This is a genomic window from Novosphingobium sp. BW1, from assembly GCF_008107685.1.
Classification (GTDB): domain Bacteria; phylum Pseudomonadota; class Alphaproteobacteria; order Sphingomonadales; family Sphingomonadaceae; genus Novosphingobium.
This window is the reverse complement of record NZ_VIRF01000058.1, coordinates 283,912-341,434: the sequence shown is the minus strand read 5'-3', so window position 1 is coordinate 341,434 and position 57,523 is coordinate 283,912. Positions and strand designations below refer to the sequence as shown.

Annotated in this window: 47 protein-coding genes and 1 pseudogene (2 of these 48 running past the window's edge); 27 read left to right on the top strand and 21 right to left on the bottom strand. The window is 63.4% G+C overall.

What is annotated here, in order from left to right:
• The 7 genes from FMM79_RS06620 to FMM79_RS06590 all read left to right on the top strand — a co-directional run.
• A protein-coding gene (locus FMM79_RS06620) for an alpha/beta fold hydrolase (protein ID WP_148626717.1) crosses the window boundary here: on the top strand, positions 1-332 show its 3' end. The gene continues 496 nt to the left of window position 1, outside the view; only the last 332 of its 828 coding nucleotides appear in the window; the start codon falls outside the window, past its left edge; the stop codon is at positions 330-332.
• Between the two features lie 13 nt (positions 333-345).
• A complete protein-coding gene (locus FMM79_RS06615; RefSeq protein ID WP_162528453.1) occupies positions 346-1,494 on the top strand; it encodes a DUF3089 domain-containing protein in 1,149 nt (382 codons plus the stop codon).
• 181 nt (positions 1,495-1,675) lie between these two features.
• On the top strand, positions 1,676-2,062 hold the full coding sequence (locus tag FMM79_RS06610) for a cytochrome c family protein (RefSeq protein ID WP_148626715.1): 387 nt from the start codon (positions 1,676-1,678) through the stop codon (positions 2,060-2,062).
• A 107-nt stretch (positions 2,063-2,169) separates the two neighbouring features.
• On the top strand, positions 2,170-2,976 hold the full coding sequence (locus FMM79_RS06605) for an alpha/beta fold hydrolase (protein ID WP_240339023.1): 807 nt from the start codon (positions 2,170-2,172) through the stop codon (positions 2,974-2,976).
• Between the two features lie 173 nt (positions 2,977-3,149).
• Positions 3,150-3,716: an ureidoglycolate lyase gene (locus FMM79_RS06600; RefSeq protein WP_148626714.1), complete on the top strand. Its 567-nt coding sequence runs from the start codon at positions 3,150-3,152 to the stop codon at positions 3,714-3,716.
• A gap of 8 nt (positions 3,717-3,724) precedes the next feature.
• Positions 3,725-4,081: a hypothetical protein gene (locus FMM79_RS06595; protein ID WP_148626713.1), complete on the top strand. Its 357-nt coding sequence runs from the start codon at positions 3,725-3,727 to the stop codon at positions 4,079-4,081.
• Positions 4,082-4,120: 39 nt separating this feature from the next.
• Positions 4,121-5,305: a class I SAM-dependent methyltransferase gene (locus FMM79_RS06590; protein WP_148626712.1), complete on the top strand. Its 1,185-nt coding sequence runs from the start codon at positions 4,121-4,123 to the stop codon at positions 5,303-5,305.
• Positions 5,306-5,319: 14 nt separating this feature from the next.
• Here FMM79_RS06590 and FMM79_RS06585 read toward each other — a convergent pair whose 3' ends face one another.
• The 9 genes from FMM79_RS06585 to FMM79_RS06545 all read right to left on the bottom strand — a co-directional run bounded on the left by FMM79_RS06585 (position 5,320) and on the right by FMM79_RS06545 (position 17,123).
• Positions 5,320-6,372 carry an amidohydrolase gene (locus FMM79_RS06585; RefSeq protein ID WP_148626711.1) on the bottom strand — a complete coding sequence of 351 codons (1,053 nt, stop codon included), beginning with the start codon at positions 6,370-6,372 and terminating at the stop codon, positions 5,320-5,322.
• Entirely contained in the window at positions 6,369-7,325 is a 957-nt protein-coding gene (locus FMM79_RS06580) for an alpha/beta fold hydrolase (RefSeq protein WP_240339022.1), read from the bottom strand. Before FMM79_RS06580 ends, FMM79_RS06585 begins: the two co-directional genes overlap by 4 nt.
• Positions 7,326-7,330: 5 nt before the next feature.
• The gene (locus FMM79_RS06575; protein ID WP_148626709.1) at positions 7,331-8,338 is read right to left on the bottom strand and encodes an alpha/beta fold hydrolase; all 1,008 of its coding nucleotides are present in this window, start codon (positions 8,336-8,338) and stop codon (positions 7,331-7,333) included.
• Between the two features lie 81 nt (positions 8,339-8,419).
• Positions 8,420-9,823, bottom strand: a complete 1,404-nt coding sequence (locus tag FMM79_RS06570) for an MFS transporter (RefSeq protein ID WP_148626708.1) — start codon at positions 9,821-9,823, stop codon at positions 8,420-8,422.
• Between the two features lie 2 nt (positions 9,824-9,825).
• Positions 9,826-10,842 (bottom strand): phosphotransferase enzyme family protein, encoded by a 1,017-nt coding sequence (locus FMM79_RS06565; protein ID WP_148626707.1) that lies wholly within the window; start codon positions 10,840-10,842, stop codon positions 9,826-9,828.
• Positions 10,796-11,644 (bottom strand): alpha/beta fold hydrolase, encoded by an 849-nt coding sequence (locus FMM79_RS06560; RefSeq protein WP_148626706.1) that lies wholly within the window; start codon positions 11,642-11,644, stop codon positions 10,796-10,798. Before FMM79_RS06560 ends, FMM79_RS06565 begins: the two co-directional genes overlap by 47 nt.
• A 184-nt stretch (positions 11,645-11,828) precedes the next feature.
• Complete coding sequence (locus FMM79_RS06555) at positions 11,829-14,381, bottom strand: TonB-dependent receptor (RefSeq protein WP_148626705.1); 2,553 nt, start codon at positions 14,379-14,381, stop codon at positions 11,829-11,831.
• 454 nt (positions 14,382-14,835) lie between these two features.
• On the bottom strand, positions 14,836-16,242 hold the full coding sequence (locus FMM79_RS06550) for an MFS transporter (protein ID WP_148626704.1): 1,407 nt from the start codon (positions 16,240-16,242) through the stop codon (positions 14,836-14,838).
• Positions 16,239-17,123: an alpha/beta fold hydrolase gene (locus tag FMM79_RS06545; RefSeq protein WP_148626703.1), complete on the bottom strand. Its 885-nt coding sequence runs from the start codon at positions 17,121-17,123 to the stop codon at positions 16,239-16,241. Before FMM79_RS06545 ends, FMM79_RS06550 begins: the two co-directional genes overlap by 4 nt.
• Positions 17,124-17,243: 120 nt before the next feature.
• On the opposite strand from FMM79_RS06545, the gene FMM79_RS06540 reads away from it, so the two are divergent.
• The 7 genes from FMM79_RS06540 to FMM79_RS06510 all read left to right on the top strand — a co-directional run bounded on the left by FMM79_RS06540 (position 17,244) and on the right by FMM79_RS06510 (position 25,700).
• On the top strand, positions 17,244-18,542 hold the full coding sequence (locus FMM79_RS06540; RefSeq protein WP_148626702.1) for a Xaa-Pro peptidase family protein: 1,299 nt from the start codon (positions 17,244-17,246) through the stop codon (positions 18,540-18,542).
• Complete coding sequence (locus FMM79_RS06535; RefSeq protein WP_148626701.1) at positions 18,539-19,387, top strand: LLM class flavin-dependent oxidoreductase; 849 nt, start codon at positions 18,539-18,541, stop codon at positions 19,385-19,387. Before FMM79_RS06540 ends, FMM79_RS06535 begins: the two co-directional genes overlap by 4 nt.
• Positions 19,387-20,613 (top strand): LLM class flavin-dependent oxidoreductase, encoded by a 1,227-nt coding sequence (locus FMM79_RS06530; protein WP_240339021.1) that lies wholly within the window; start codon positions 19,387-19,389, stop codon positions 20,611-20,613. Before FMM79_RS06535 ends, FMM79_RS06530 begins: the two co-directional genes overlap by 1 nt.
• Complete coding sequence (locus FMM79_RS06525) at positions 20,610-21,638, top strand: alpha/beta fold hydrolase (protein WP_148626699.1); 1,029 nt, start codon at positions 20,610-20,612, stop codon at positions 21,636-21,638. Before FMM79_RS06530 ends, FMM79_RS06525 begins: the two co-directional genes overlap by 4 nt.
• A gap of 111 nt (positions 21,639-21,749) precedes the next feature.
• Positions 21,750-22,958: an NAD(P)/FAD-dependent oxidoreductase gene (locus FMM79_RS06520; RefSeq protein WP_148626698.1), complete on the top strand. Its 1,209-nt coding sequence runs from the start codon at positions 21,750-21,752 to the stop codon at positions 22,956-22,958.
• Positions 22,959-23,174: 216 nt separating this feature from the next.
• Entirely contained in the window at positions 23,175-24,629 is a 1,455-nt protein-coding gene (locus tag FMM79_RS06515) for an MFS transporter (RefSeq protein WP_240339020.1), read from the top strand.
• 3 nt (positions 24,630-24,632) lie between these two features.
• On the top strand, positions 24,633-25,700 hold the full coding sequence (locus FMM79_RS06510) for an LLM class flavin-dependent oxidoreductase (protein ID WP_148626697.1): 1,068 nt from the start codon (positions 24,633-24,635) through the stop codon (positions 25,698-25,700).
• Positions 25,701-25,798: 98 nt separating this feature from the next.
• On the opposite strand, the gene FMM79_RS06505 is transcribed toward FMM79_RS06510, so the two are convergent.
• Together FMM79_RS06505 and FMM79_RS06500 are read right to left on the bottom strand one after the other, a co-directional pair.
• A complete protein-coding gene (locus tag FMM79_RS06505) occupies positions 25,799-26,164 on the bottom strand; it encodes a hypothetical protein (RefSeq protein WP_148626696.1) in 366 nt (121 codons plus the stop codon).
• 25 nt (positions 26,165-26,189) lie between these two features.
• Entirely contained in the window at positions 26,190-27,419 is a 1,230-nt protein-coding gene (locus FMM79_RS06500) for a class I SAM-dependent methyltransferase (RefSeq protein ID WP_148626695.1), read from the bottom strand.
• 215 nt (positions 27,420-27,634) lie between these two features.
• On the opposite strand from FMM79_RS06500, the gene FMM79_RS06495 reads away from it, so the two are divergent.
• Entirely contained in the window at positions 27,635-28,690 is a 1,056-nt protein-coding gene (locus FMM79_RS06495; RefSeq protein WP_148626694.1) for a DUF1838 family protein, read from the top strand.
• A gap of 165 nt (positions 28,691-28,855) precedes the next feature.
• On the opposite strand, the gene FMM79_RS06490 is transcribed toward FMM79_RS06495, so the two are convergent.
• On the bottom strand, positions 28,856-30,415 hold the full coding sequence (locus FMM79_RS06490; protein ID WP_148626693.1) for an FAD-binding oxidoreductase: 1,560 nt from the start codon (positions 30,413-30,415) through the stop codon (positions 28,856-28,858).
• 204 nt (positions 30,416-30,619) lie between these two features.
• On the opposite strand from FMM79_RS06490, the gene FMM79_RS06485 reads away from it, so the two are divergent.
• Genes FMM79_RS06485 through FMM79_RS06475 form a run of 3 tightly spaced genes read left to right on the top strand, consistent with a single transcriptional unit; the run spans position 30,620 to position 33,928 of the window.
• Positions 30,620-31,993 (top strand): MFS transporter, encoded by a 1,374-nt coding sequence (locus FMM79_RS06485; RefSeq protein ID WP_162528452.1) that lies wholly within the window; start codon positions 30,620-30,622, stop codon positions 31,991-31,993.
• 1 nt (position 31,994) lies between these two features.
• Complete coding sequence (locus FMM79_RS06480; protein WP_148626691.1) at positions 31,995-33,047, top strand: Gfo/Idh/MocA family protein; 1,053 nt, start codon at positions 31,995-31,997, stop codon at positions 33,045-33,047.
• Positions 33,047-33,928, top strand: a complete 882-nt coding sequence (locus FMM79_RS06475; RefSeq protein ID WP_148626690.1) for a formylglycine-generating enzyme family protein — start codon at positions 33,047-33,049, stop codon at positions 33,926-33,928. Before FMM79_RS06480 ends, FMM79_RS06475 begins: the two co-directional genes overlap by 1 nt.
• Before the next feature lie 180 nt (positions 33,929-34,108).
• Here FMM79_RS06475 and FMM79_RS06470 read toward each other — a convergent pair whose 3' ends face one another.
• The 4 genes and pseudogenes from FMM79_RS06470 to FMM79_RS06455 form a co-directional block, all read right to left on the bottom strand.
• On the bottom strand, positions 34,109-36,541 hold the full coding sequence (locus tag FMM79_RS06470; protein ID WP_148626689.1) for a TonB-dependent receptor: 2,433 nt from the start codon (positions 36,539-36,541) through the stop codon (positions 34,109-34,111).
• Between the two features lie 1,264 nt (positions 36,542-37,805).
• Positions 37,806-38,018 (bottom strand): annotated as a pseudogene (locus tag FMM79_RS06465) (IS5/IS1182 family transposase); the annotation flags it as partial.
• Between the two features lie 270 nt (positions 38,019-38,288).
• Entirely contained in the window at positions 38,289-38,927 is a 639-nt protein-coding gene (locus FMM79_RS06460; RefSeq protein ID WP_148626687.1) for an isochorismatase family protein, read from the bottom strand.
• A gap of 126 nt (positions 38,928-39,053) precedes the next feature.
• Positions 39,054-40,109 carry an alpha/beta fold hydrolase gene (locus FMM79_RS06455; protein WP_148626686.1) on the bottom strand — a complete coding sequence of 352 codons (1,056 nt, stop codon included), beginning with the start codon at positions 40,107-40,109 and terminating at the stop codon, positions 39,054-39,056.
• Between the two features lie 219 nt (positions 40,110-40,328).
• On the opposite strand from FMM79_RS06455, the gene FMM79_RS06450 reads away from it, so the two are divergent.
• The 4 genes from FMM79_RS06450 (at position 40,329) to FMM79_RS06435 (ending at position 45,478) form a co-directional block, all read left to right on the top strand.
• Positions 40,329-41,783, top strand: coding sequence for an NAD(P)/FAD-dependent oxidoreductase (locus FMM79_RS06450; RefSeq protein ID WP_148626810.1), 1,455 nt, complete (start codon positions 40,329-40,331; stop codon positions 41,781-41,783).
• A 112-nt stretch (positions 41,784-41,895) separates the two neighbouring features.
• The gene (locus FMM79_RS06445) at positions 41,896-42,813 is read left to right on the top strand and encodes a polysaccharide deacetylase (RefSeq protein ID WP_148626685.1); all 918 of its coding nucleotides are present in this window, start codon (positions 41,896-41,898) and stop codon (positions 42,811-42,813) included.
• 8 nt (positions 42,814-42,821) lie between these two features.
• On the top strand, positions 42,822-43,973 hold the full coding sequence (locus FMM79_RS06440; RefSeq protein WP_148626684.1) for an FAD-dependent monooxygenase: 1,152 nt from the start codon (positions 42,822-42,824) through the stop codon (positions 43,971-43,973).
• The gene (locus tag FMM79_RS06435) at positions 43,973-45,478 is read left to right on the top strand and encodes an aldehyde dehydrogenase (RefSeq protein ID WP_148626809.1); all 1,506 of its coding nucleotides are present in this window, start codon (positions 43,973-43,975) and stop codon (positions 45,476-45,478) included. The genes FMM79_RS06440 and FMM79_RS06435 overlap by 1 nt, the downstream gene beginning before the upstream one ends.
• 103 nt (positions 45,479-45,581) lie before the next feature.
• Here the strand turns inward: FMM79_RS06435 and FMM79_RS06430 are convergent, their stop codons facing one another.
• From FMM79_RS06430 to FMM79_RS06410, 5 genes are all read right to left on the bottom strand, one after another.
• Positions 45,582-46,376: an IclR family transcriptional regulator gene (locus FMM79_RS06430; protein WP_148626683.1), complete on the bottom strand. Its 795-nt coding sequence runs from the start codon at positions 46,374-46,376 to the stop codon at positions 45,582-45,584.
• A gap of 157 nt (positions 46,377-46,533) precedes the next feature.
• The gene (locus tag FMM79_RS06425; protein WP_162528451.1) at positions 46,534-47,673 is read right to left on the bottom strand and encodes a zinc-binding dehydrogenase; all 1,140 of its coding nucleotides are present in this window, start codon (positions 47,671-47,673) and stop codon (positions 46,534-46,536) included.
• On the bottom strand, positions 47,673-48,530 hold the full coding sequence (locus tag FMM79_RS06420) for an oxaloacetate decarboxylase (protein WP_148626682.1): 858 nt from the start codon (positions 48,528-48,530) through the stop codon (positions 47,673-47,675). The genes FMM79_RS06425 and FMM79_RS06420 overlap by 1 nt, the downstream gene beginning before the upstream one ends.
• 102 nt (positions 48,531-48,632) lie before the next feature.
• Positions 48,633-50,504, bottom strand: coding sequence for a hydantoinase B/oxoprolinase family protein (locus FMM79_RS06415; protein ID WP_148626681.1), 1,872 nt, complete (start codon positions 50,502-50,504; stop codon positions 48,633-48,635).
• Between the two features lie 16 nt (positions 50,505-50,520).
• Positions 50,521-52,569 (bottom strand): hydantoinase/oxoprolinase family protein, encoded by a 2,049-nt coding sequence (locus tag FMM79_RS06410; protein ID WP_148626680.1) that lies wholly within the window; start codon positions 52,567-52,569, stop codon positions 50,521-50,523.
• Positions 52,570-52,852: 283 nt separating this feature from the next.
• Here FMM79_RS06410 and FMM79_RS06405 point away from each other — a divergent pair, with 283 nt between their 5' ends.
• The 5 genes from FMM79_RS06405 to FMM79_RS06390 form a co-directional block, all read left to right on the top strand.
• A complete protein-coding gene (locus FMM79_RS06405) occupies positions 52,853-54,358 on the top strand; it encodes an aldehyde dehydrogenase (RefSeq protein ID WP_148626679.1) in 1,506 nt (501 codons plus the stop codon).
• A gap of 260 nt (positions 54,359-54,618) precedes the next feature.
• Entirely contained in the window at positions 54,619-55,833 is a 1,215-nt protein-coding gene (locus FMM79_RS06400) for an NAD(P)/FAD-dependent oxidoreductase (protein WP_148626678.1), read from the top strand.
• 184 nt (positions 55,834-56,017) lie between these two features.
• On the top strand, positions 56,018-56,764 hold the full coding sequence (locus tag FMM79_RS06395) for an aspartate/glutamate racemase family protein (RefSeq protein ID WP_148626677.1): 747 nt from the start codon (positions 56,018-56,020) through the stop codon (positions 56,762-56,764).
• 389 nt (positions 56,765-57,153) lie between these two features.
• Positions 57,154-57,306 (top strand): hypothetical protein, encoded by a 153-nt coding sequence (locus tag FMM79_RS21185; protein WP_153269315.1) that lies wholly within the window; start codon positions 57,154-57,156, stop codon positions 57,304-57,306.
• On the top strand, positions 57,303-57,523 hold the 5' portion of the coding sequence (locus tag FMM79_RS06390; RefSeq protein ID WP_148626676.1) for a hypothetical protein. Its footprint extends 154 nt past the window's final position; only the first 221 of its 375 coding nucleotides appear in the window; its start codon is at positions 57,303-57,305; its stop codon lies off the right edge, out of view. Before FMM79_RS21185 ends, FMM79_RS06390 begins: the two co-directional genes overlap by 4 nt.

The window sequence follows — 57,523 nt, the reverse complement described above, 5'->3', positions numbered from 1 at the left end:
AGCTCCATGCCTTCCAGTCGAGCTTTGCCGACCGCCGTCTCGATGGTGCGCAGCGACAGGTCGCCATGGCCGAATGCCTGCGCCTGGGCGAGCGCATGGACTGGGGCTACCGTGCGGTCTTCGAATATGATCTGATCGCGGTCCTCTCTGCGCTGCCGCACCGGGCACTGATCCTCAACAGCGAGGATGACCTGAACGCGGTGACGGGTGAAGCCGCGCAGCTGCTGGAACGCGGGATTTATCGCGAACTGGAAGGGTGCGGGCACGGGTTCCTGGCCTTTGCCGATGAAGCCTTCGCGCGCGACGTGCGCGCTTTTCTCGACGGAAACTGACACAAGGAAGACGATGATGGGCAGGAGCGGCACAATCCATACAGGCTGGCTGACGCGTGCGGCGCTGGGAGCAGCGCTGCTGTGTGCTAGCCCTGTGGCACTTGCGCAAGGCGCCGGGCCGGCCCCCACCCCTGCGCAATTGGAAGAGGGCTCGCGCGAGGTTCGTGAAGGCGCGGTCGCGCCACCTGATTACGCAGATCCGGCCATGTGGTCGGCGGGCCCTGAAGGGCCGGGCCCAGCCAGAGCCCTGCCGCAAGGCGCAACCCCAGCGGCCAGCGATCCGGGCGTTGCCGTGTTCTACGTTCACCCCACGACCTTCCTGTCCGATAAGGACGACTGGACCCAGGATCCGGCCGATGCTGATGCGAGCCGCTGGGCCGATGAGAGCGTGGTTCAGCGTCAGGCCAGCGCGTTCTCGGCGTGCTGCGAAATCTGGTCTCCACGCTACCGCGCGGCGAGCACCAACGCACTGCGCTCGCGCGCCCATACCGACGCGGCCTATGCCTTGGCCTACACCGATATCGAGCGGGCCTTCGACTGGTTCCTGAAGCATATCGGGGATGAGCGCCCGTTCATTCTGGCCGGACACAGCCAAGGCGGGAAGCACGTGGGGGATCTTCTTGAAAAGAAGGTTGCCGGCACGCCCCTGCAGGAGCGTCTCGTCGCGGCCTACATCGTGGGCATCAACATTGCCGAGGCCGAAGTGCCGCTACGCTTCGGGTCGGTGCCGGTATGCGACCATGCCGACCAGACCGGATGCCTTGTCCAGTGGAACGCCATTCTCGCGGGAACCGACCTTGATCCGATTGTCTCGGCCTACGAGAAGAGCTTTGCCGATATATACGGCGCGCAGGCCGGGCAGCAGATGGTATGTGTGAACCCGGTCACCTTCGAACGCAGCCAGCCGTCCAACCTTTCGGCACAGGCCAAGGGCGCAGTGCCCGGTTCGCCGGGCTTCGGCGCGATGGCGCCCTTGCGCAAAGGTGCGGTTGCCGCCCGTTGCGAGCGTGGAATGCTGGTGGTCTATCCGGCACCGGGCCTTGGGCTTGAGCCGCTGCCCGGGACAGGTGTGATGCACTATCACGACATCGGTTTGTTCTGGGCGGATATTCGGGCGAATGCGCGCTTGCGTGCGCAGCGCTGGCTTGCAACACATCGCTAACCGCTGCGCGAATAAAGGATGCAAACCTTGCACGGCGCTGTGGCATAAATGTCTACATCTTATAACAATTAATTGAAGAATGCGCAGGCACAGCACTTTGGTGCAGCTTTCAGACAGGTAGAACCTGCTAGAGATAAGCGGTTTATAAAGGCTCAGCCAGCAAGGAAGGACATAGGATTTCATGCGGAAGATCGTCTCGCTATCCACTCTCTCCATGGTCGCCGCGGCGACGGCCATGCTCGCACCGTCGGTCGCCTCGGCCGATGCGGCGCGCGGCAAGCAGCTGTTCATGCGCTGCATGGCCTGCCACACGGTGAACAAGGGCGGCGCCAACAGGGTTGGTCCGAACCTCGCCGGTGTCGTCGGCCGCAAGGCGGGCGCGGTGAAAAACTTCAAGTACTCGGCCGCCATGCAGAAGGCGGACCTGACCTGGGATGAAAAGACTCTCGACAAGTGGCTGGCCCGCCCCGCGACGGTCGTTCCTGGCACGTCGATGGTTTTTGCTGGCCTTCCCAAGCCGGAAGATCGCAAGTCGCTGATCGAATACATGAAGGCAGCGGGCAAGTAAGCATGACGATGGGTTCTGAGCATTCGCGCCGTAGGGTTCTGGGTGGTTCGCTGGCTTTGGCAGCGGCATTGGCGGCAAGGCCGGTGCTGGCTGTGGATAGCCCTGCAATGACCACGCGTACGCTCATGGCTCCGGGAGCCCGCGAGGTCTCGGTGAGCGAGTGGCGGCCCGAGAGCACGGCGCGCGGAACCATCCTCTTCTCGCATGGCGCGGGTTCCGCGCCATGGCATTACGACCTCATTCTCGCGCCATGGATCGCAGCCGGGTACCACGTGCTCGCGCCGCTTCACGTGGATTCGCGCGAGCATCCGCGGACCAAGGACTTCCCGGGCCTTGCCAGCTGGAAGACCCGGATCGAGGACATGCGCTTGCTTCTCACCGAGATCGGCGACACGCCGTTCATTGCGGCGGGCCACTCCTACGGTGGCCTTGTCGCAACGACACTGGGTGGTTCGCAGGGCGTGATGCCTGAGGGAATGTCCACGCCGTTCTATCCGCGCCTTGCCAAGGCCGTGGTCGCCTTCTCGCCGCCTGCACCGGTGCCGGTGCTGATGACGGCGGAAGGCTATGGCAAGATTGCCGTTCCCGCGCTTATCCAAACCGGCACGATCGACAATCCTCCGGGCGTCGACGATCCCGAGAGCGAGGCGTGGAAGGGCCACCTTGCACCATTCGACACGGCGGCCGAAGGGGGGAACCGCTACGGTCTCGTGCTTCAGGGGGCAAACCACTATTTCGGCGGCATCATCTGTGATGACAGCCAGCCCGGCCCGCCGCAGCTGGCGCAGATCGACCTTGCCAACAGGTACGTGGAGCTGTTCCTCGAAGCCTACGGCCAAGGCGATGCAGCCGCGAAATCCGCACTCGATGCGCGGATTACCGATGCGCTGCCCGCGCGTCTGATGGCCAAGTAACCAGGTTGCATCCGTCACACGGCCCCCTGCGGTGGGCCGCTGATGATGAATCTGATCGCCCTCCTGTCCGCTAGCCGGACAGGAAGGCGATCCAGTCCGCACCGAGATGCCCGAAGGGTCAAGGTATAATCCTGCAAAGCCTGGGCCTGACATCGGGCGAGAGGACATTACGAATGGACGAACACACCATCATTTCCCTGACGGTCGAGGACGCCACGGCGGAGAATACGGCCGCGTTTGGCGATATCGTGGGACGGCAGGCGCCGGTCGAGCCGGTCTCGGTGGACTTCTACAAGGGAGCCGTGCGGATGAGTTATCCCACGCGTTTCACGTCCGAGCACCCGGTCGAAATGACGCTAGCGCAGATGACGCGCCGCGAACCTGAAGTGCGCTACATGGAGCGCCACTTCCAGCACACGCAGGCGTTCCTGCCGCTGGGCGGCAAGCCCTTCATTGCCGTCATGGCTCCGCCGAGTGAAAGTGAACTGCCCGATCTCTCCAAGGTGCGCGCGTTCCGCTTCGACGGTACAGCGGGCTTCTCGCTGCACCTTGGTACCTGGCACGAATTCCCCTTTGCCATTGAGGACGAGACCGATATCGTGGTCTTGCTGTCGAGCCAGACGGGATACGATCTCAAGGCAAAAGACGCCGAGACCGAGGAGGCCCACGGCCCCGATCTCGACAAGAAGGACATCGTTGCCCGTACTGGCAACGTGTTCCGTTTCGAATTTACGGAGTGACCCTGACAATGGTGGAACGCAAGAACCGCGAGCGTATCGCCCGGTCCAAGGGCAGCCAGCCGGTCGTCTTCGAGAACGAGACGGTCGATGCGCTGGCGAGCATGGTCCTGTCGCTCATGGGCGAGGTGGTCGTCCTCAAAGACCGGCTCGATGCCAACGAGCGCCTGCTCGCCGCGGCAGGGCTGCACGGTCCGGCCAATGTCGACAGCTTTGCGCCCGACGCGGCAGCCAAGGCCTACCGGGCGGGTTACCGCGAAGGCATTTACGACCGCGTGCTGGGGGCTGGGCGCGACAAGCTGGTGCCCCAGGCGCTGGCCGAACAGCAGGAATACGAGGGCGTGCTCGACGCGGTCACCCGCGACTAAGCGCAAACCGGACATACATCCTCACGGCGGGAGACGGCCATGGAACAGTATAAGCAGGAACATTTCGGCCACGCGGTGATGCCGCAGGCCAACCACGACGAACAGGCGCTTGAGGATCATTTCCTTGCCATGCGTGCGTGGACCAACCGCAACATCGATCCGCTCGACCGGCGCCTCCTCGACGAGGTCATCGTGCCTGAGGTCGAGAAGGAAACGGGTGCGGCTCCGACGAGCAGCCGCCAGGTCCGCCAGAAGCTGGAAGCGCATCCGCTCCACCAGTACTGGCTGACGCTTTCGCTGCACTACCAGGACCGTATCTGGTACGGGCTCGATGCCGCGATCAACCGCCAGTACGACGAGCTTTCGGAGAAGGTCGGCGCGCAGGTTGCAAGCCCCAAGGGGTCGCTCACTCTCAACCCCGAGCTTGAGATTCCGCGCTACATCGCGGCCTTCGACCATCACCGTATGCCGGGCAGCTACGTGGTTGATACGTCGGACTTCGATTTCCGTGCAGGCGCACTCTACGATCGCTTTGCCTCTACGTACCTGCGCAATCTCAATGGCGGGTGGAAGAACGACGGGCGCGGGCACACGCTCGCCAGTCACGTGCAGGATTTCCATCCCGACTTGAAGCCCAAGCGCATTCTGGACCTGGGCTGCTCGGTCGGCCACTCGACGCTGGCAATTGCCGAGGCGTTCCCGGATGCCGAAGTCTTCGCTCTCGATGTCGGTGCGCCGATGCTGCGCTACGGCCACGCTCGTGCGGAATCGATGGGCGTTCCCATACATTTCAGCCAGCAGGACGCCGAGCACACGAATTTCGAGGACGAGAGCTTCGATCTTGTTTGCTCCTCCGCCGTGTTGCATGAGACTTCGGCCAAGGGCATGCGCGGTGTCTTCAAGGAGTGTTTCCGCCTGCTGCGCAAGGGCGGCGTGATGTGCCACGTCGACGTGCCGCCGCGCCATGAGCACATGGCCCTGTGGGACCAGATGCGCTGCGACTTTGAAAGCCATTACAACAACGAGCCGTTCATGACCTCGCTTGCCCGGACCGACTGGGTCAAGGTGGCGACCGATGCCGGCTTTGACAAAGAAAACGTCCACGTCGGGTATCGTAAGGGCACAACCGGCCTGAAGCCCGACCGCGCGGACTTCTTCACCGAGGGGCACCCCGAGGGGCGCGCGCTGCTCGGCAGCTGGTATGCGTGTTCGGCGACCAAGTAAGGTCGCCGAATCCCTCAGATACCATAGATGGAACGGGCCGTGCTGGAGAACAGCGCGGCCCGTTCGTTTCGGGACAAGTCGCGCGTGACGAGCTTGAAGGCATTCCAGATCTGGCCGTAAGTCGAGGCAGGCCGGTTGGCTGGCCAGTTGCTCTCGAACATGCAGCGCTGGGGGCCAAACAGCTCGATGGCCGTCTCGATCCAGGGCTTCCAGTCGTGCGCAAGCGAAATGGACGTTGTTTCGGGTCCCGCCATCTGCCCCATGAAGGGGCCGAGGCCACCGATCTTGGTAACGATGTTTGGGCACTGCGCAAGGCGCGCCATCGCGGGGCGCCACTCGGCAAAGGTCGTATCGAGCTTGCCCGCATAAGGTCCGAGCCCGAGGGGGCAGCCAAGGTGTTCCAGCACGATGGTCGTGTCCGCACAGGCTGTTGCAAGGTCCGCCAGCTCGTCCATTTGCGGGTGAAACAGCCAGGATTCGAAAATCAGTCCCTTGCGTCCGAGCAGGGTAACGCCTTCGCGAAGGGCCTTGTCCTGCAACAGCTTCGGATTGTTATGGATGCCTGCAAGTGGTGCGAAAGAGGCGGTCGCGATCGAGTTGCGCACGCCGCGAAGATGGCCTCCTGCAGCCTCGTCATGGCGGGCGAGCAAGGCTTCGAGCCCGTCTGTACGGGTCAAGTCCACTTTGGCAACGATGCCGGATGCAAGGCCGCTTCCGCGATGCGCCTCGGCAAGTTCACCAACGTACCGGGTCTCTCCGAGCGAGCGTGCGGCGTGCGCGCCTGCGGCATCGTACATGATCCCGCATTCGATGAAGACGCTGCCCGCAATGCGGTGTCCCGAACGCGCGATGTCGTCCGCGAAGTCCTGCGCCAGATAGCGTTCGCCCGCTGCTTCAGGATCGGGAAAATCGCGCAGATGGAAGTGGGGGTCGACTATCTCGAGCTCGGGTTCCAGCGCGGGTTCCTCGGCCATGGCTCCCGCCGCGCGCCCCGGGAGCGGGAGCGCACCGGCGGCGAGGCCGAGGCCCAGTGTGCCAAGCGCGGCGCGGCGGTCAATGCCGCTCATTTCGATGCCACGCGCGCGAAAAAGGGCAGGGCCCTTTCCAGCGACCGTGTCGGGCAGTCGAGCGGCATCATGTGCCCACATTCGGGCACCACCGCCAAGGTCCTATCGTGGGTCTTGAGCGCGCTGAATGCCTTGAGCCCATGCGTCTCCAGCTTGGTTTCGTGATCCTGGTCCGACCACAGCAGAAGGGTCGGGACCGTGATCCGCGCCAGATCGGCGGGCGTGCGGTCATGGTCCATTGCGGCAGATACCTGGCCTGCAACCGCAGGGTCACGCAGCATGCGGTGATTTAGGCCCGTCCAGCGGGTGACCAGTTCGGGCGTCACCTTACGGTCATCGACTACGTTGGCGAGAAGGATCTGGCGCCAGTATTCCGGGCGGTGCCAGCCTGGGTGCGTGGCGTCTTCGGCCAGCACTTTGCGGAACTCCTCCGGCAATGTCGCAACGTCGAGATGAATGGGGCCCGCGGCAATGTTCGAGAGGACGAGACCATCGAGCCGCTCGGGATGTGCGGCGGCATACGCTGCCGTCGGCGTGCCTGCGCTCGAGGTACCAACGAGCGTGAAGCGCGCGATGCCGAGCTTGGTCATCAGGGCATCAATGAGCTGGATCTGGTGCTTGGTCGAATAGTCCCCTTGCGGGTTCGGGCCGGAGAGACCGGCCGGCGCCTTGTCGTAGCGGATGACGCGGTAGCTCTTGGTCAATTCCGCAGCCCAGTTGTCCCACTGGCGCAGGCTGGCAAAGGAGCCGTGGACGAGCAGGATTGCGGGGCCCTTGCCTTCATCTACGAAATGGACGGGCTCACCTTCGATCGTGGCAAACTGGGAGTTGGGCAGCGCATAGCCGGCGCGTAGCGTGTCGTCGCCCGGATAGTCGGGCGCGGCCGAAGCCGAAAGGGCTCCCGTCGCACTGAGAGCCAGAGCCGAGCCAAGCGCCAGAAGAGGGCGGGCCATTCGCATCATTGGATGTCCTTCGTGTCGGTAGCCGAGGGCTCGTCGCCCAGCGTTGCGTCGAGCCAGGTGCGCAGGTCCGCCCCGGTCTTGTCGGGCAGTTCCAACATTGGGTAGTGGCTGACATCGGGGTAATGGATCACATCGACAGGCGCGTTAGCGAACTGTTTGACCGCGTCATCGGAGAGGTACTTGGGGAGCACCGGGTCGGCATCGCCCCATTGCAGCAGGATCGGCACGCGGATCTGTGCGGCCTCATCGCCCGCGCCCTTAGCCCAGACGGCCTTCTGGTTCGCGGCGTAGTACTGGCGCACGTTGTCGAAGCCGCCGGGAATGTTGTTGGTCTGGTAATACCACTCGACCGTCTCGTCGGTCAGCCGCTCGGGCTTGCCGTAAAGTTCGGAGAGCGAGACGCGGTAGTAGTAGGGCGGGTAGTAGTTTGGCACGAGGTTCTCATGCACCCACACCATCGACCACAGCAGACGACTGAACTCGGGCGGCGGAGGGGCCTTCAGGGGCAGGGTAGAAAGCGCGAGAGCACGTACCTTCTCGGGGTGCTTGGCGGTGTAGAGCGTGGAGATTGTCGACCCGCTCGAGGTGCCTACGAGAACAAAGCTCTCGAGGCCCTTGCGTTCCACGATCTTCTCGAGGAGCTCGACGATGCCGGGCATACCGCGCGAAGGCGTTGTGTCGGTGGAGAGGCCATAGGGTGGCCAGTCGAAGCGGATGATGCGATAGCTGTCCTTGAGCTGGTCGGTCCAGCCGTCCCATTCGCGCAGGTTCGTCATCGAGCTGTGCAGCATGATGACGACCGGGCCGTCGCGAGGGCCTTCGTCGCGCATGTGGATGTTGGCGGTGCCGTATTGCTCGAAGGTGGAAGGGGGCGTCGCCTGCGCGGCCTTGACCTCCTCGTAGGACGGGTTCCACCAGCCCAGGCGCATCGTTAGCAGGACAGCGCCTGCCAGTACGATCACGGCGACCAGCGCAATCGCCAGTCCCTTCAAAAGACCCCTCATCAAATCGTTCCCCCCGGAATTTGTGGTGCGTGAAAATGAAACGGGGCGGGTGCCTGTCCGGCACCCGCCCCGTAAATGTTGTCAGGCCAGTTCCCCGTCGATGAGGGCCGCACATTCGCTGCCCCCGTTCGCGCGGGCTTTTCGCATCGCTCGCCAGGAAAGCGCATAGAGCCCTGCCGAAATCAGCAGGAAGGGCAGGCAGACCCAGGCGATCGACCAGCCCACTTGACTCTCGTCCTGAAGGACGCGCTGGGTGAAAGTCGCCACCAGAAGCGGCCCGAGGCTGGCGCCCAGGATCGTGTTCAGGACCAGCGTTAGCGAGATCGAACTGCCGCGCATCCGCGGAGGCACGACCGACTGGAGCGTTGCGAACATGACCGTGCCGATCACCGAGAACACCGCGTTCGAGGAGGCGACCATGACCGAGGCCACGTGCAGGTCGGTGGAGATAACCGCGAAGATCGAGGGCAGAGCGAAGAACGGCGCCAGCGAGAGGATCGCGAAGCGCGCCATGGTGTTGCCCGAACGCATCGAGCGGTCGAGAAGGGTACCGCCCAGAAGCGGACCGAAGGCCGAGAAGACGATCGAAACCGGGCCAAGGAAGCTCGCCATGAAGCCGGCATCCGCGCCGTAGCTGCGGATCAGCATCGTGGGGGCCCAGGACATCGAGCCGTAGGCCACGGTGAATACCAGTGCAAAGGCCAGGTAAAGCGGCATCAGTATTGCGCGGTTGCGCCAAAGGTACGCCGCTTCCGCAGCGCCAGGAGCACGAGGCACACCCTGCGCAGCCACGTCCTGGCGGGGCGGCTCGCGCGTCAGGAACAGCATCGTCGCGGACACAAGCAGCCCGATGGCGCCGAAGATCACGAAGACCATGCGCCAAGGCACGAGGTGGCCCACAAAGGGCAGCCCATCGAACGAACCGGCGGCGGCCGCAGCGACGAGGAGGCCCGTCACCGAGATGGCGATGCCGTTCGCAAGCCCTTGGCCCATCATGTAGACCGAAATCGGACGCCCGCGCCGTTCGGGCGCAAAGAGATCAGCGATGAGCGAAATCGCGGCCGGGCCGAGGGCAGCTTCGCCGAGGCCGACCATAAGGCGTGCGCCGAACAGCCAACCAAAGCTCTGTGCAAGGCCGCTGCCGATGGTTGCCACGCTCCACAGCGCAATGCCGCCCGCAATCAGGTTGCGACGCGAAATACGGTCGGCGAGGAGGCCCATGGGCAGGCCCATGAAGGCATAGAAGAGGCCGAAGGCAAGACCTTGGAGAAGGCCAATCTGCTCATCGCTGATGCCCAGGTCCCCACGGACCGGGTCCACCAGGATGTTGAGAGCGGCGCGGTCAATGACCGAGAGGATCCCGGCCAGGAACAGCATGCCCACCATGACCCAGCCCTGAGCCGGTGAGGGGCGGGGCGCGGACGCGGTGAAAACCGGAGCCGCAGAAGCGGCTCCGGTCGAAGTCGAGGAAACGGGATCCGTCATGATCAGAGGAGGCCAGCTGCGCGTGCGCGGGTCTTTACGTAATCACCCAGCCAGTCGAGGTTGCGGAAGCGCAGCGTGCCGCGGCCGACTGCAGTCGAGCTATGCGCCATCCCCGCGATCAGGCGGAAACACTTGGCCATGAGGAAGAGTTCCTTGTTGTCCTTTTCTTCCTGGGTGAAGGGACGCACGCTCTCGTAGCCGTTTTCGAAGGCCTCACCGATCTTGGGGTCGAAGCCGTAGAACAGGTTGCCCCAGACGAAGTTCTGGACGTCCTGCATCATGAAGTCTTCGCCCGCCGCGTCGAAGTCGAGCAGCGTGATCTTGCCGTTCTCGTCGACGTGGACGTTGCTGGGGTGGAAATCGCGGTGGCACACGCCCAGTGGAACCTTGCCTGAAGCGGCCAGCTCGTCGAGGCGCTTGTCCAGGTTGGCAGCGATGATCGGATAGTCGCGCAGGTCGTCGGGACGATCGTACACGAAGTCGATCAGCGCAGGCATGCAGATGTTGTAGTCCTTGGCCGTGTCGGTCGAGAACACGTGGTCCTGACCCGCCCAGTCGTTGCCGTGCAGGTGCATCTGCGCCATCGCCGCACCGATGCGGAAAGCGGTTTCCTCGGAGAGACGCTCACCGAACTTCACGCCGTCGGCCCAGTCGTACATCGCGATTGCGCGCTCACCCTCGGGCGAGTTGACCTTGAAGTACAGCGCACCGTCGTGCTGGGGCACCGCGACCGAAGCCGGGAAGCCGATCTGGCGCAGATAGTCGAGGAAGTTCAGCTCGTAGGCGACATCGTCGACGTCGCGGTAGGTCTTGCGCCACACGCGAAGCGCGTACTTTGTCTTCGCGTCCTGAACGAGGTAGACGTCGTTCATGCCGCGATAGAGCAGGAAACAGGTCAGCTCGCCCTCGATCGGGAAGCGGCGGGCCACTTCGCGCGCGATGAAGTCGGGGTGCAGGACCGAGTGCGAGACCTCAGCGGTCGGAAGGTCCGTGTTGATCGAAGAAGTTGCAGAGTTCATTTGCTATACGTTCCGGTGCAATATCGAAAATGTCCCGGTCGAGATCGGGCATTTCCGTGACAGTGCAGCGCTGCATCCGTGCGGCAGCCTTCAGGCTCGGTTCGCGGATCTGTTCGGCAGGCTGCAGAAGTAAGGCGGGCTGTTCGACCATTTCGAGGCGGGCGTAGTCGTACGACCAGACGCCTTTGTATGCCCATGTGAAACGATCCAGAACGTGCGCCTTGTCGGCAAAGTTGAAGACGGCCTTTTCCAGCGGAACCTTGGGGTCACGAGCTCCCACCACGTATTTCCAGAGATTGGAGAGCAGGTCTATGATGACCGTGCCGTCCTCGTCCGGAGTGGGGAAGGTCTCGGCGTAGGCAAGCTTTTCTCGAAGCGTTGCCTCGTCGAACATCGGGATGCCTGTCAGCGCCACCGAACGGACCCGGTCAGGTCGGGCCAGAGCGAGTTCGCAGGCAAGAAGCGTCCCGGTGTGAAACCCGTAGAGATCGACCTTGCCAGTCAGTTCGCCGCTTTCGGCAAGGGCATCGAGCCCATCCGAAAACGCCTGCGCGTAACCTGCCATTCCCGGCGGGGCCGGAGGTGCATCCGACATCCCGTAGCCAGGGGTATCGAATGCGTAGACAAGGCGGTTACGTCCCAGAGCCTCAATCAGTGCCTCGTATTCGTAGGAGGACGATGGGTTCTGGTGCAGGAGAACGACCGGATTGCGATCCGGGGCCGCAGAGCCGCAGCTGCGGTAATGCAGATGGCCGAAGCGGCAGGATGTATATCCACGACGTATCCGGGAGCTCTTATGCATGCAAATCACTGTGCGCGATATCGTTCCCGCTTTGCAAGCGCGCGCAAATTTGTTCGCACAGCGGTGATTTGCGCGTCGGTGCCCTGGCCGGAAGTCCGGATGCAAGAAGGGCCGCTGCGCGGTGCAGCGGCCCTTCGGGGATGCCCCGCCGGCGCAAGGCCGGCAGGGGCGCATGATGCCAGGATCAGAAGTTGTAGCTGGCCTGCAGACCCCAGGTGCGCAGCTCGGGCAGCGCGAGGTTGAGGTAGGCGTAGGACTGGCTCGCCAGCAGGTACGAGGGTTCGAGCAGGTTGTTCTGCGCGATCGAGGTGTACTGCTTGTTGTTGAAGAGGTTTGTGACGAACCCTTCGAGCGTGAAGTCCCCCTTGGTGAAACCGATGCGGGCGTTCACCTGGGCGCGGCCGTTGATCCAGGTCTGGTTGGCCGGATCGACATACTGCTTCGACTTGTAGCTGAGATCGCCGCGGGCGAAGTAGCTGAAGTCGTCCCAGTTGGCCACTTCGCCGGTGTACATGAGTGCGAGGTTGCCCGAGTACTCCGAGGTAAGCGGCAGCGTATTGCCCTTGAAGTCGTCGCCCTCAAAGCCGGTCCGCAGGGTGACGGCGGGGTTGTCGAACGAGCGCACCGAGCTGCCGTTCCAGGCGCCCGAGGCGGTGATCGAGAAGCCGTCGATCGGCTCGGCCATGACGTCGAGCTCAAGGCCGTAGACGTTGCTCTTACCCGAGTTGGCGACACCGCGCACGATCAGTGGCGCGCCATCCGAAGCGAAGATCACGCTGCGGTCGTTGTGCTGGTCCTTCCAGGTCGCGAAGTAGGCCGCCGAAGTGACCACGAGGCGCCCGTTGAGGAAGCTGCCCTTGAAGCCGAGTTCATAGTTGTCGAGCTTTTCAGGCTGCACGATGACGCCCAGGCCGATTGACTCTCCCGCTTCCACTTCGGCCTGCGTGCCGGCGATGAAGCTGGTGTTGAACGAGCTCAGGCTGACGTTAGCCGCCTTCGACCACGAGGCGTAAACCATCATGTCGGGCGTCAGGTCGTAGTTGATAATGACGCGCGGCAGGAAGTTATTGAAGGTCTGGTTGTAGAAGGATTCCAGCGGGGCGAAATTGCCTGCGGGAAGGCCGTAGATCTCGGCCGCATCGGGCGAGATGTTGGTGCCTGCACCGCCCGCGAACGCGTAGATCTTGTCGCGCTGGTAGCGGCCTTCGAGGTTGATCGAGAGCGCGTCCGTGATCTCGTAGCTCAGGCTGCCGAAGATACCGTAGGTGCGCGCCTTCTGCGGAGGCTGGCGGGCGCCGGCGGACGCCGGGATGCCGTACTGCTCAAAGTTCGAGACGCTAACCAGGCCAGGCGTCGCCGACGTGTAGAGGTAGCTGGCACCCAGCATCGCCTGGAGCGGGCCACCATCGTCGAAGGACAGGCGCAGTTCCTGCGAGAAGTCCTTGTTGCGACGTTCCACAAGATAGGGAAACGACCAGTAGGTGCGCAGGCCGTTCGCGGGCGTTGCCGCGAAGTTGGTGAAGGCGCTGCTGTCGTAGTTGTCGAGGTCGGCGAGCTCGGAATAGAACTCGTTGTTGTAGCCGGTGAGCGAGGACACGGTGAGCCCGGTGTCACCCAGTTCGTAGTCCACGTTCATGTGCAGGTGGTAGTATTCGCGGCTGAGGCCGTACCCGTCCACGCCCTTGCCGTGCGAGGTGATGCGGTTGGTGTCATCGCCCAGGATCCCGGCGAGCAGGGCGTCCTCGGGGGTGTTCTGGGCCGGGCTGTAGCGGCTGTCGAGCTTGGGCACCGCGCCGCAGATCCAGGGCAGGCCGGCAAGCATGCAGTTCGACATGTCGGGGATCACGATCTCGCCTGCGTTCGATCCCGAGAAATAGGGAACATTGGGCGAACCGTTGTTGGAACGCACCTCGTAGGCCGAGGCCATGCCCTGCGCCGAGGGGCCGTCCTTGTCGCGGCTGTACATGCCGAAGGCCTTGACGGTGAGTTGCGAGGAGGGCGTGAACTCAAGCTGCAGCGTGCCGATGTCGCTCGACTGGTCGCCGAGCGTCTGGTTCGGGTTTGCACCGTTGGTGTAGGAGCCCGACTTGCTCATCGAGCGGCCGGTCAGGCGAAAGCCCAGGATGCCCGGCACGAGCTGCCCTTCGAGCGAACCCTGCACGTCGAAGTTGTCCCGCGTGCCGACCATCGCGCGCACGTTGCCACCGAAACTGTTGGCGGGCGTCTTGGTGACGACGTTGATGGCACCTGCAAAGGCGTTGCGGCCGAAGTAGGCGTTTTGTGGGCCCTTCAGGATTTCGATGCGTTCCGGGTCGGTGATGCCCATGAGCGCGGTGGCCGAGGCGACCGGCACGCCGTCAATGAAGCTGGCGGTGAGCGTCGAGCTGGTGGTCGAGGGCGTCATGCCGCGCAGCGTGATCTGCTGGAACGAGCGGTCGTTGCGGCCCGAATTGACGTTCGAGACGTTGATGCCGGGCGTGTTGAGCACGACGTCGTTGATCGAGCGGATCCCCTGCTTCTCGATTTGATCGGAGGAAAGGGCGGTAATCGCGATCGGCGTTTCGAGCAGCGATTCCTCGCGCTTGCGCGCGGTCACGACGATCGAGGAGCCGGCCAGGCCCTCCGACCGGGCGGTTTCGGACTGCGCCTGGGCCGGGGCGGCAACGCCCATTCCCAGCAGCGCGCTCACAACCATTATGGATGCGCCCGAAAGCTTGGTCTGAAGTCGAGTGTTCATTAGACTTTCTTCCCCGCTTGTATGTTCTCTCACGCCTCTTCGCGCCGGTCGTTCGAGCCGTGCGCGCCCTCGGACGCGGAGAACTGTTATGTGGGCAAGGCGCCGGTCTGTGCGGCGGATGGTCCAAACCCCCAAGCAGGACCAATCCGCAGCGCCTTGCGGTACCTGCCTCGTCGCTCCCCTTGAGACGACTCATCACTGCAGGTCCACGGACGTCAGGATTGGTTGCAATGGAAAAATAGAAATTACGACTGCGGTGCAGTATTCGCCTGTCGGATGAATTTTGGCGATTGCCCGTGGAGTTTGGACATATGGCTACTTCACTTTGCCAAATGATCCTCACTGGTTCGAAGTTACTTTTGTATTGAAAATAAAACAAAAAAAGAGGCTCCCATCCGGTGATGGGAGCCTCCGAACATGCGAAAATGCGTGGCGTAGCAAAAATGTCACGCCATCAGGTCAATGTCGCACCAGTGCCCTCCGTAGTGGCCATGCGGGCCGCCGCGAGCTTGTCCTCATCCAGATCGTAGGCCCACAGGAAGAGGCCGTTGATACCGAACATGATCGCGGGGATCACTGCGAAGCCCAAGGTCAAGGCCAGAATGGCGCTCTCGGGCTGCTCGACAATCTTGCCGCCAGTGGTCGGAACGTAGTGCAGCGCCTCCAGAAAGATGCCCAGGACCGCGACGCCAAGCGCGTAGCTGACTTTCTCGATGACGGCGATGGCGCTGGCGAGAAGACCCTCGCGGGCCTCGCCGGTGACGAGGCGGTCATAGGACTGCGTGTCGCCCAGCATCGAGATCGCCATGAGGATGATCGCGCCCGAACCCACGCCGCCAAAGGCACCGCGAATGATGATACCGGTGTTGGTGATGGTATTGTCTGCAAAGAGCCAGCTCAGCGTCACCAGGCAGAAGATGATGACGCCCATGAGGTAGGTCTGGCGCTTGCCCATGGTGCGCCCCGTACGCACCCAGAGCGGCATTGCGCAGGCCGTCGCGATGTTCTGCGTGATTGCAAAGACTATGAGGCCCGAGTAGCCCACGCCCAAAACGTTGAGCATGTAGAGTGCCATGGTCGAGGCGACCGAGGCAAAGGAGAGGAACTGGAAGACCTTGGCGCCCAGCAGCATCATGAAGGGGCGGTTGCGCGCGATTGCGCGGATTTCCTTCAGGCCCGGCAGGTGGGTGCCGGTGCTCGATTCCTTGTGCTTCTGCGTCGGCATCGAGAGCGCGGTTGCGGTCATCGCGCCGCCGATAATGAGTGCCATGACAAGGCCCATCGTCGCAAAGCCGGATCGGTCGCCGCCACCAGCTTCGATCAGCCAGCCGGTGCCCGCCAGCGCCAGCAATTGACCGATGGAGACGAACACGGTGCGGAAGCTGATGAGGCGGGTGCGTTCATGGAAGCCCTCGGTCAGTTCGGCCGGAAGCGCCATGTAGGGCACGTTGAAGAGCGAATACGCCAGCGAGTAGATGAGCAGGCCTGCGCTCATCCAGATGATAAGCCAGGTGTCCGTCAGGACCGGCGGGGCAAAGAGCATCAGGAACGCGATGACGGAAAAGAGGGCGCCCGCGGCCAGGAACGGCTTGCGGCGGCCCCAGCGTGTGCGGGCCCTGTCCGAGAGCGAGCCCACGGCAAGGTCGATGACCGCGTCGGCGAGTTTCGATATCATCAGGAGATAGCCCGCGATCTGGGGCGACTGCCCCAGTACCGTTGACATCATGAGCGGGAAATAGGTCGAGACGGCGTTGAGCATGATCGACACGCCGATGGTGCCGACGCTGAAGCCCAGGCACAGCTTCGTGCTGAGCCTGGGGTGGTCGGTCTCGCCCTGCTGTGCAGGTGCAGAAGTTGTCATGTGTGCGCTTCTCCAAGGAACGCGCCGATCGCGTCGGCCTTTGCGGCGGGCGACCCCGCCGTCGACACGGCTTTGCCGTTGTCGAGCAATTCAAGTGCTCTGGTCACCGACTCGTTGAGCAGCGCCAGTTCGGTTTCGGGTTTGAGCAGGAGCGTAGGCGCCGCGACCAAGCCCATGCGTTCGAACGCCTTGTAACGGAACGCGGCAATGTAGGGCTTTGGGTAGGTGTCGAGCGTCTTGAGAACATCAAGTGTGATGCGGTGCAGAACCTGCGGCGGCGGCATGCCGACTGCGAGGCGCCGTTCCGGCTCCTTCATGAAATGCGGGAAGAACAGTGCCTGGTCCCGGCAGAAGTTGAAGGCCCAGATAAGGTGGCGGCCGTATTCGTCGGGTTCGACAACGGGGGCGTAGTTGGCGATCACTGCCTCGCGCAGGTCGTCGGGGTACTCGGTGATGCCGTCAAGAACGAGCTTGCGCACCCGGGCTGGGTAGGCCGCGGCCAGTTCGCAGGCGATGCGCGCGCCGGTGTGGGTGCCGTAGGCATCAACCTTTTCGTAGCCAAGAGCCGCGCACAGGCGCTCCATGGAGCCTGCGAAATAGGCGATATCGGGCTCTTCGGGGGTGGGCGCGACGCTGTCGCCGTTACCCAGGGTGTCGGGCGCGATGATCTCGCCAAGACAACCGGCTTTGCGCAGCGCATGCATCAGATCCTGCATGAACCAGGACGATGCGGGCGAGGCGTGGAGCAGCAGGACCGGCACTTCGCCCGCGCGTGCGGCGGGCAGGCGGCGCAAGTGGAGCTGGCCTTCCTCGAGGCGCACGAATGCGCGTTCGATTTCGGTGGCAGGCGTGCTTTCCGAAGCAGGGGGCGTATGTGTCATGATCAAAGCCTATCCTCGGTGCGATCAAAGCCGAGCCCATCTGGGGCGCAATAACCGGCAGGCGGACAAGATCATCCGAACAGGGGTACGGCAAGGGGGGTCAATAGGCATGCTTGGGTCATGGCGATACCAACATATACAGACGCCGAACTTCTTGCCTGGCTCGAGAAGTCCGGCCCGATGAACATGGCGCGCGCCGTGGAGATCATGGAGCGTCACGACCTGGAAGGCTTGGTCTTGGGCGAGCCGGTCAACGTCTTCCACGCCCTTGGCCACTGGCCCCAGATCGGTCGTACCCGCATGGCGCAGCCGCCGGGCACGTTCGCGGTGATTACCCGTGCGAAGCCCGAGGAATTCGGTCTGGTCACCAGTCGCTTCCTCCACCATTACACCTGGGCTGACGGGCGCGACCGCAGCGACGTGCACTGCTGGCTTTATACCACGCTGGGCGACGAGGGCGATGAAACTCTTTCGGTCGTCCCGCCTGGTCCCGTCCTTCCGCAGCGCGAAAGCGCCCCGCTCACTCAGGTCGAAGACCATCGTGCACGTACGTCCGAGCGTGAGGCCGGCGCCAACACCGCCGCCGGCGACGCGGGCGCGGCGATCGTTGCCGCGATGCGGGGAATGGGCCTGTGGCAGGGCCGTGTCGGCTTCGACCACAGCGTTATTGCCGAAGTTGCCGCGCGCCACGACCACCCGGGCGCCCTGGTCCAAGCCGACAACATCCTGCGCGAGATCCGCCTCATCAAGTCGCCGCTCGAACAGGCTTTGATGGCGCGCGCTGCGAAGGCCAACGTCGATGCGCTGAACGCTGTCGGGCAGGCCGTCCGTGCGGGCGCGGTTCATCACGAACTCATGGCGCTGTTCCGTCTCGAGGCCGCCAAGCGGGGCAACGGGGCGGTATTCCTCAACGTCGACCGTGTTTCGTCCGACCTCTCGCGCGCGACCATTGCCGACGGCCAGACCCTCATGATCGACGGCGTCAGCCAGTTCATGGGCTACCACGGTGACTTCGCGCGGACCGTCTTCGTGGGGGACCCGACCCGCGAGGCGGAAGCGGCCGCCAGGGCTTCGGCCTTTGGGTGGCAGGCCGTGCGCGAAAAGCTGCGCCCAGGCATGCGCTTCTCCGAGATCGTCCAAACCGGCGAAGAGGCACTCAAGGCGGCAGGCCATACCGCGCTCGTCGGCTTCGGTCCGCACAGCTGCGGTCTGGCCCATACCGACGAGCCCGGCGAAGTCCATGGCGGCTTCTGGCGAAAGCCCGACATCATTCTGCAGCCCGGCATGATCCTGTCGGTTGACTGCCCCACTCTCGACACCGGCATCGGTGGCTCGGCCCATTGCGAGGACCTTGTCCTGATCACCGAAGACGGTTGCGAACCCATCCATCCCTTACACGAACCGGTGATTGTCGTATGACCAGACCTTTCATCTTGTCCGCCGCGATTGCGGATCCGGAACTGGCCGTTCCTGAAACGGCCGCCACGTATCTTGCTGCGGCTGACGAGGCAGGGCTCGACCTGTTGCTCTTCGGCGAGGCCGGTGGCCGCCCGTTCGACGCGCAGGTCCTCGTCGCCTGGGCCGCGCCGCGTTCGCAGCGCGTCGGCCTCGTCGCGACCGTGCCTGCTTCGAACGCGCACCCCTTCCACGTGGCCCGCGCGCTCTCGGCGGTCGACTTCCTGAGCGGCGGCCGCACGGGCTGGTCGGTCATTCCCGAAGGTGCCGCAGAAGGCACCGCCGAGGACATGGTGGGCGCGGCGCGCTCGCTGTGGGACGGTTGGGGCAGTGACACGCTGATCCTCGATAAGGCTTCGGGTCGTTACCTCGATGCCAGCAAGGTCAAGGCCTCTAACTATGAAGGTCCCTTCTTCAAGGTGACCGGTCCCGTCAACGCGATGCGTCCGCTGCTCGGCCAGCCCGTGCTGGTGCTGGACGATGCTGCGCCGATCGCGATCAAGGACGCCGACATCGCGCTTGTCTCCGAGGCGACGGCCGACGCCGGTGCGACCAAGAGCCTGCTCAAGGTCACGCTCGACACCAAGGTCGAGGACGTCGCTGCACTCTTCGCTGACGGCAAGATCGAGGGCGTGCACATGAGCCTGTCGGATCCGCTTGCCGAGCTGCCCAAGCTGGCCGCGCTCTTCGCTGAGCAGGTCGCCGCCAATCCGGGCGGTGAGGGCGACCTGCGCGCGCGCCTCGGCCTGCCGCTTGCGTCCACTGCCTCGAACCAGCCTGACGGCGCCAAGATCCCGGAGATCGCATAATGAGCAAGCAAATCCACCTCTGGGCGTTCCTTCAGGGCATCGGCTTCTACCCAACCGGTTGGATGCACGAGCGTGCGCGCCCCGAAGGCGTGTTCTCGATGGACTACTACAGCTACGTCGCAAGGCTGGCCGAAAAGGGCCGCTTCGACGCCATCGTCTTCGGTGACCAGCTGCAGTCGCGCGGTGCAGGCGGGCGCACGCCCGAGCGCATGGCGATGCCCACGCTCGACCCGATGACGCTGCTGACCGCGATGGCTGCGGTGACCGACCACGTTGGTCTGGTCGCGACCATCTCGACCACCTTCAACACGCCCGAGATGCTGGCGGAACGCTTCGGCACTATGGAGCGTATCACCGGCGGTCGTGCAGGTTGGAACATCGTGACCTCGGTCCACCCCGATACGGCCGGCAACTTTGGTCTCGACGAGATGCCGCCCAAGGAAACGCGTTACAGCAACGCCGCTGACGTTGTCGACAAGGCCTGCGAACTGTGGGCCGCCATGGACCGTGCCGGACCGCACCTCAACCAGGGCCGTCCGGTCCTCGTCCAGGCCGGTCAGTCGCCCGCGGGCCGCGAGTTCGCCGCACGTACGGCCGAGGCCATTTTCTGCCCCGCGCCCTCGATCGAGGCGGGTATCGACTTCCGCAACGACATGCGCAGCCGCATTTCGGGCGTGGGCCGCAACCCCGATGGGACGCGCGTCATGCCGGGTCTGTCCTGCGTCCTTGGTGGCACCGAGGCAGAGGCCAGGGCGAACCACAAGGCGATCATGGACATGGCAAGCGTTGAGCTGGCCATCGAATACCTCTCGGAATCGCTGTGCTGCGACCTCACTTCGTTCGATCCCAACGCCAAGCTGCCGGTCGAAGCGATCCTGGAAAAGACCCTGCTTCCCACCGCCGACGTGGGCCGCATGGTCACGCCCGCCGGTGAGAAAGGCACGAGCCTTCGCGACTTCGCGATGAACTTCATGCTGAACCCGCGGGGCCACAACGTCTTCATCGGCACGCCCGAGCAGATGGCCGACATGATGATCGAATGGCGCGATGCCGGTGCGTGCGATGGCTTCACACTGCAGCCTAGCTACATGCCGGGCGGCCTTGAGGACTTCGTCGAGGGCGTCATTCCGATCCTTCAGCAGAAAGGCCGCTACCGCACCGAGTACCCGGGCACCACGCTGCGCTCGACGCTGGGCCTTCCGGCCTACGAACGGACCGAAGCGTGAAGACGGGACGCCTGATCTTCGGCGCGCTCGGCGCGGCCGCACTCCTTGCGGGGGGCAGCGTCGCTGCCCTTCGCATGGGGGCGGGTGAACCCGATCCGGCCGAGCTCGAGGCAAAGTGGGTCGATGGCCCCTCGCGCTTTGTAGAGGTTGACGGCGTGCGCATGCACGTACGCGAGGAAGGCCCCGCGGATGCCCCGGTCGTCGTCCTCCTGCACGGTTCGATCGTGAATCTGCACGAGTGGGACGATGTTGCGCCGATATTGGCACAGAGCTTCCGCGTCGTGCGCTTCGACTGGTCGCCTTACGGGATGACCGGGGTCGACCCGAGCGGTGTATATTCGACACCCCGTTCGGCCGAACTCATGGACAAGCTGATGAAGCAGCTGGGGCATGACAAGTTCGCGGTCGTGGCGACGTCGAACGGCGCCAACGTCGGGCTCGAATTCAACCGCGCCTATCCTGGCCACACCACGGCCATGGCCTTTTCGATCCTTCCGCTCGAGCGTCCCAGCCAGACCCGCAAGGTCGACTGGCGTCTCAAGTGGATGCTCCAGTTCCACAATGCGGTGCTTCCCAACTGGCGCTCCCACGCATTCTGGCGCCTTATGCTCGAAGACACGACGCCGCCCGGTTTCGAGCCGACCGAGCGCATGGTCGACCAGATCTATGACATGAATAACCGGCCCGGCGCGCTCGCGCGGCAGGCCCAGTATATCCAGGCCAACGTCAAGCTGTTCCAGACGCAGGATGTGGGCGCTGTTGCCGAAGCAGTGACCGTGCCCGTGCTCATCCAGTGGTGCACCTACGACGACGTGATTTCGCAAGGGGCCAACGCCTCTGTCGACCGCTTCACCAACACCAAGGTGAAGATGATCGAATACCCGGACCTCGGTCACTTCCCCATGTGGGAAAACCCGGAGAAGTTCGGCGGCGATCTCAAAGCCTGGCTCGAGACGGCATCGGCCCAGCGCAAAGCGGAGCCCGAGCCTGAGGATACGGCACAGGAGGCCGGCCCCACCGCCTGATCGGCACCCGCGCGCTCAGTTCCGAGCGTCGGATACAATCCGCACTGGTCCAGCATGGTGCGTAGTCACGCCATAGGCCGGGTGCCACGTACTTTGGAGTTTTCTCTTATAATGTCAGCTGTTGAGCGTTGCGAAGTCGCAATCGCCGGCGCCGGTCCTGTCGGCACCGTCATGGCGACCCTTTTGGCCAAGGCCGGCGTGTCCGTCGTCCTGATCGAGGCCGGTCCGGACTGCGCGCAGGATCTGCGCGCCTCCACCTTCCATCCCCCGACGCTCGAGATGCTCGACGAGATAGGCATCACCTCGATGCTGCTCGAGCGCGGTCTCAAGGCGCCGCTGTTCCATTGGCGCGACCGCGCTTCGGGTGAGGCGATCGAGTTCGATCTCTCCGAGATCTCGGACGTGACGCGCTATCCGTTCCGCATCCAGTGCGAGCAGTATCACCTCAGCCGCGCGCTGGCTGATGGTCTGGACGGCTATACGAACGCGGACGTGCGCTTCAACAGCCGCCTGCTTCATGTCGCCCAGGACGAGACCGGCGTCGACCTCTCGGTCGAGACCATGACCGGCATCGACCGCATCCGCGCAGACTATCTGATCGGTGCCGACGGCGCGAATTCGGTCGTGCGCAAGTGGCTGGGCATCGAATTCGATGGCTTCACCTATCCTGAGCGCTTCCTGACGCTCTCGACCAAGGTGGAACTGGCTGACTACCTGCCCAACCTTGCCTACGTGAACTACGTCAGCGATCCCAAGGAATGGCTGGTCCTGCTGCGCGTTCCTTCGGTGTGGCGTGTCCTGGTCCCGGTCAACGGGCTGGTCGATGAGAACCAGCTGCGTTCCGAAGAAAACAAGAACGCTATCTTCGAGCGCCTGATCGGGCGCGGCGCAGATGTCGAGACCGAGCACCGTACGCTCTACCGTGTGCACCAGCGCGTTGCGAAGTCGTTCCGCGAGGGCCGCATCATGCTGATCGGCGATGCCGCGCACCTCAACAACCCGCTTGGCGGCTTCGGCATGAACTCGGGCATCCATGACGCCTTCAACCTGTTCGAAAAGCTCGAGCCGGTGCTCAAGGGCAAGGCGGCGGCCGATGCGAACCTATCGCTGTTCGACCGTCAGCGCCGCGAGGTGACCCACACCTTCACGCAGACGCAGACCAAGGCTAACATGTCGATGATCAACGGGGCCAAGGAAGACGGCCACGAGGAGCGTCGCCGCAACCTTCAGGCCATCCGCAACGACGACGACAGGCGCCGGGCCTACATGCTGCGCCAGTCGATGTACCAGAGCCTCAAGCAGGCTTCCGAAATCGTCTGAGCCGGACGCTGCGAGGCGTTCGAACAGATCACAAGCGGGGCGCAGGACCAGATCGGTTCTGCGCCCTGTTTTGATTGGAACCCCTGTTTTTTTCAGGAAATTTCGGACGCTAATGTTCGCGTATCGGACATAGCCGCGATGCCGCTCCGAGAGGGGCAGCTTGGTTGCACACTCCTCCTCGAACCCGCGATGCAACAGACGGGCGAGGAGAAGCGTGTGACGAGTGAAACGCAGATGGCCGCCGATGCGGCCTTGCCCGTGAGCGAGCCGCCGATGTCCGTGGCGGTGCGCCTGCCCGGGTCCACCTGGAAGATCCGGTTCGGCTCGGCGATGATCCCCATGGGCCATGCTGCGGGTCAGAACCTCGTTACCGTCCTTGGGCTTCGTTTCATGACGGACAGCCTAGCGATCTCTGCGGGTGCGGCGGGCCTCATGTTCGCGCTTATGAAGATCTACGACGGGATCACCGATCCGGCGGTCGGGGCCTGGAGCGACCGCGCCCAGACACGCTGGGGGCGTCGTCTCCCGTTCCTGTTCGCCGGTGGCCTTACGATGCCGGTAGGGCTCGCGCTTCTGTTCGGGGCGCCTGACTTCGGTTCGATCCTGCTGGCCCAGGCCTTCGTTCTCCTGGCCCTGATGATCCACGCGACGGGCTACACGCTGCTCACCATTCCCGGCTTCGCGATGCTGGTGGAGAGCTCCACCGATCCCAAAGAGCGCACCCGGCTCATGGCCTGGCGTACCTATGGTAACGCGGTGGGTACGCTGCTCGGCTCCACGCTTCCCGCCTGGATCCTCGGCGCGCTCGGCCCGTCGCGCGAGAGCCATCTGCTGGTGGCTCTTGCCGTAGGCGCGGTGGTCTTTACTGCGACCCTGATCGCGGTCTGGCTGCTGCGCGAGGCGCCGCGTACCACGCCGCGCCCGGCCGATCTCGCCAAGGCGCCGCACCCACTGAACAGCCTCATCCATCAGGTGCGTCTTGCCTGGCAGAACGTGCCGTTTCGCATCCTCGCCATTGCCCATGTCTTCCTGCTCTTTGGAACGGCCATCGGTTCGGCGGGGCTGGCCTATTTTACCCGCACTTTCCTCGACCTCCCGGACTCCGCGCTCGGCACCTACTTCGCCATGGCGACCGGCGCGATGCTGGTGGGCATGACGCCCTGGGTCTGGCTCTCCAACCGCATTGGCAAGAAAGAGAGCTATATTGCCGCTCTCGCCATGTTTGCCGCCGTACAGCTGAGCTGGCTGCTTGCAGGACCGGGGGAGAGCATGATCCTGGTGAGCGCGCGCGGTATTCTGAGCGGCCTTGCCGGGGGGGGCATGATCCTGTGCGCTTATTCGCTTCTGTCCGATGCGGTTCGCTATGACTTCATCACCAGTGGCGAGCGGCGGGAAGGGACTTTTGCCGGGTTCACCACGCTCTTCGACAAGCTTTCGTCCGCCGCGGCCCTTGCCGCGATGGGTGGGTTCCTTAGTGCCATGGGCTACATCTCGTCTTCGAGCGGGGAGGCTGCGGCTCAGAGCGACAGCGCACGGCTTGCCATTCTCCTATGCGAATCCGCCATTCCCGCCGCCGCGATGCTCGCGGCTATCATTGCCATGCTGTTCTACCGTCTCGATCCAGCCATGCTGGAGGCGCTGGAGACGGGCCGTATCAAGAAGGAATCCTGAGCCATGTCCGGTCACGAAATCGAACTTGTCGGGCTTGTCGCCCCGTACCGCGTGTCCGAGGCCAGCGAGGCGCCCTCCGCTTACGACGCGAGCTTTGTGGCCGAAGCGGCGAAGGGCTACGAAGCGGCCGGATATGACCGAGTGCTGGTCGGCCAGAACGCGCGCTCGGCCGACAGTCTGGTCACCGCGACCTGGGTGGCGGCCGCGACCACGCGGCTTAAGCTGATGGTGGCGCACCGTCCCGGCTTCATCGCCCCAACCATGGCCGCGCGCGCCTTTGCGACGCTCGACCAGTTTTCCGGTGGGCGCGCGGGCGTGCATATCATCACCGCCTTCTCGGATATCGAGACGCGCTGCGACGGCGACTACCATACCAAGGAGGAACGTTACCGCCGCTCGAACGAATACGTGCGCATCCTGCGCCGGATCTGGGCGGGAGAAACGCCGTGCAACCATGAGGGTGATTGGTACCGTTTCGATGAGGCGGGCAGCGAGGTGCATCCGGTGAATGGCACAGTCCCGGTGTTCTGGGCGGGCAATTCGGAACTGGCGTTGAAATTCGGGTCCGAACTTGCCGATGTCTATGCCTTCGGGCCCGGTAGCGTAGCGCAAGTGGGCGCGCAGGTCGCGCGGGTGCGTACCGAAGCGGCGAAGCACGGGCGCAATCCGCGCTGCTCGATGTCGATGCGCCTCGTCGTCGCGGATACTGACCAAGCCGCGTGGGAGCGCGCGACGCAGATCCTGCGCGCGGTCGAGGCGCGCCAGGCCGCGCATGGCCTGCTTGGCCGTGATCTGGGCAAGGCGGCGCAGGACACGGCAAAGGGCGCAGCGGAGGCCGATGCGGCCTCGGAGGATCCATGCCTGTGGACAGGGCTTACCAAGGCGACACAGGGGCGCCTTCAGGTCATGTGCCTGGTCGGCTCGCCCGCAACGCTGGTCCAGGCGCTGTTGCGCTATCGCGAGGTCGGGATCGATAATTTCCTCGTCACCGGGTTCGATTGGCTGTCCGATGCGCACCGCATCGGGACCGAGATCGGCCCGGAACTGCGACGCCTTGCCGACGCGATCTAGGCCGGTCGCCTAGAGCCCAGACAAAAAAGCCCGGCGGTCGTCCCGCCGGGCCTTTTTCGTAGCCTGATGGGGAAGGGGAAGCCTGCCCCTTCGCCCGGTCAAGGCTGGGCGATCTCGTGGATCGTTGCCTCGAAGCCTTCCGAGGTTTGCGCCTGGGCCGCTTCGTCGGCGTCCTTCAATTGCAGGTAGAACAGGCGCTGCATGAAGTCCTGACGGCGTGCTTCGCGCTCATCCAGGGCCTCCTGGTCGAGCTCGAGAGCCTCGATGCCCGCGGCAAGGTCAAGTCCATTGGCCTTGGCCACACGTTCGGCGCTGTCGAGACGGTCGCGCACGACCGAAAGCTCGCTGGCGAGGACCATGATCATCGACATCGCGGCATCGACGCCCGGAGTCTCGTAGAACTCGGGGCGCTTGCCCTTGGCGTGGCGAATGACATGCGGGCGCTCTTGGGTGGTGTTGTCCATCGTAGTATCTGTCCTTGCTTGCGCCTCAGGCCGCGATGGCCTGCTTTTCGCCCTTCTTGGCGATGAGCACTTCCCAGCCACCGCCGGGTGCGAATTCGCCTGCGGTGAAATCACGCTCGGCGACGTGCTCGGAAGATTCCTGGCTGTAGCCCGACGCAGCTGCGGCGAACTCCATGACCGCCATCGGGGCGGTGTCGAAGCGCACGGAGTCGCGGTCGAAGCCGGCCTTTTCGGCAAGACCGATCTGGTCCATGTCGCGCATCGCGCCCCAGAACGGCTCGTTGTTGTACCAGGTCTCATTGTCGAGGATGAACTGGGTGAAGGGGTCCATCAGGTCGAAAGGCGGCAGGTCGGCGTGGATCATCAGGCCGCCGGGCTTGAGCACGCGGAAGGCTTCGTTGAACACGCGCGGCATCGCTTTGCCGCTGGTCTCGTGGAGCAGGATGTGGCTGACGACGAGATCGAATTCTTCGTCGCCAAAGGTGGTTTCCTCGGCGTTCATCTGCGCGAAGTTGACGTCAAGGCCCATGCCCGCTGCACGTGCATGCGCATAGCGGATGCACGGTCCGCCGACGTCGATGCCCCAGACTTCGGCTTCGGGGAACAGTTCCTTGTAGGGCAGCGTGGAGTGACCGACCGTGCAGCCCATGTCGAGAATGCGCTTGGGCTTGAAGTCGGGCATGTTGCGCTTGAGGTAGTTCACTACCGAGCGGCCCATGTCGTCGTTGTTGGGACCTGTGTAGCCCATCGAGTAGAGGTACACGCCGCGGTCGTAGAGCGCGCCCACCGAAACGTCATCCTCGGTGACTTCCGAGCAGTAGCCGCCGGGCATGCAGTGGATGTCGAGCGCGGTGACGTAGCGGGGGGGCTCGAAGCCTTCGGGAATGACCAGCTCGCCCTTGTTGGTCGCGGACAGCTCCTTGGCCTTCTCGATAAGGTCGGGCAGTTGGCGGTCGATCGAAACGTTGACCGATTCCCACAGCAGTTCCTGCGCCGTGCGGTTTGCCATGGCGTAGTGCTGGAAGTAGAGGTCGTGGATCATGACCGACCGGATGTCGCGGCGGTTCTCCGGCGGACGGCCGTTGGCCTTCTCGAACGCCTTGGACACTCGGGTCTCGTAGATCGGGCTCAGCCCGGGCAGGAGAGTGGACTGGATGAAGCCCTTGAAGCTCTTGGCGAACTCTTCGCGGGAAGCCTCATCCGCCGTCGCCTTGGGCAGAATCGGATGGTCGGCTTGCTGAAAGGTATTGAGCATGATGCGACTCCTCTGTTCATCGGGCTCTTGCGGTTTTCTTGCGGACGGTGCGTGGAACGGCATAGTCGCCCCAATCCGCTATCCGCTTGGCGATCATGCAATCCTATCGCGATGCGCTGGATCAAGGAAAGCACAAAAAGTATAAGTCTAGATCAATTGAAGGGGCCGATTCCGGTCTCGCCCGATTTCTCGAGCCCCCTGAAGGGAACCATACCATGGACGATATGAAATTCAGCCGTCGCCAGAGCCTGGGAATGGCCGGACTTGGCGCGGGTCTCGCCTCGGGTCTCATTGCCGCGCCCTCGCTTGCACAGGCCGAGACCGGCGCCAAGGGTCCGAGCCCCAAGACCCCGGCCTTCAAGACGAAGATTGATTTCAAGGATCCGGAGTGGAACCGCGACACCTACGTGCGCATCGACGCCGACATCGATCCCACCAGGGAGAAGGTGGGTTGGCTCAAGGGCAAGGTCTATGGCGTGCGTCCGAATGAGCCGGTGCGCCAGCTCTTCATCAACGAGGGCTTCAGCGTCGTGCGCTCGGTCCGCCAGGAGGATGGCTCCTACCGCCGCCTGCTGCGCGAGATCGTGTTCTACCGCGACATCGAGACCGGCAAGCTGATCGACACCTGGTACAATCCCTATACCGACGAGACCGTCGATGTCGTGCCGATCGCCAACGACCCGTTCAACTTCACGATCAGCCAGTGGGCACCCGAGCCGCCGTCCTATGGTGGACTCAACAAGGACAAGCCTCCCCGCAAGCCTTTCCTGATGGAATGGGAAGAGGGCCCCAACGACACACTGATCCTGCGTACGGACATCGACATGATGTACCCCAACGGTCTGACGCCCGACAAGTGGGTGCGCGAATCTTCGGGGCCGTTCAACCGCGTGTCGGAGCACTTCATCTACACGGTGAATCGCAAGGACGTGGTGAACCCCAATGTCACACACATCCAGCACGTGGGCGCTTGGAGCCGGGTGACCCCGTGGCTGCCCTGGATGCTCATGGGGCAGGCCGACGGTCACATCAACTACTTCAATAATTTCACCACCGCAGAAGACGGCATTGCGGGTCTGCCCGACGATCTCGTTGCGGCAGCCCGCAACATGGGTGAGAAGTGGCTGCATGCGCCCGAGAGCGATTATGGTCCCTCGCTTTCGAGCATCGAGAACTACATCACCGATCACGAGCCCGCGCCGGTACCCGAAGGTTGGGAGCCCCCCAAAGCGCCCGCCGCGCCGCAGCCGCTGCAGCGGGGTGGCCAATAACGCCTACAGCCTGATGGCATCGTAAACCGGAAAGGGTCGGGACTTCTGCTCCCGGCCTTTTTTGTACGCTCACAGTGTTTTGCGGGCGATAGTTACCAAAGAAAAGCGGCCCCGCCCACATTCGGAGAGGCCGCTTTCCTTTTGTTAGTTACGTAAGCCTCTGGATCAGAAGCCGAGCGCCCCCGGGTTCATCAGGCCCTTGGGGTCAAGCTCGGTCTTGATCGCGCCGAGCAGCGACTTGGCCTCGGCCGAGAGGCGCTGCTGGTAGGGGTAGGCGCGGCCCAGCTGGAAGTGCCCGGCAGCATGCTTTTGGAAGGTCGCAACGATGGCTTCCTTGAGTTCGTCGGCCAGTGCGCTCGCCTCCGGGTTCGCGCCGAATTGGGTCTGCTGCGAGAGGTATTCCTCGCCCAGCGTGGTCGTGTGGTAAGCGGTCCGGTCCTCGGGCCAGTAGAGCGCGACTTCATAGAGGAAGCCGGTCGAGCCGACGGGCGAGAACATCGTACCGATCCAGATGCCCAGCTTGTCCATCTTCGCCTGATAGCTCTTGATGAGGGCCTTGAAGCTTGTGTCGAAGGCGACCGCTTCGTCGTGGGCGAGGACGCCATGGATCGGGACCCAACGTTCGCCGCCGGGGCCAAGCACGTTGAAGAGCGGTGCGAAGGGCACCGAGTGAACAAAGGTCGGGATCGAGTTCGCGATCTCGCGGCCCAGGCCGTCGAGCAGGCGACGCAGCTGCTTGGCCTTGAGCGCGGCCTCGTCGTCGTCCGCGCCTTCGACAATGAAGTGGCACATGTAGGCGCCGGCGCGCATCGGGTTCTCACCGGCGAATGCCATCTTCACGAGCTGGGCGACGCCCTTGAGCTTGTTGGGAGCCTTGCGCAGGATGTCCGCAGCAATCTTGATGCGCGCGCCCATGCCTTCCTGGCGGCCGATCTGGCCTTGCGAGAGGGCAAGGTCGAGCCCAAAGTGGCTGTCATCCAGGCGTGCGGCTGCGGCCTTGCGCGAGGCGGCGTGGTAGTCGGCAAAGCTGTCGAAGGCGAAGCTCAGGCATTCGAACTTGGGAAGTACGGGCAGGAGCGGCAGGCGAACGCGCGCCTTGATGCCGAACACGCCGCAGTCGCCGGTGAACAGGCCGGTGAGGTCGGGGCCGTAGAAGCGGGTCGCCTTCGACGAACTGGTCGAAAGGAGAGCACCGCTGGCCAGAACCACGTCCATCGAGACCACCGACTGGGCCGAAATGCCGTGGATCGTTGTACCGTGGCTCAGTGTGTTCTGGCTGACGCTGCCGCCGACTGTCGCTGCGATGCCGGAGAAGGGACCCCAGAACGGGGTGCGCAAGCCCTTGGCGTCGAGCGCGGTCTTGAGGTTCGCCCAGGTGACGCCTGCGCCGCAGGTCACGATGGCGTTGCGCTCATCAATCTCGATGGCGTCGATCGCGCCGGTATCGAACAGCACGTGGCCACCTTCCTGGCGCACGTAGCCGTCGGTGTAGGACGCGCCGCCGCCGCGTGGGACCATCGCGATGCCCGCGTCGCCGCACAGCTTGACGGCATCCTGCAGGAGCTCGACCGTCGCGGGGCGCACCACCGCCAGCGGCTTTTCTCCGGTGCGGTAGACGTCGTTGGCGAAGTATTCGAGCTTCTCGCCGGTGCTGATGACGGCATCCGGGCCGAGCGCCTTTTCCAGAGCGCCGATGATCGTCGTGTCGTTTGCCGTGCTTGCCATGCGGTCTCTCTTTAAAGGAACGAAAATTTCGACCAACATGCTTGGCCCGACGGCCGCATGTGGGCGAGGGCGCTATCTTCGTTATCCGTTGTACGATTATCCGATGCGCGGGTAAAATCGGACGAGTTCGAGCCTGTGGAGGATGCTCTGGGCACCTTCCCGGTAAAGGCGGTCCGAAGCTTCCGGGCCCGCGGGGAGTCGTACATGAATACTGTTGCAGCGAAGTTGCCGGCCCGCCTGGCGACCTCGACAAAGGCCGGTTTCGGCGTGGGGCAGGTGGCGGGGCAGCTTTTCCGCGATGCGCCCTCACTCCTCCTCATGTTCTACCTGACGAATGTGATGGGCGTGGCGCCCGCGATTGCGGGGACCGCGATCTTCGTACCCAAGGTCTTCTTCAGTCTCGTCTTTGACCTGTGGATCGGCGTGGCTTCGGACCGGCTCGCGCCGCGCTTTCCGCGCCGGCGCTGGCTGCTGGTCGGCGGACTGGCTGCGCCGTTCGCGATGCTGGGCGTGTTCGCGGTGCCCGAGGCCTCGATGACTTTCCAGGTGGCCTGGGTCTTCGTAACTTTCAGCGCCTACATGGCGGTCTATTCTACGTTTTCGGTGCCCTATCTTGCCCAATTCTCGGAGATGTCGTCCGACCCGGCCGAGCGCACCGAACTGATGGGCTGGAAGCATGCCTTTACCGGTCTTGGCGTACTCATGTCCTCCTCGGTTGCGCCCATGGCCGTCAACGCGCTGGGCACCGACCGTCCGGCCTATCTCATCACAATGAGTTTGATCGGGATCATCTGCCTTGTCTGCCTGCTGGTCGCCTGGCGCTTTGCAGCGCGCATCCCCGAACCGGCCGAAGTGGCAACGCCGCTTGCCGCACGCGACCTGCCCCGTGCCTTTTCGGACCGCCGTTTCATGATCTTGTGTCTCTCGGCCATCGTCATGACGGTGGCGGCGGGCATCAGCTACGCCAGCTTCCCCTTTTTCGTGAAGTACGCGATGGCCCGCCAGGAGCCCCTGCACGACATTGGTGTGATGTCCGCGATCATGGCCTTTGCGGTAATGGGCGGTTCGCCGCTCTGGGTGATGGTTTCCAAGCGTCTCGGCAAGAAGCTTACCTATGTTCTCGCGGCGGCAGGGCACGGCTTGGTTACGCTGGTCTGGGGATACCTTCCCGATGCCCCGATCGAGGTCGCCTATGGCCTGGCCGGGCTCATGGCGGCCTGCAACGCCGGGTGGGGCACGATTGTCCTTTCGCTGCTCTCCGACAGCATTGCCGCCGCGCGGGACGACTACGGTGAGAACCGCGCCGGGTCCTACTCAGCGATCTGGTCGATCATCGAGAAGGCGGGCATTGCGCTGGGCGGCACGTTGATCGTCGGCCTGATACTTTCGGCTTTCGGTTTCGATGCGGCGGCGGCAAGTGCGGGTATGCCGCAATCGCCGCGCGCTCTGGCCGGCATCATCGTCAGTTATTCAACGGTGCCTGGCATCGCCAAGCTCGTCGCCGCTGTGATGATCTGGCGCTACGTGCACGAACATCCGTCCAACTCACAGGGAGGGGCCACGCCCGCGCATGCCTAAAATGAACGAACAGACCGGGCCGCAGGCGCCGCTCAACCTTGCCGTCATCGGCTGCGGACGTATTTCCGGCGCCCACTTCAACGCCGCGAAAGCGCGGCCTGATGGTGTGCGCATTGTTGCCACCCATGACATCGATGCCGCCCAGGCGCAGGCCGCCGCGGAGCCCTTTGGTGCGGTGGCGTGCGCCAGCTTCGAGGACGTGCTCACCATGCCCGAGGTGGAAGCGGTCCTCATCGCAACGCCAAACGGCTTCCACGCCGCGCAGTCGATGGCCGCGCTCCAGGCGGGCAAGCACGTGCTGGTCGAGAAGCCTGCTGCAGAAACCGGTGAAGAGGCGCTGGCGCTTGCGAACCTGGCATCGGAGAAGGGACTTGTCTTCGCCGTCGGTCACACCTTCCGCCACAACGACGCGGTGCGCTACATCGTCGATCGCTGGGAGGACTTCGGTAAGTTCCGCTCGCTTGAGGTATCGTCCTGCGTGTTCTGGGACGGGCCGCAGGCGCCCTGGTGGGCGACCCGCACTCCGGAGGAAGGACTGATCCTTTCGCTCTTCGCGCCCCACTCGCTCGATTTCGTCCAGCTTATCATGGGCGAGGACGATCCGGTGCGCGTCCATGCCGAAGCTGCCCGGCACCAGTCGGGCTGGCAGGGCGAGGATGAGGCCATGGTGCTGCTGGCCTATCCTGGCCGCCGCCTTGCGAGCGTCCACATCTCTTATAACCAGCCTGCCGTCCTCGACCGCAAGGTGCTGCACTTCGACAAGGGCGTGCTCGAGATCGAGCATGGCGAGATCCTGCGCTGGAACGGCGAGGAACTTGTCCATCCGCCCGAAGGCGTGCTCATCGATCCGCGCCGCATGGGCGGGCGCACGCTGGGGCACTACTTTGCTGATCAGCTGTCCGAGATGCATGCCGCTGTGCGCGGCAAGCCGCATCGGCTGCCTACGGGGCGCGATGCCGCGCGGCTTATTGCGTTGATTGATCGGGTGAAGGACTCGGCGCGCGCGAACTCGGCAGCGGACGCGATCGATCCCCCGCTGGCAGATATGCCGTAATGAGGTCGGTGCTTGCGCTTGCCCTTGGGGCACGTGCGCTCACATCGCCTGTCGGCGCAGCGCCGCCTGAACCCGACGGACACGTGCCGGCCAAGGTCGTAGCTCCGGCCCCGGAGTTTCCGCCGCGCGCGGAGGGCAGCGCCTTTGCCGAATGCCACGATTGTCCCGAGATGGTCGTGGTGCCACCGGGCAGCTTCATCATGGGTTCGAGTGAGGAGGAGCGCCACACCCTGGGCGTTCTTGCCATGTTCGACACGATGGAGGAGCCACGCCACCGCGTCACCATCGGCTATCGTTACGCCATCAGTCGCTACGAGGTGACATTCGCGCAGTGGGATGCCTGCCTCGCCGATGGCGGCTGCAACGGCTACCGGCCGGATGACGCAGGCTGGGGCCGCGGCCGCCGTCCGGTCATCAATGTGAACTTTGCCGACGTGCAGAGCTATCTGAAATGGCTGAGCGCAAAGACCGGCGCGAGCTACCGACTGCTTAGCGAAGCCGAATGGGCCTACGCCGCGCGCGGTGGCACGCAGACCTGGTATCCTTTCGGCAATGCCTTGTCGGCGGATAAGGCCAACGCCGCGCAGGTGCTGGACCGCACAACGCCGGTGGGGAACTATGCGCCCAACGGTTTCGGTCTGCATGACGTCATCGGCAATGTCGCGGAATGGACGCAGGATTGCCATCATGACAGCTATGAGGGCGCCCCCGCCGATGGCTCAGCTTGGCTGACAGGGCCGTGCGAACTTCGCAATGTGCGCGGCGGAGGGTGGAGCCTTCAGGGCTGGAGCGTTCGCGCCGCCCAGCGCATTGGCGATCCACCGGGCGCGCGCAACGATCACCTGGGTTTTCGCGTCGCGCGCGAGATGCCCCAGGACTGAGGCACCCCCTACATTCCGATACCGGAAAGCCCGGTGCGACCATGCGGGTTGCAGCGGGCTTTTTTGATGTGCGCTTGTTTTAACAGGCAGGGCCTGCACGTGACTGGTCGGCTCGCACGAAAAGGCCCGGGAGCATTGCTGCTCCCGGGCCCTTGTCGTTCGCCCTGCGGACGCCTTCGATCAGAACTTGATCGAGGCCTGCAGGCCCGCGGTGCGCAGGTCGTTGAGACCCAGCATGAGCGCGGAGTAGGTGCCGGTGTAGGCGAAGTTCGGAGTGAACGTGTAGTTGTCCGAGACCGAAACCGGAGTGTGGTTGTTGAAGATGTTGTTCACGAACACATCGACCGAGATGTTGCCGTGGGTCACACCCGCACGTGCGTTGAACAGGTGCAGGTCAGGCAGCTTCGCAAGGTTCGCTTCGTTGCTGTAGACGCCCGACTTGAAGTTCCAGTCGCCGCGCACGAACCAACGGCCATCGTCCCAGCTCGAGATGTCGCCGTCGAAGGTGATCCCAACGTTGGCCGAGTACTTCGAGGTGTTCTTCAGGTCGTTGCCCTTGAAGCTCATCGGGCCGGTGAGGGCCGTGACGGTCGGGCTGGTGAACGACTTGATGTCGCTCTCGTTGTAGGCACCGGCTGCGTCGATGGTCAGGAAGTCGACCGGACGCCAGCTCACGTCGGCTTCCAAGCCATAAAGGTCCGACGAACCCGAATTCGCGGCGGTGTTTACGAACGAACGGTTCGTCGCCTGGGTGGGGTCGGGAACGACGATCTGGACCTGGTTGATCTGGTTGCGCCACTGGGCATAATAGGCGGCGACCTGGTAACGGAACGAACCGTCGAGGCTGCGCCCCTTGAGGCCCAGTTCGTAGTTGGTGACCTTTTCCGGTTCGATCGCGAGCTCGCCGCCAGCCTCTGCCGCGGCGACCTGCACTGCGTAGGTGTTGTTGAGGATCGCGGTGTTGAACTGCGCCGGGTTCACACCCTTGGCCCACGATGCATAGACCATCATGTCGGGCGTCACGTCCCAGTCGACGATGATGCGCGGCGTGAAGTTCTTGTACTTCGAGCTCGCGAGGAGCGAGTTGGGGCCGTAGAAGCCGGGGGTCAGGAACGGGTTGTAGCCGTTGCCATCGCCCAGGATGGTCACGCCGTCTGAGTCCGAATAGGCCTCGAGCTTGTCGATCTGGTAACGGCCTTCGGCACTGATCGACACAGTGTCGGTCAGCTCGTAAGTGGCACCGAAGAACATGCCCAGCGTCTTCGAACGGCTCTTGCCGCTCGGGTTCAGGCCGCTCTCGGTAAGGTTGAAGCCGCCGCCAAGGCCCTGGTACAGGTCTGACTGCAGGTAGCTGACGCCGACGAGGCCCTGGAAGCGATCGCTTTCGTAGGCCAGGCGACCTTCGATCGACCAGTCTTCGACCTTGCGTTCGATCAGGTACGGGAAGTCGAAACCAAGCGAGCTGGTGTCGTAGCCGTCGAGGTCGATCAGGGTCGACCAGGTTTCCTTGTTGTAGCCACCAAGGACGCTTGCGGTCACGCCGTCGACCAGTTCCCAATCGGCGGTGCCGTGGAAGTGGGTGGTCTTGCGGCGCAGGCCGTAGCCCTGCACGCCATCGTTGGCATCGACAACACGGTTGGTGTCGATTGCCAGGAACTGGCGGATCTGGGTCGTGTTTTCGACGTTCGCGGTCACCGGGTTGGCAATGCTGGGCACGGTGCCGAAGAACCAGGGAACACCGGCCTGCGTGGTGCCATTGGCCTGGCCCTGAATGACCTGGTTGCCATCGGCATCGAAGACATCACGGGCGTAAAGACGGGTCTGGGCGGCCGGACCGTCCTTGTCTTCGCTCATCATGCCGAAGAGCTTGATGTTGACGTTGTGGGCCGGCGTGATGGCGAGGGTCGCACTGCCGATGACGCTCGACTGGTCGCCGAGGGTAACGCCGTTCTGGTTCTCGTAGGAACCGCCCTTCGAGTACTTCTCGCCAGTAACGCGGAAGGCAATGAGATCTTCGATGATCGGACCTTCGACCGCGCCGCGCACACGCCAGTTGTCGCGCGTGCCGATCATCCCCATGACTTCGCCGCCCCAGTAGTTGTCCGGGGTCTTGGTGACCACATTCACGGCGCCAGCGAACGTGTTACGGCCGAAGTAGGCGCTCTGCGGACCCTTCAGGATCTCGACGCGCTCGGGGCTCGAGACGTTGTTGATCTGCGAGGGCGAGGAGACGGGAACGCCGTCGATGAACGAGGAGACGGTGGTCGCCAGCGTCGTCGAGGGGGTGAATCCGCGCAGCACGACCTGCTGGAACGAGCGGTCGGCGTGGCCCGAGGACGAGTTGTTGATGTTGATGCCCGGCGAGGCCGCTGCCACGTCGTTCATCGAGACAATGCCGCGAACGTCGAGTTCCTCGGAGGTGACGGCATCAACGGTAACCGGGGTCTTCAGGATGTCTTCACCGGTCTTGCGCGCGGTGACGACGATCTCGCCGGGCACGGAAGCCGGAGAGGCGTCCTGAGCGAAGGCAGGTGCTGCGTAGAGCAGGCTGCCGGCCACGGCGAGCGTCGACAGCGTCGAGGCGAGCCGCATGGTGTTTGCAGTACGATTCATAGAAGACCCCTCAATATTAGATCTTTGGTGCGCCCCATGGGGAGGCGTTTGAAGTAATGGTCCCGGTATCCAGCGACCGGGGTTCAGTTTTTCGCTAACCGAAGGGAGTCGAATGCACGCGCATACGCGTCGATAGTCCCTGAACTCTCAGCATCCGGTCTTCGGGTGATTTTGTGTTCTCTTGTGCATCCCGGCCACTCTTTGGGAGACCTCTACGCAACGGGCGTTTTGCCTATGCGTCAGATGCAGTGGAGAGATTGGCTGCGACGTTGGTCATATGGTTGTCAAATCTGTTTGCTATTCGCCTGTCGGATGTCCGAGCACCTGACAGGAAAGATAAATTCGTAAATTTATCAAGATTCTGCTGCGGGAGCGAGTTGGCGCAACGTCCTCTTTTTGGACGGTGGCCGCGCCAGACCTGCGTTCCCGAACGCGGAGACGCTTGCATCGCCGCCGGCCGAATTGCCGGTAGTGACCAGCGCGCCGAGGCGCCCGATCTGACGAGTTGGAGCCATCCTGAAAACGTCACGCGCCCCACGGCGGCCGGGGCCGCCGCGAAGTGCGGGGGCAGGCTCATCCAATCACTCCAGCGTACGGTCGCGTCAGGTATCGCGCCGGTGCTGTGGTGATTGCGAGAGCAGGCGGGGGGCGTGCTGTGCATGGCCAGACAGGTATTCGACCTTGGCTTCGTGCAATCGCGTATCGGCATATTTATCCGATAGGTGGTCACGTGGGCGTGGGTCAGGAGGTCGATCCGGAAACTGCGTCAGGCTTTGGCGCATGATTTCTTGCAACAATGGATTTCAGGGAGCCGTTGGGCTTGTGAGCGATGCCATGGCAAGTGCGGCACGGTTCTGTGCAGCCACGGAATAGATCCACAGTATTTCAGGCCATTGCCTCGCCGTATGTTCTGAAATTCGTGGGAGTGGAGCCCGTAAATTCGGGCTGTGAGGTGTTTGTTCGACACCCGGCTCGGAGCGTGGCGAGGCGTGCGCTTCCTGCCTCTGAACGGGCCGTCGCCACCCCGTGATCGAGATGGAGCGCAGGCATGGGATTAAGGCCGAATTGCCGACGTCAAGATCCGTGCGTTTGATGATCTCGATGCTATGCACTCGACCTTTTTTTGGGGGGCAGCCGGATCCGGCTCCGAAGTTTCCGATGAAGATTGGTGTCTATCATCCCCATGGGCGCATGGAGGACTCGGTCGAGGTGATCGCGTTCGACTACGATGGGCGGGACTTCCACGGACTAGAGGGCAGACTCATTAATTGGCACACCAGAAGCGCACGCAGACGAGTTTGATGGCGGCGAGGTCGTTTTCGGGGCATTTGTCGTATCGCGTTGCGATGCCCCGGAATTGCTTGATCTGGTTGAAGAAGCGTTCGACCGAATTGCGCTGCTTGTAGAGCCAAGGCGAGAAGCCGAAGCGCTTTTTGCGGTTGGAGCGGTTGGGAATGTTGGCCCAGATGCCCCGATCCGTCAATTCGTAGCGCCGCCGGGCCATCACACCCCTCCCATCTTGGAGCGCTGTGAATCAGCATATCCGTCAAACCTCAAGCCGCTTTATGAGTTTACGGACTAACCCGGCCCGGCGCGGGCACGCAGTACGCTTTCGCAGCCCGTAACGCTTGAGCGGCGGCCCCACGGGTGGATGCTCGTCCTTGCGTGCCTAGCCCGATGGGCCGCCCGGTTCGAATTCTTCCAGGCGGCCTGATTGCGTTTCGCCGAGGCCGCCTGAAGAGTTTGATCAGCCCGCCTTCAGGCTTTCGAGATAAGCGATGGTTTCTGCTTCGCTGACAACATCAGCGTACTTCGCGTTCATGTCGAAGAGGTTTGCATCGTGGGGGCCGGCGTGGCGGTCGCCGCAGGCTTCGGCGACGACGGCCGTGCGGAAACCATGGCTCATCGAATCGACACAGCTCGCACGCACGCAGCCCGAGGTCGTAAGGCCGGTCAGAATCACGCTGTCGCATCCGGCTGCCGTCAGGGTCGAGGCGAGCGAGGTGCCGAAGAACGCGCTCGGGTACTGCTTGGAGACAATCAGTTCGTCCTCGAACGGTTCAAGGCCCGGGCCCCAGGCGCCCATCGGGTTGCCTTGCGTGAAGTTCTGAAGCGGCATGGCCTTCTCGAAGAAGCGCCCGCCGTTGAAGCCCGAGGGGTGGTAAACGACGTTCGTGAGGATGACCGGGATACCGGCTTCGCGCGCGGCGGCACGCACCCGCAGCGCCGACGCGATCGCATCTTCAACCTCCGAGTAGAGCATGTTGCCCGGCTCGAAGTAGGCCTGACAGAAGTCGATCAGGAGAAGCGCGGGGCGCTCTCCGAAGCCTACCTTGTTGTCATAGGCCTTCTTGTAATTGGCGAGGAGGTCTTCGTCGCTGCTCATCGAGGGCAATCCTTGTTCTGTTCGGGCGCTGGCGCCGGCCTGTCGTGAGGTCCGGGCTGCGCGCCTGTGGCGTATCTTGGGAGGCGCGGAAGGCAAGCGGCAAGGCTGAAGGCTTCCGCATGACGGTCAGGGCTGGGCTGCGCCGTCCGGCTCGGCTTCGGTCTCACTGGCCTCGGGAGGCAAGTTCGGCGTTCCCGCTTCGACGTAGGCGGCGATGATCTGGGCGAAGCGGACGGGAACTTCCAGCGGAGGATAGTGGCCGACATCGGGCATAAGCACACGAGAGATCTGGGCATTCGTGAGGTAGCGCGTGATCGCATCGGCGGCCGATTCCGGCAGCAGCGGGTCAGCCGTGCCCCAGATCAGGAGCGTGGGAGCCTTGACCTTGGCCATCTCGATGGCCGCCTGCTTGCCGTCCCCAATACGGGCAATGAGGCCGACGAGGTGCTTTTCCGGGAAGCGGCGGTAGAAGTCGAAGTATTCCTTCTTAGTCTGCTCGGAAATGCGCGAGCCATCACCGGCAAAGTAGGTCAGGAAAAGGTCCCAGAATTCGGGTCCTCGCCATCCGGTTTCCTGCGCCTTGGCGACGGCGTCTAGAAATTCCTGCGACATCTTCAGCCCGCTGGTGTCGACCGGATCGGACGGCGTGTTGGAAAGGATCAGCCGCTCGACCATGTCCGGGCGGCGCGCGGCAAGGTACATGCCCATGGTGCCGCCGCTGGAGACGCCCACGTAGGTCACCTTGGAGATGCCAAGCTCATCGAGCACGCCGATCGGAATGTCGGTCGGTTGCAGTGTTTCCAGGGATTTGTCCGTGGGGCCATCGGACAAGCCGTAGCTTGGCAGGTCGATGCGCACGATGCGATAGCGATCCTTGAGGAGCTCGGTCTCGCGGTCGTAGGTGCGCATCGAGCTTTCCGAGCCGTGCACCATCAGAAGGACCGGCGCATCGCGCGGGCCCTGATCCTTGTAGTGAATGGTGAGGTCGCCGATCTTTACATAGCGGCTTTGCGCGTCGCCATACATCTTGCGCAGTTCCTTGACCTTCAGGAAGGGGTACTTCGAGAGGTCCTTGGGCACCGAGAGAATTTGCGCTGTGGCAGGCGTTGCCGCGAGGCCGGCGCTGGCCACCGAGCAGGCGAGCGCAACGAGAAGGGAGAGCTTGCGGGAAATGCGCGGCATCGTGTGTGCTTCCTCGGCTTGTCGACGGGATTTCGTATTTGGGCATGCCTATCGTGGGGGGCTTACGCAACGCATGATCTCGAAAACTTATCCGACAGGTGGTGAGCCAATGGACGTCCTTTCGAGCCGTGTCCGAGAGCATTAGAAAGGAGCCCATAAATGATGGCTGCCTGTACCTGCGCCCGGCGCGTCCAGACAAACAAGGAGTATGGGGTTCTCATGGGATTTGATCGCCGCAAGTTCGCGCTGGGGGCCTCGGCCGTGGGCCTTGGCGCCATGACGGGAGCACGCTTCGCGCAGGCGGCTCCGACCAAGAAAGCCTCTGCTTCGGCCGGTCAGCCCGACGTGCTGATCCTGGGGGCGGGCATCTCGGGTCTCCATTCGGCGCACCTCCTTGAGGAAATGGGCGTGAGGGTGACGATCCTCGAGGCGCGCGAGCGCGTGGGCGGACGCATTCTAACCCTGATGGACCAGCCCGGTTACCCGGAAATGGGATTCAACTCGATGGCGGCCGGATATGGCCGCGGCATCGATGCAGCCCAGCGCGCAGGTGTCGAATTACAGGAAGTCGGGGCCCGCTACCGCATCGGTCCGCCTTCGCAGGTCTACATCGGGAATACCGCGATGACGCGCGAGGAATGGGCCCGTTTCCCGGCCAATCCCTTCCCCGAGCAATACAAGAGCGTGATGCCGGGAGAACTCGTAGGCATGCTCGTAGCGCAGAATGGCAGGCTGGACGATTGGACGCGCTGGAGCGATCCGGCCAACGCCGCGCTCGACGTCTCGCTTCACGAATTCCTCAAGGGGCAGGGCCTCTCGGACGCCGCGATCCACCTCGCCAACGATCTGGCGCCGTACTATGGCATCAATGCCTACGGCACGTCGTCGCTGATGATGGAATTCAACGACGGTTTCATCAAGACGATGATGGCCGCAGGCATGGAATCGCTGGCAGTAAAGGGCGGCAACCAGAAGCTGCCGATCGCGCTCGCCGAGCAGATCAAGGGCGATATCCTACTGGGGCGCGAAGTCCTTGGTATTGTTCAGGAGGACGCGGGCACTACTGTGTTCTGCGCGGATGGCTCGCGCTTCACCGCACCAAAGGTCATCTGCTCGCTGCCTCTCTCTGCGCTGCGCAACGTCAAGATTGAGCCCGCGCTCAACGGCGTGCAGGCCGAAGCGGTCGCTCAGCTTAGCTACCAACCCATCTCGATGGCCTTCATCACCGCCGAGAGCCCGTTCTGGGAAGAAGACGGGCTGGCGCCGGGCATGTGGACCGATGGTCTCCTCGGGAACGTCATGCCCCAGCGCTACGGCGAGGATCCCAACGAGATTACCGGATTCATTGTCCAGGCGCGGGGCAACCTGGCCCTATATTGGGACCGGATGGACCCCGAGTCGGTCAAGCAGATGATCGTACGGCGCATCGAGCAGCTACGGCCCGCCGCGAAGGGTAAGGTAAAGGCACACACCTATTTCTCGTGGGCCAAGGAGCGCTTCAACGGCGGCGATGTCTCGTACCTCGCGCCGGGCCAGTCGACCTGGGTCAACGACATGGCACAGCCCGCGGGCAACATGTACTTCTGTGGCGAACACCTCGCCACGAGCGCGCGCGGCCTTGAAGGCGCGATGGAAAGTGCCGAAAGGGCGGTGCTCGAAGTTCTCGGAGTCTGACCGGCAGGCGATCACGCCTATCCGTAAGTCGGATATTCGTTTGGAAAGAGTGGGGGAGGGGCACCGAAATATGGTCCCTGTCTCTCAATACGTTGCAAGTGAGATTAGCCCCATGGAATATGATTACGTCCCCCTTCCGCAGCGCAAGCCACTCAAGTGGCCCAACGGCGCGCGCGTGGCCCTGATCCTGACGTTCAATCTGGAAACCTGGGATCTCACCAAGGATACCGACAAGCCCTACTACGCAGGCGGTCCGGCGATCCTTCCCGACATCCTGCCGGGCAACACGCCCGACTTTCCCAACTTCTCCTGGCGCGAGTACGGCCAGCGCGTCGGTATCTGGCGCCTGTTCGACCTGTTCGACGAGCTGGGCGTGAAGGCGAGCTGCACCACCAACGCAGTCACCTTCGAGCGCCGCAAGGCAATGACCGACGCTGTCCTTGAGCGTGGCTGGGAGCTCCTCACCCACAACTGGGAGCAGGGTGAGCTTCTCACCAACTTCGCCCACGACCCCGAAACCGAGCGCGACATCATCATGCGCAGCCTCGCCCAGTTCGAGAAGTACACCGGTCGCAAGTCCAAGGGCTGGCTGTCGTCCTCGCTGCGCGGCACGCTGCAGACCGCCGACATTCTCGCCGAGCAGGGCTGCACCTTCTACTGCGACATCATGAACGATGATCAGCCCTACTTGCTGCGCACCCCCAATGGTCCGATCGTCTCGGTCCCTTATTCGAACGAAATCAACGACTTTACCTTCATTACGCGTAAGAATTTCACCACCGATCAGTACCGCGATGCCCTCATCGAGGAACTCGACGTGCTCTACGCCGAGGGTGAGAAGACCGGCCGCATCATGAACCTGGGCCTGCACCCGCACGTCTCGGGCCGCGCCCACCGCGTGCGCGCGCTGCGTGAATTCATCGAGCACGCCAAGTCGCTTCCGGGCGTCTGGTGGGCCACCCGTGAGGAAATCGCCGCCTGGTATCTCGAAAACCACGAGAGCCACATCCCCGGCCAGCTGGAAGGGTAAGAAGACCCATGAGCCGTCCTGAGAAGATCCTGATTGTCGGCGGTGGTATCGCCGGCATGACCGCGGCCGCCGCGATTGCCCAGCAGGGCTTCGCGGTGACCCTGCTCGAAAGCGCGCCCGAGTTCGGTGAAATCGGCGCAGGCGTTACGCTTTCGCCCAACGCCATGAAGGGCCTCGATTTCATCGGCGCCTGCGAGGCGGCGACCAAGGCTGGTGTCGAGCCAGCCCGCCAACGCATCCAGCATTGGGAAGACGGGCGCACGCTCGTCGAGAAGGACCGCACCGGCCAGATGGACAAGTACGGTGCGCCATACATCACCATCCACCGTGCCGACCTTCATGAGGTCCTGACCGATGCGGCCCGCAAATCCGGTGTGGACCTGCGCTGCGGCGCGCCTGTCGTCTCGAGCGAGGGCACTACGGTCACGCTCGCCGATGGCACCACCGCCAGCGGTGACCTGCTGATCGGTGCCGACGGTGTGAAGTCGGTCATCCGCGAGCGCTTCGACCCCAAGGAGCCGCACTTCACCGGGCACGTCGCCTGGCGCACGCTGGTTCCGGTGACCGACGACATCAAGGATCTCTCGGACTTCCCGGGCATCATCATCGGTCCGGGCGCGATGATCACACGCTACAACATCCGCAACTACGAGGCGATGAACCTGGTGTTCTTCGCGCGTCAGGAAGGCTGGACCGACGATGGCTGGACGACGCCTGTCGATCCCGAGGAAATCCGCAAGGTCTACCAAGGATGGTGCGGCGATGCGCAGCGCCTGATCGATGCGGCCTGTCAGCAGCCGATGTACAAGTGGGCGCTCAACGCGCGCACCGCGCTCGACAGCTGGATCATCGACGACAACGTCACCCTGATCGGTGATGCGGCCCACGCCATGACGCCGTTTCTAGGCCACGGCGCGGCCTGCGGCGTCGAGGACGCGGTTGTCCTCGCCCGCGCCCTCAAGTCATCGGACACCATTGCCGAAGGCCTCAAGCGCTACCAGGATGCCCGCCATGAACGCGCAACCTTCATCCAGGGCGAATCGAACAACAACGCTGATCGCATGCAGGGCCAGGACACCTCGCTGTTCGGCCTTGGCGAGATGAAGGACGAGGAATCGCTCGGCCTGTTCGAGTACGATCCGCGCACGGTGGAGGTATGATGACCCAGGTAACCCGTTTTGACGGTCACGCCATTGCGCCCGAGACCGAGGCATTCCTCGGTCAGACCCACAAGCTGCTGATCGGCGGCGAGTGGGTCGAGGGCAGTGGTGAGATGGAGACGCTGGACCCGGCGACGGGCCTGGCGCTGACCTCCTTCCAGACCGGCGGCAAGGCTGAGGTCGACAAGGCCGTGGCCGCCGCGCGCAAGGCCTTTGACGGCAGCTGGGGGCGCATGACGGTCGCGGCGCGCACCGCGATCCTGCACAAGCTGGCCCGGATCATGGAAGAGACCGCGACACTCCTCACCGAGCTCGACATTCTCGACAACGGCATGCCGCGTTTCATCGCGGGGCTGACCACCTCGAACGTGGTCGAGATGATCGACTACTACGCCGGTGCCATCATGCGCATTGAGGGCACTACCATTGCCCCGCCGCGTCACATCGCCGACGAGACCGAAGCGCTGACCTACACGCTTCGGGAACCCGTGGGCGTGGCAGGCCAGATCGTGCCGTGGAACGTGCCGCTTTCGACCGCGATCCTCAAGATGGCACCGGCACTGGCCGCGGGCTGCACGATCGTGGTCAAGCCTTCGGAAATGACCCCGCTCTCGGTCCTCGCGCTGGGCCAGATGATCTGCGATGCCGGTTTCCCCGAAGGCGTGGTTAACATCGTCAACGGGCTTGGTCAGGATGCAGGCGCGGCGCTCTCCGAGCATCCCGGCGTCGACAAGATATCGTTCACCGGATCGACCGCGACCGGCAAGCGGATCATCGCGGCTTCGATGGGCAACCTTAAACGCGTGAGCCTGGAGCTGGGCGGCAAGAGCCCGGTCATGGTCATGCCCGACGCCGACCTTGAACTTGCCATTCCCGGCGTTTCGATGGCGACCTTCTTCCTGCAGGGCCAGAACTGCATGGCCGGCACGCGCATCTTCGTGCACGAGAGCATCCACGACCAACTGGTCGAGGGCCTCGCCGGTTTCGCGAACTCCATGACGCTGGGTCACGGCCTCGACATGGGCTCGATGCAGGGGCCGATGATCTCGGACGCGCACAGCGCCAAGGTCATGGGCTACATCGAGGGCGCGAAGGCGGCGGGCGCGACGCTCGTGGCAGGTGGCGAGAAGCTTCACCGTCCGGGTAACTTCATCCGTCCCACCATCTTCACTGACTGCACTCCCGACATGGCCGTGACGCGCGAGGAGATCTTCGGGCCGGTCATGGCGATCCAGAAGGTTGCAACTACCGATCTGGATGAGCTGGCCGCACTCGCCAACAACACGCCCTATGGCCTGTCGGGCAGCGTGTGGACGAAGGATCTTTCGACCGCGCATCGTCTGGTCAAGCGCATCCGTTCGGGGCACGTTTCGATCAACTGCCACGGCGCTGTAGGCACCAACATTCCCTTCGGCGGCTACGGCGAATCCGGGTGGGGCCGGGAGTTCGGCAACGAAGGCCTCGATGCCTACCTTGAGACCAAGGCGGTTACCGCGCGGCTGTAAAGGCTTCGCGCGATCATGCCGACGAGATGAACAAAAGGGTCGGGAAAGCAGATTGCTTTCCCGGCCCTTTTTCTATCCGATCAATGGGGGAGGGGCTGACACCTCAGGCGTTGCCGCCCGGAACCGGGTTCGACAGGTCGTGGCTGATTGCCTGCGCGGTGCCCTTGAGGTCGTCGAGGTAAAGTTCGAGGGCTTGCGAAAGGCGCATGGCGGCGACGAAGAACACCATGGTGAGCGCCGCCTCGTAATGGCCGTTACGGAAGATGGGCACCGACACCGACGAGGTCTTGCCCGGCGTCAGGTTAAAGTGGTTGCGCCCCTGGACCGCATAGCCTTCAGCGCGGATGCGCTCCACATTGAGGCTGACTTCGGCGGTCGCAAGGTAGTTGAGATCAATGTCCTGCGAAACGCGCATGAAGCGCAGGATCATCTCACGCTCGTCGTCGGGCGCATAGGCCATCGAGACCTTACCCGAAGCGCTGTCCAGGATAGGTAGCGTGAAGCCAGGATAGTAGTGCTCGAAAGTGAGCGACGAGTTTGAGTGCGTGCTGTCGCGCAGCATCATCTCGCGGCCCACGCGAATGGCGATCGAAACCGGCCAGCCAATGCGCTTGGTCAGCCCGACGATGTGCGGGCGGGCGATGCGGACCAGCTCGTCGTCGTGCTGGAAGCCGGTGGCCAGCGTCTGCACCAGCGCGGTTGGGCGATAGCGCTTGCGCGACGGCTCTTGTTCGATCAGACCTTCATAGAGAAGGGTCTGCACGATGCGGCAGGCAGTGGGGTAGGGTACGTCCGCGGCCTTCGCGATTTCCATCATGGAGAGCGAACCATGACGGTTGATCGCCTTCAGCGCTGAAATCGAGCGCGTGATAGAGCGGATGGGGACACCTTTTTCCAACGGTCAAACTCCCTGATCGGTTCGTGCGATAACCGGAGAATGACCATTCCATTACAGATGGCCGCAAAGATCAAGCTTTTATCCGATAGGCGGATGCGATAGTCGCCTATCGGAATGGAAAGGCTTGAGTTTGAGTCAGCTTAATAATCGCGCGGGCCTACCAGGCGGGCACGATCACCTGTCGGATAGCTTCGCCCGACGCCAACTTGTCCATCGATTCGTTGATTTCCTCGAGCGGACCGACAGACGTGAGGAGCTTTTCGATCGGCAGTCGACCTGCACGCCACAGTTTGATGTAGCGCGGGATATCACGGGCCGGGATCGCCGAACCCATGTAGCTGCCCATAAGGGTCTTGCCATCGGCGACGAGCGAGACGGCTTTGATCGAGAGATCTTCTTCCGGGTTGGGAAGGCCAACGGTGACGATACGCCCACCGCGGCGAGCCGAATTATAGGCCGCGGCGAGGACGGCGGCCTTGCCGACCGTTTCGATCACGACATCGCTACCCATCGCCACTTCGTCTTCGCCCGGAGCACTGGCCGATGCGGCCCCCAGTTCGAGCGCCAGGGCGCGCTTGGTGGGCGAAGGGTCAATGGCATGGACCGGCTGTGCGCCGGCAGCGAGCGCACCGAGCAGGGCCGAAAGTCCGACGCCACCAAGACCGTAGATCGTGACGCTTTCGCCCGGGCGGACCTGGGCTGTGTTCATCACCGCGCCAACGCCGGTCAGGACCGCGCAGCCAAAGAGAGCGGCGGTTTCGGGCGAGATGTCGGAATCGATCTTCACCAGCGAACGGCGGTCGACCACGGCCTGCGTGGCAAAGGCCGAGCAACCCAGGTGATGGTGGATCGTCTCACCATCACAGGACAGACGCGAGCCGCCGCGCAGCAGTTCTCCCTTGCCATTGGCGGCTGCCCCCACGCTGCACAGGTATCCCTCGCCCGAAAGGCATTGCTCGCACTGGCCGCAGGAGGGTAGGAACACGAGCACGCAGCGGTCGCCCACGGCAAGGCCCGGCTCCTCGGGATCGCCGAGAGCGAGGACGGTGGCCGCAGCCTCATGGCCCAGCGCCATCGGCATCGGGCGCGGACGGTCGCCGTTCACGACCGAAAGGTCGGAATGGCAGATGCCCGCCGCATCGATCCGCACGAGCACTTCGCCGGGCTTGGGGTCGGCGAGGTCGATCGGCTTCACGTCCAGCGGCGCGCTGTCCGCGTAGGGCTTTGCATGGCCGCCCGAGCTTGAAAGCACGGCAGCGGCAATGCGGCGGTTCACGACAGGGGTTTCCTTACTCATCAGATCTGCGCCCACTTCTTCTCGAATGCAGTGACCTCGTCGAAACCGATCAACGAGGAAAATTCCTTGAAACTGAACAGCCCGTCCGGATTGGCCGTGCCCTGTTCCTTAAGGCCGCGCAGCGCGTTCTCCATAGCGCTGCAAGCGGCAAGCGCCATCAGCGAGGGGTAGATGGCATAGGCAAGGCCTAGTTCGGCCAGCGTCTCTGCCGAGGGCATGGCCTCGCCCGAGCTGTTCGACATGTTGGCCATGACCGGTAGGGGCAAGTCACGGCAGGCGATGCGGATTTCATCGTTGGTGGCCAGGGCCTCGGGGAAGAGGACATCGGCGCCCGCAGAGGCATAAGCCTCCATGCGGCGCATGACGCCATCCATGCCCTCGGATTGGTACGCATCGGTTCGCGCGATAATGACGAAATTCTCGTCCTGGCGCGCATCGACCGCGACCTTGATCTTCTCGACCATGTCGTCGGCCGAGATGATCCGCTTGTGCGGGGTATGGCCACACTTCTTGGGAAACTCCTGGTCTTCAAGCTGGATCGCGGTTACGCCCGCTTCCTCGTAGCCCTTGACCGTGTGGTGGACGTTGAGCAAACCGCCGTAGCCGGTGTCGCCATCGGCGATGACCCCGGCCTTGCTCGTACGAACCAGCGTTTCCATCCGGTTCTTCATTTCGGTGTAGGTCGCTATGCCGGCGTCGGGGAGGCCCCAGGCCGAGGCGGTCAGCCAGTAGCCGGTGCCATAGACGAGATCGAAGCCGACTTTGTCGGCAATCACGGCTGCAATCATGTCCTGAACGCCGGGAACGGCAAAGAACTCGCCCGCGCGCAGCTTCTCCCGGAAGATCGGATTTGCCATCAGGCCCTCATGTCTTGTGCAGGGTCGGTTCTGTGCCGACCTGGTCTGTCCGTGCAGGAAAGCGGGAGGCATCCACCTGGAGTGCCTCCCGCCCAACCGTATTTACTCAGCCGCTTGCGCTGTGCGCCACCTGGGCTGCTTGGGTGCGGGTAGGCCGGTTTCTTCGAGGCAGTTTTTGCGCAGTGTTTCGATGTCGGGGCCGAAGTTGAAGACCTCGACGTCGCCGCGCTCGGCGCGCATTTTGGTGCGCAGGTTCTCGGTGGCCTTTTCGTCGACCGCGCCGTTTGTGATGACGACGCCGTAGTCGAGTGCGCCGGTCTCGGTGACGAGGCCCTGGCCGATTTCGGTGAGGATGAGGGCGGGGTCGCGCTCGAGCGGGTCGCCCCAGCCACCGCCGCCCCAGGTGATGAACTGGAGTTCATCGCCGGCTTCGACGGGGTAGTCCTCGAGCTTGTTGCCGACCACGATCTGGGTGCCGTCGGCCTTGGTCAGGATCTTCTTGGCGCGCTTGCCCGGAAGACCGCCGTTGACGCCCCATGGCGGCACGAACCAGCGGTCGTCGTGGATCGCGATGACGCCCGGCTCATAGAAGCGGTAGACCATGTTGATGCCGTTGCCGCCGCGGTGCAGGCCCGCACCGCCGCTGTCGGCGACCGTCTCGTACTTGACGATCTCGAGCGGGAAGTAGCGCTCGAGGAACTCGTTGGGCACGTTGGTGAAGCCGGGGAACAGCGAGTGGCCGTCGGGCCCGTCGCCCATGGGACGGCCCGGGATGCCGCCAAAGCCGATCTGGAAGAGCTGGAACCACTTGCCCGCCTTGTCGTGGCCTGCGTAGAACAGGTGGGGGCTGGACGAGAAGCCGGCGGCGTTGAGGAACTCGGGCGTCTTCTGGCCAAGCAGGCCGCCCATGATATCGAACAGGCGTCCGAGCACGTGGGTACGGCCCGAGAGCGCGGCCGGGAGCTTGGGCGTCAAGAGCGAGCCTTGGGGGATGCGGATGTCGATCTGCGGGTAGTAGCCATCGATGAACAGGATCTGCGGATCGAAGACCATGATCATGTAGATGCCGAAGAACATGCGCATCATGTTCTCATTGAGCAGCATGTTGATCGAGGCCTGGCTCTGCGGATCGGTGCCGTCGAAGTCGAGAACGACGCGGCCGTTCTCCTTCCACATCGTGCACTTGATCTTGTAGGGGCCAAAGCCCATGCCATCGTCGCAGATGTAGTCCTCGAACGAGACGGGCGTCTCGCCGATCGAGCTCTCGATGAGCTGCTGCATGGCGCGGTAGTTGCGATCGAGCAGCAGGTTGGTCGCCGAGACGAAGATGTCATCGCCAAAGCGCTCGGCCATTTCGACCACGCGGTTGGCCGCGACGCGGCACGAGGCGATCAGGGCGTTCAAGTCCGCCTTGCACCAGTCGGGCATGCGCGACTGGTGCATGACCAGCTTGATGAGGTCCTCGTTGTACTCGCCCTTCTTCCAGATCTTGACGGGCGGGATGCGCACGCCTTCCTGGAAGATCTCGGTGGCGTGGATCGGCATGGAGCCGGGGACCATGCCGCCGATGTCGCTCTGGTGGCCGAACATCGAGGTGTAGGCGATGAGGCGGCCGTCCTTGAAGACGGGGAGCAGGACGAGCCAGTCGTTGCAGTGGCTGATCGCGCCGCCGACCGAGTAGGGGTCGGACAGGAAGATCATGTCGCCGTCTTCCACGGTGCCTTCATAGCCTTCAAGGAAGGGGCCGATGTAGGAGCCGAACTGACCCACGATCATGCGACCCTTGTGGTCGGCGATGAGCGGGAAGGCGTCCCCCTGTTCGCGGATGCCCGGCGACATGGCGGTGCGCACGAGGGTGGCGTCCATCTCGACGCGGGCGTTGCGAAGGGCGTTCTCGATGACTTCGAGCGTGACCGGATCGATCTCGATCTTCTCGAAGGGGGTTTCGTTGGCCTGAATGATCTGTGCGGGCATTAGAGAGTTCCTTCGCTCACTTCAGGTTGATGAGGATGTTGCCGTAGGCATCGACAGTGCCGGTGCAGTCGGCTTCGATGAGCGTGGTGGAGTCCATCTCGGTGACGATGGCCGGACCCTGGATCACGTCGTTCGCTTTGAGCTTGGAACGGTCGTAGATCACGGCGGGGACCATCTTGCCATCGGCCCACAGCTGGTGGTCGCGCACCTTGGCCTCGATGGGATCGCCGTTGCCTTCGGGCAGGCGCTGGGCTTCGAGGTCGAGGACGGGGCCAAGCGCGACGGCGCGCAGGTTCACCAGCTCGTGCTCGCTATCCATCTTGAAGGTGAAGAGGCGCTCGTGCTCATCATCGAAGCGCTCGATGATCGCAGCAAGGCCGCCCGACTTGAAGGTCTCGGGGTCGATGGAAAGCGGCACTTCGAAGGCCTGGCCTTCGTAGCGCACGTCGAGTTCGAACTCGACGGTGACGTCGCTGGCCGAGATGCCCTCGCTGGTGAGTTCCTTCGTGGTCTGCGCGGCCATCTCTTCGAGCTGGGTGAGAACGTCGGCTTCCTCGGTGCTGGAGAACGACTTCGAATACGAACGCGCGGTCTCGGTGCGCATGCGCGTGGTCGCATCGCCCAGCGCGCACAGCACGCCTGGGGACACCGGCGAGACGGCAGGCCAGGAGCCCATCAGCTTGGCGACGGCGTTGACGTGGAGCGGACCCGCCCCGCCAAAGCCCATGACCGCGAAGTGACGCGGATCGTAGCCCTGCTGGACCGAGATCATGCGCAGCGCGCCGAACATGTTCTCGTTGACGATGTCGATGATGCCGCGGGCCGCTTCCATGACATCGATGCCCAGCTTGTCGGCGATGGTCTGAACCGCCGCCTTGGCGCCTTCACGGTCGAGCTTGAAGGTGCCGCCGAGCAGGTTCTCGGGGAGGTAGCCCAGGACGACGTTGGCGTCGGTCACGGTCGGCAGCGTGCCGCCCTTGTTGTAGGCCACCGGGCCCGGGACGGCGCCAGCCGATTCCGGACCGACGCGCAGCGCGCCGGTAAGCTCGGGGACATAGGCGATCGAGCCGCCGCCCGCGCCCACGGTCTTCACGTCGAGCGCGGAGGCGCGCACCGAGAGGTGGCCCACTTCGGTGGTACGCACGCGGCGTGCCTCGAGGTTCTCGATGAGCGCGACGTCAGTCGAAGTGCCGCCCACGTCGAGCGTCAGGATGTTCTTGATGCCTGCGTTCTTGCCGACCCACAGTGCGCCGGTGACGCCGCCCGCCGGGCCTGACATGAGCAGCGCGACGGGATGCTCTTCGGACTTCTCGGAGGACATGAGACCGCCATCCGAGCGCAGCAGCGAGAGCGAGCCGGCCATGCCGCCTGAACGCAGGTTCGAGCGCAGGTTGCGCACGTAGTTGCCCACGACCGGGCGCACCGCGGCGTTGGCAACGGTGGTCAGCGTGCGCTCGTATTCCTGCATCTCGGGCAGGACTTCGTGGGAAAGCGAGACGGGCAGCTCGGGGCAGATCTCGGCGGCGAGCTCGCCGATGCGCTTCTCGTGCGCGCCGTTGAGGTAGCCGTTCATGAGCGACACGGTGAGCGCCTGGACGCCCGAATCCTTGAGCCTGGCGAGGACCTCGCGGATCTGTGCCTCGTCGATCTCACGCACTTCCTCGCCCTGCGCGTTCATGCGCCCGGCAACCTCGAAGGTGTCTTCCAGGGCTGCCAGCGGCACGGGCTTGGGCCACACGATCCAGCCCGCAAGGCCGCCCGGCACGAAGGAGCGCGCGATCTGCATGACCTGGCGATAGCCCTCGGACGTGATGAGCCCCACGCGCGCGCCCTTGCCCTCAAGCACGGCGTTGGTCGCGACGGTCGTGCCGTGCAGGAAGAACTCGATATCCGCCGGCGTGATCCCCGCCTTCTCGCAAATCGCGCCCAGCCCGTTCAGAATACCTTCCGAACTGTCATGCGGCGTCGACGGCGTCTTGTGACGGAAAAACGAACCGTCTTCCTGGTTGAACAAAAGTAGGTCGGTAAACGTCCCTCCGACGTCGACACCCAAGCGGTAGGTCATGCTTTCCCCATCCGTTCTCTCGCCTAGCGGCGCTGTGGTTGCTGCCCGGTTCGGCGGGGCGGCAACTCGTGCGAGAAGCCCCTTTGTCCTTGCGGGTCAGCCAGATCTGGTTGTGCGTGGATGACGCGTTGGCCTCCACGCTGTGCTCGAACAGTGAACGTGATCGCGATTTCATGCTGCGCTTGCGGATAGAGTTATCCGCCCTGCGGCTTTTCGGCTTGGCGTACGTCGGTCCTGGATGGCATCTGCACTAGGACGAGGCGGAACAAAGGAGACCCCGACGATGCCACTCGACTTCGCCAGCTTGCGTCCCGCGACGCGCGAATTCCTTGCCCGCCGCGCACGCGGCGAGGGCCTGCTGATCGACGGTGAATGGCGCAAGGCCGCCAGCGGCAACACGTTTGCGACACTCGATCCGGCAACCGGCACCGAACTTGGCCAGGTAGCCGCCGCGGGTGCAGATGATGTAAACGATGCCGTTGCCGCGGCCCGTGCCGCACAGGTCAAATGGGCCGCCACCATCCCCGTGGAGCGTGCGCGCATCCTCTGGAAGATCGCGGACCTCCTCGAGGCCAACATCGACGAGCTTGCCGAGATCGAGACGCTCGACCAGGGCAAGCCGCTGTTCGTGGGGCGCTGGGCCGAGATCCCCGGTGCCATCAACCAGTTCCGCTTCTTCGCGGGCCAGGCCATGAACATCGAGGGTAACACGATCGAGAACTCGATCAACTACCAGCCCGAAGGCAAACAGGTGCGCAGCTGGACCGTGCGTGAGCCGGTCGGCGTCGTCGCGGCAATTGTGCCTTGGAACTCGCCGCTGGTCCTGACCGCGATGAAGCTGGCCCCGGCACTCGCCGCTGGCTGCGCGCTCGTCCTGAAGCCTGCGGAAGACACCTCGCTTTCCGCGCTGCGCCTTGCCGAGATCATGGTTGAGGCGGGGCTGCCCGCAGGCGTTCTGAACGTGATTACCGGCCTTGGTGGCGAAACCGGCGCGACGCTGGCGCAGCATAAGGACGTCGACAAGATCGCCTTCACCGGGTCGACCGCGACGGGCCGTGCGGTGCTCGATGCGGCCAAGACCAACTTCAAGCGCGTGACGCTGGAGCTGGGCGGCAAGTCGCCTTCGATTGTCATGCCCGACGCGAACCTCGACCTCGCGATCCCGGGTGTCGCCAACGCAATCTACTTCAACGGCGGCCAGGTCTGCATTGCGGGTTCGCGCCTTTATGTGCACCGCTCGATCCACGATCAGGTCGTGGAAGGCGTCGCCAATTACGCCAAGGGTCTCAAGCTGGGCCATGGCCTCGAAGCGGATACGCAGATGGGGCCGGTCGTCTCGCTGCGCCATGCCGAGCGTGTCGAGGGTTTCCTGCAGCGCGCCAAGGGCGCAGGCGCCACGATGCTGACCGGTGGTGAGCGTACCGGTGAGGCCGGCACTTTCATCACGCCAACTGTCGTCACGGACGTGACACCCGACATGGAAATCGTGCGCGAAGAGGTCTTCGGCCCGGTTCTTGTTGCCCAGGCCTTCGACGAGCCTGAGGAGGTCATCGCGGCTGCGAACGACAGCGAATACGGTCTAGCGGCCAGTGTCTGGACCGAGGGTCTCAGCAACGCGCACCGCATGTCGAGCGAGATCAAAGCCGGCACGGTCTGGATCAACTGCCACGCGATGTACGACCCCGCACTTGCCATCGGCGGCGTCAAACAGTCGGGCTGGGGCCGCGATAGCGGCAAGCAGGCGCTCGAGAGTTACCTGGAGTGGAAAACGGTCTGCGCGGTCGTCTGATCGCACCTCAGATTCGCGAAGGATGGGAGGGGCGCTGCGGTGCCCCTCTTTTTTTGTCCTGTGCCCTGTTCTTGATCGATGTCACTGACACAAGGGCAGAAGTTGGGGCGGGGAACCAAGAGTTGCGCGTCCGAGTACCCGAAATAGCGGGCATCGCGCCATATTCACCGCAAGTCGGATAGTCGGACACTGGCGTCTAACCAGTCCGGGTACGCGGTCCATACCTGTCTCCAAGAAGCAATTAGTGGAGTCTGCTGGATATGGCTGCAGTTGAACGGTGCCAGGTAGTGATCGCAGGGGCAGGGCCGGTTGGGACGGTTCTGGCGACGCTTCTGGCTCAGGCGGGCGTCGACGTGGTCGTCCTGGAAGCGGGTAGCGAATGTGCGCAGGATCTGCGCGCGTCGACCTTCCACCCACCCTCGCTCGAAATGCTCGACCAGATCGGCATTACGCAAATGCTCATCGACAAGGGCCTCAAGGCGCCGATCTACCACTGGCGCGACCGCCAGAGCGGCGAAGTCATCGACTTCGACCTTGCCGAGATTTCGGACGTCACCAAGTATCCGTTCCGCATCCAGTGCGAGCAGTACCACCTCTCGCAGGGGCTGGCCGAGGGGCTTGGCAAGTACAGCAATGCACAGGTTCGCTTCGGCAGCCGCATCGTCTCCTTCAATGACGATGGAACGGGCGTTGATGTCTTCGTCGAGACCATGACCGGCATCGACAAGCTGCGCTGCGATTTCCTGATCGGTGCCGACGGCGCCAACTCGATCGTGCGCAAGTGGCTCGGCGTCGAATTCGACGGCTTTACCTACCCGGAACGCTTTCTCACGCTCTCGACCGAGCTCGAGCTGGCCGATCATCTGCCCAACCTGTGCTACGTGAACTACGTCAGCGATCCGCAGGAATGGCTGGTGCTGCTGCGTGTGCCTTCGGTGTGGCGCGTACTGGTCCCGACCGATCCCGAGGCCGACGAAGACTACCTGCGTTCGGACGAGGTCAAGAACGGCATCTTCGACCGTCTTATCGGCGAAGGCGCGGGCAAGGACGTCAAGACGGGTCACCGCACCCTCTACCGTGTCCACCAGCGGGTGGCCAAGTCGTTCCGCGAAGGCCGCGTGATGCTGTGCGGAGATGCCTCGCACCTCAACAACCCGCTCGGTGGCTTCGGCATGAATTCGGGCATTCACGATGCCTTCAACCTGTTCGAGAAACTGATGCCGGTGATCGAGGGCAAGGCCGACATGGATGCGAACCTCTCGCTTTATGACCGCCAGCGCCGCACGGTCACGCACAGCTTCACCCAGACCCAGACCAAGGCCAACATGGCCATGATCAAGGGCGGCCAGGACGATGCTCACCAGCAGCGCCGCCAGGCGATGCTCGACATCAAGGCCGACGACGACAAGCGCCGCGCCTACATGATGCGCCAGGCCATGTACGAGAGCCTCGAGCAGGCCAAGTCGATCACCTGAGCCCCATTCGGGCACAGGGGAAGGGGACGCTCTCTTTCCCCGTGCCGCGCTCACAGTGTCCTTCGGGAAAAACGCGGCGCAAGACCGCATCAGGAAAAACACCACAACTCGCCACACCACGAAGGCGGGGAGAAACGTCAATCAACCCGCAAGCCCGCGGCGGCTTGCAAAAGGAGTACATGCAATGGGAGACGTTCTCGGTTGGCGCAAGCTGCTGGGTGTCATCGCACCGTCCACCAACACGGTTGTCCAGCCCGACATGGAGCGCATGCGTCCTGAGGGTGTGACCAACCACTTCTCGCGCATCTATGTCGAGGATCCGCTGGCCCTCTCGAACGAGGACTTCATCGCGGGTACCACGCTGATTGCCGAAAACACCCTAGATGCGGTGCGTTCGGTCATGACCTGCAAGCCCGATTACCTCGTGCTCGGGATGTCGGCCGTGACCTTCTACGGCGGCGTTGAAGGCGCTGCGAAGTGGAAGAAGCAGGTCGAGGACTTTGCCGGGATCGGCGCGTCGACCGGCGCTGAATCGGTCGCTGCAGCGCTCAAGGCCTACGGCAATGTCAAGACAGTCAGTTTCGTCTCGCCCTATTACCCGGTTGCGAACGCCGAAGTGCGCCGCTTCCTTGAGGAGTCGGGCTTTGAGGTCAAGCGCGACGTTCCGCTGCAGTGCAAACGCTGGACCGACATTGCCAAGGTCACGCCCGAGCGGCTTGACGAAGTCATCGCCGAACTTGATGGCGACGATGTCGATGCGATCGTCCAGGTCGGCACCAACCTCTCGATGGTCGATATCGCGGCCCAGTACGAGCAGAAGCTGTCCAAGCCGGTCATCGCGATCAACACGGCGACCTACTGGCACGGCCTGCGCGCCTGCGGCATCGATGACAAGGTCGAGGGTCTCGGCCGCCTCCTCGCGGAATTCTGATCTCGCGCTTGCCGCATCGACTCCATTTGTCATAACCGCAAGGCAACCGAAAAAATCCCAGGGCTCCGCGAAAAGTCGCGGGGCCCTGCTTTTATTTGTCATATTATTAATTCAAATTGACCTCACGCGAACTGCGATCATACCTACGTGAAGCGCAAGAGGCCAATGGCTCCCTGATCGGACACGCTCTGCCGGCATCCGCAGCAAAGAGCGTTTGATGTCAGGCGAAATTCCACCACCCGCGAAGCGCTTGGCGGCCTCAACGATGGCGGCGGTCAGGCTATGGTCGGGTGGATCGAGGAGAACTGCTCCAGCTGGACGCCCGAGCGCGTGCTGGAAGTTGGATGAACGCCGTTCAAGAGGCCGGTTTTCCGCTGGAGTAGCAGTTCGTGACCGGTGTGCGGGCAATTGCCGACAAGACGCTGTTCCCTGGATCGGCCGACAGAGACAAGGAAGACTACGGACGTGCGGCCATCTGGAATGCATACGAGGCCTGGAAACTGAAGGTTTGCAATGAGATCGCCAAGGAGATTTCGGTATGACGCAGGATCTGGCCTGGGTCGTACGTTCCGGCGCACGCGCCAAGGGTGGTCGCTCGGCCTTCTTTGAGGAGATGGCCCTCGGCCGCTTCTACTCGCTGACGCTCTCGCTCACGGCTGAACTGGCCGCCATGCGCGAACGTCTGGATACGGTGGAGCGGTTGCTCGAGCTGGAGAGCTCGATCGATCGCACCAAAATTGAAAGGTATGAGCCGGACCG

What these genes read in the sequence shown, in the direction of transcription:
- FMM79_RS06505 (WP_148626696.1), bottom strand. Translation starts at nt 26,164, where the DNA reads ATGGACAACACCACCCAAGAGCGCCCGCATGTCATTCGCCACGCCAAG.
- FMM79_RS06545 (WP_148626703.1), bottom strand. Translation starts at nt 17,123, where the DNA reads ATGACACATACGCCCCCTGCTTCGGAAAGCACGCCTGCCACCGAAATC.
- FMM79_RS06495 (WP_148626694.1), top strand. Translation starts at nt 27,635, where the DNA reads ATGGACGATATGAAATTCAGCCGTCGCCAGAGCCTGGGAATGGCCGGA.
- FMM79_RS06405 (WP_148626679.1), top strand. Translation starts at nt 52,853, where the DNA reads ATGCCACTCGACTTCGCCAGCTTGCGTCCCGCGACGCGCGAATTCCTT.
- FMM79_RS06565 (WP_148626707.1), bottom strand. Translation starts at nt 10,842, where the DNA reads ATGAACTCTGCAACTTCTTCGATCAACACGGACCTTCCGACCGCTGAG.
- FMM79_RS06440 (WP_148626684.1), top strand. Translation starts at nt 42,822, where the DNA reads ATGAGCCGTCCTGAGAAGATCCTGATTGTCGGCGGTGGTATCGCCGGC.
- FMM79_RS06400 (WP_148626678.1), top strand. Translation starts at nt 54,619, where the DNA reads ATGGCTGCAGTTGAACGGTGCCAGGTAGTGATCGCAGGGGCAGGGCCG.
- FMM79_RS06610 (WP_148626715.1), top strand. Translation starts at nt 1,676, where the DNA reads ATGCGGAAGATCGTCTCGCTATCCACTCTCTCCATGGTCGCCGCGGCG.
- FMM79_RS06560 (WP_148626706.1), bottom strand. Translation starts at nt 11,644, where the DNA reads ATGCATAAGAGCTCCCGGATACGTCGTGGATATACATCCTGCCGCTTC.
- FMM79_RS06435 (WP_148626809.1), top strand. Translation starts at nt 43,973, where the DNA reads ATGACCCAGGTAACCCGTTTTGACGGTCACGCCATTGCGCCCGAGACC.
- FMM79_RS06445 (WP_148626685.1), top strand. Translation starts at nt 41,896, where the DNA reads ATGGAATATGATTACGTCCCCCTTCCGCAGCGCAAGCCACTCAAGTGG.
- FMM79_RS06570 (WP_148626708.1), bottom strand. Translation starts at nt 9,823, where the DNA reads ATGACGGATCCCGTTTCCTCGACTTCGACCGGAGCCGCTTCTGCGGCT.
- FMM79_RS06580 (WP_240339022.1), bottom strand. Translation starts at nt 7,325, where the DNA reads ATGGCCCGCCCTCTTCTGGCGCTTGGCTCGGCTCTGGCTCTCAGTGCG.
- FMM79_RS06590 (WP_148626712.1), top strand. Translation starts at nt 4,121, where the DNA reads ATGGAACAGTATAAGCAGGAACATTTCGGCCACGCGGTGATGCCGCAG.
- FMM79_RS06485 (WP_162528452.1), top strand. Translation starts at nt 30,620, where the DNA reads ATGAATACTGTTGCAGCGAAGTTGCCGGCCCGCCTGGCGACCTCGACA.
- FMM79_RS06410 (WP_148626680.1), bottom strand. Translation starts at nt 52,569, where the DNA reads ATGACCTACCGCTTGGGTGTCGACGTCGGAGGGACGTTTACCGACCTA.
- FMM79_RS06490 (WP_148626693.1), bottom strand. Translation starts at nt 30,415, where the DNA reads ATGGCAAGCACGGCAAACGACACGACGATCATCGGCGCTCTGGAAAAG.
- FMM79_RS06455 (WP_148626686.1), bottom strand. Translation starts at nt 40,109, where the DNA reads ATGCCGCGCATTTCCCGCAAGCTCTCCCTTCTCGTTGCGCTCGCCTGC.
- FMM79_RS06535 (WP_148626701.1), top strand. Translation starts at nt 18,539, where the DNA reads ATGACCAGACCTTTCATCTTGTCCGCCGCGATTGCGGATCCGGAACTG.
- FMM79_RS06530 (WP_240339021.1), top strand. Translation starts at nt 19,387, where the DNA reads ATGAGCAAGCAAATCCACCTCTGGGCGTTCCTTCAGGGCATCGGCTTC.
- FMM79_RS06395 (WP_148626677.1), top strand. Translation starts at nt 56,018, where the DNA reads ATGGGAGACGTTCTCGGTTGGCGCAAGCTGCTGGGTGTCATCGCACCG.
- FMM79_RS06550 (WP_148626704.1), bottom strand. Translation starts at nt 16,242, where the DNA reads ATGACAACTTCTGCACCTGCACAGCAGGGCGAGACCGACCACCCCAGG.
- FMM79_RS06500 (WP_148626695.1), bottom strand. Translation starts at nt 27,419, where the DNA reads ATGCTCAATACCTTTCAGCAAGCCGACCATCCGATTCTGCCCAAGGCG.
- FMM79_RS06540 (WP_148626702.1), top strand. Translation starts at nt 17,244, where the DNA reads ATGGCGATACCAACATATACAGACGCCGAACTTCTTGCCTGGCTCGAG.
- FMM79_RS06470 (WP_148626689.1), bottom strand. Translation starts at nt 36,541, where the DNA reads ATGAATCGTACTGCAAACACCATGCGGCTCGCCTCGACGCTGTCGACG.
- FMM79_RS06420 (WP_148626682.1), bottom strand. Translation starts at nt 48,530, where the DNA reads ATGGCAAATCCGATCTTCCGGGAGAAGCTGCGCGCGGGCGAGTTCTTT.
- FMM79_RS06585 (WP_148626711.1), bottom strand. Translation starts at nt 6,372, where the DNA reads ATGAGCGGCATTGACCGCCGCGCCGCGCTTGGCACACTGGGCCTCGGC.
- FMM79_RS06415 (WP_148626681.1), bottom strand. Translation starts at nt 50,504, where the DNA reads ATGCCCGCACAGATCATTCAGGCCAACGAAACCCCCTTCGAGAAGATC.
- FMM79_RS06600 (WP_148626714.1), top strand. Translation starts at nt 3,150, where the DNA reads ATGGACGAACACACCATCATTTCCCTGACGGTCGAGGACGCCACGGCG.
- FMM79_RS06475 (WP_148626690.1), top strand. Translation starts at nt 33,047, where the DNA reads ATGAGGTCGGTGCTTGCGCTTGCCCTTGGGGCACGTGCGCTCACATCG.
- FMM79_RS06510 (WP_148626697.1), top strand. Translation starts at nt 24,633, where the DNA reads ATGTCCGGTCACGAAATCGAACTTGTCGGGCTTGTCGCCCCGTACCGC.
- FMM79_RS06595 (WP_148626713.1), top strand. Translation starts at nt 3,725, where the DNA reads ATGGTGGAACGCAAGAACCGCGAGCGTATCGCCCGGTCCAAGGGCAGC.
- FMM79_RS06615 (WP_162528453.1), top strand. Translation starts at nt 346, where the DNA reads ATGATGGGCAGGAGCGGCACAATCCATACAGGCTGGCTGACGCGTGCG.
- FMM79_RS06605 (WP_240339023.1), top strand. Translation starts at nt 2,170, where the DNA reads ATGACCACGCGTACGCTCATGGCTCCGGGAGCCCGCGAGGTCTCGGTG.
- FMM79_RS06460 (WP_148626687.1), bottom strand. Translation starts at nt 38,927, where the DNA reads ATGAGCAGCGACGAAGACCTCCTCGCCAATTACAAGAAGGCCTATGAC.
- FMM79_RS06450 (WP_148626810.1), top strand. Translation starts at nt 40,329, where the DNA reads ATGGGATTTGATCGCCGCAAGTTCGCGCTGGGGGCCTCGGCCGTGGGC.
- FMM79_RS06480 (WP_148626691.1), top strand. Translation starts at nt 31,995, where the DNA reads ATGAACGAACAGACCGGGCCGCAGGCGCCGCTCAACCTTGCCGTCATC.
- FMM79_RS06555 (WP_148626705.1), bottom strand. Translation starts at nt 14,381, where the DNA reads ATGAACACTCGACTTCAGACCAAGCTTTCGGGCGCATCCATAATGGTT.
- FMM79_RS06575 (WP_148626709.1), bottom strand. Translation starts at nt 8,338, where the DNA reads ATGAGGGGTCTTTTGAAGGGACTGGCGATTGCGCTGGTCGCCGTGATC.
- FMM79_RS06425 (WP_162528451.1), bottom strand. Translation starts at nt 47,673, where the DNA reads ATGAGTAAGGAAACCCCTGTCGTGAACCGCCGCATTGCCGCTGCCGTG.
- FMM79_RS06520 (WP_148626698.1), top strand. Translation starts at nt 21,750, where the DNA reads ATGTCAGCTGTTGAGCGTTGCGAAGTCGCAATCGCCGGCGCCGGTCCT.